The sequence below is a fragment of the Streptomyces sp. SX-6 genome (genome assembly GCF_059089585.1).
The window spans coordinates 1-57,671 of sequence record NZ_JBTHHU010000043.1; the positions used below are offsets into that span (position 1 = coordinate 1).

The 57,671-nt window shown below is 71.8% G+C and carries 43 protein-coding genes and 1 other RNA gene; 32 read left to right on the top strand and 12 right to left on the bottom strand.

The window, feature by feature from the left end; genetic code table 11:
- Positions 1 to 175 precede the first annotated feature (175 nt).
- The gene (locus ACV530_RS32790; protein ID WP_494336334.1) at positions 176 to 1,099 is read right to left on the bottom strand and encodes a DUF7847 domain-containing protein; all 924 of its coding nucleotides are present in this window, start codon (positions 1,097 to 1,099) and stop codon (positions 176 to 178) included.
- Between the two features lie 381 nt (positions 1,100 to 1,480).
- Here ACV530_RS32790 and mtnA point away from each other — a divergent pair, with 381 nt between their 5' ends.
- From mtnA to ACV530_RS32825, 7 genes are all read left to right on the top strand, one after another.
- Positions 1,481 to 2,623 carry an S-methyl-5-thioribose-1-phosphate isomerase gene (gene mtnA / locus ACV530_RS32795; protein ID WP_494336335.1) on the top strand — a complete coding sequence of 381 codons (1,143 nt, stop codon included), beginning with the start codon at positions 1,481 to 1,483 and terminating at the stop codon, positions 2,621 to 2,623.
- On the top strand, positions 2,620 to 3,297 hold the full coding sequence (mtrA, locus tag ACV530_RS32800) for a two-component system response regulator MtrA (RefSeq protein WP_010356958.1): 678 nt from the start codon (positions 2,620 to 2,622) through the stop codon (positions 3,295 to 3,297). The genes mtnA and mtrA overlap by 4 nt, the downstream gene beginning before the upstream one ends.
- A gap of 1 nt (position 3,298) precedes the next feature.
- Positions 3,299 to 5,287, top strand: coding sequence for an MtrAB system histidine kinase MtrB (gene mtrB, locus ACV530_RS32805; protein WP_494336336.1), 1,989 nt, complete (start codon positions 3,299 to 3,301; stop codon positions 5,285 to 5,287).
- Positions 5,287 to 7,092, top strand: a complete 1,806-nt coding sequence (locus ACV530_RS32810; RefSeq protein WP_494336337.1) for an LpqB family beta-propeller domain-containing protein — start codon at positions 5,287 to 5,289, stop codon at positions 7,090 to 7,092. The genes mtrB and ACV530_RS32810 overlap by 1 nt, the downstream gene beginning before the upstream one ends.
- A gap of 76 nt (positions 7,093 to 7,168) precedes the next feature.
- The gene (locus tag ACV530_RS32815) at positions 7,169 to 7,933 is read left to right on the top strand and encodes a ComF family protein (protein WP_494336338.1); all 765 of its coding nucleotides are present in this window, start codon (positions 7,169 to 7,171) and stop codon (positions 7,931 to 7,933) included.
- A 291-nt stretch (positions 7,934 to 8,224) separates the two neighbouring features.
- Positions 8,225 to 8,911, top strand: coding sequence for a ribosome hibernation-promoting factor, HPF/YfiA family (hpf, locus tag ACV530_RS32820; protein WP_494336339.1), 687 nt, complete (start codon positions 8,225 to 8,227; stop codon positions 8,909 to 8,911).
- Between the two features lie 215 nt (positions 8,912 to 9,126).
- The gene (locus tag ACV530_RS32825; RefSeq protein ID WP_494336340.1) at positions 9,127 to 9,870 is read left to right on the top strand and encodes a response regulator; all 744 of its coding nucleotides are present in this window, start codon (positions 9,127 to 9,129) and stop codon (positions 9,868 to 9,870) included.
- Between the two features lie 32 nt (positions 9,871 to 9,902).
- On the opposite strand, the gene ACV530_RS32830 is transcribed toward ACV530_RS32825, so the two are convergent.
- Positions 9,903 to 11,096, bottom strand: coding sequence for a winged helix-turn-helix domain-containing protein (locus tag ACV530_RS32830; protein WP_494336341.1), 1,194 nt, complete (start codon positions 11,094 to 11,096; stop codon positions 9,903 to 9,905).
- 61 nt (positions 11,097 to 11,157) lie between these two features.
- Positions 11,158 to 11,748, bottom strand: a complete 591-nt coding sequence (locus ACV530_RS32835) for a GNAT family N-acetyltransferase (RefSeq protein WP_494336342.1) — start codon at positions 11,746 to 11,748, stop codon at positions 11,158 to 11,160.
- Positions 11,749 to 12,044: 296 nt separating this feature from the next.
- Here ACV530_RS32835 and secA point away from each other — a divergent pair, with 296 nt between their 5' ends.
- Entirely contained in the window at positions 12,045 to 14,855 is a 2,811-nt protein-coding gene (secA, locus tag ACV530_RS32840) for a preprotein translocase subunit SecA (RefSeq protein WP_494336343.1), read from the top strand.
- Between the two features lie 52 nt (positions 14,856 to 14,907).
- On the opposite strand, the gene ACV530_RS32845 is transcribed toward secA, so the two are convergent.
- Entirely contained in the window at positions 14,908 to 15,396 is a 489-nt protein-coding gene (locus ACV530_RS32845) for an Rv3235 family protein (RefSeq protein ID WP_494336344.1), read from the bottom strand.
- A gap of 248 nt (positions 15,397 to 15,644) precedes the next feature.
- Here ACV530_RS32845 and ACV530_RS32850 point away from each other — a divergent pair, with 248 nt between their 5' ends.
- From ACV530_RS32850 to ACV530_RS32860, 3 genes are all read left to right on the top strand, one after another.
- Positions 15,645 to 16,148, top strand: coding sequence for a DUF6912 family protein (locus ACV530_RS32850; RefSeq protein ID WP_494336345.1), 504 nt, complete (start codon positions 15,645 to 15,647; stop codon positions 16,146 to 16,148).
- Positions 16,149 to 16,186: 38 nt separating this feature from the next.
- A complete protein-coding gene (locus ACV530_RS32855) occupies positions 16,187 to 16,876 on the top strand; it encodes an HAD family hydrolase (protein ID WP_494336346.1) in 690 nt (229 codons plus the stop codon).
- A gap of 405 nt (positions 16,877 to 17,281) precedes the next feature.
- On the top strand, positions 17,282 to 22,273 hold the full coding sequence (locus ACV530_RS32860) for an NAD-glutamate dehydrogenase (protein WP_494336347.1): 4,992 nt from the start codon (positions 17,282 to 17,284) through the stop codon (positions 22,271 to 22,273).
- 184 nt (positions 22,274 to 22,457) lie between these two features.
- Here the strand turns inward: ACV530_RS32860 and ACV530_RS32865 are convergent, their stop codons facing one another.
- Positions 22,458 to 23,024, bottom strand: coding sequence for a GtrA family protein (locus tag ACV530_RS32865; RefSeq protein WP_494336348.1), 567 nt, complete (start codon positions 23,022 to 23,024; stop codon positions 22,458 to 22,460).
- 118 nt (positions 23,025 to 23,142) lie between these two features.
- Here ACV530_RS32865 and manB point away from each other — a divergent pair, with 118 nt between their 5' ends.
- From manB to ACV530_RS32895, 6 genes are all read left to right on the top strand, one after another.
- Positions 23,143 to 24,222 (top strand): mannose-1-phosphate guanylyltransferase, encoded by a 1,080-nt coding sequence (gene manB, locus ACV530_RS32870; protein WP_494336349.1) that lies wholly within the window; start codon positions 23,143 to 23,145, stop codon positions 24,220 to 24,222.
- Between the two features lie 45 nt (positions 24,223 to 24,267).
- On the top strand, positions 24,268 to 25,077 hold the full coding sequence (locus tag ACV530_RS32875) for a polyprenol monophosphomannose synthase (protein ID WP_494336350.1): 810 nt from the start codon (positions 24,268 to 24,270) through the stop codon (positions 25,075 to 25,077).
- A gap of 92 nt (positions 25,078 to 25,169) precedes the next feature.
- Positions 25,170 to 26,573, top strand: coding sequence for a hypothetical protein (locus ACV530_RS32880; protein ID WP_494336376.1), 1,404 nt, complete (start codon positions 25,170 to 25,172; stop codon positions 26,571 to 26,573).
- Positions 26,570 to 27,784: a glycosyltransferase family 87 protein gene (locus tag ACV530_RS32885; RefSeq protein WP_494336351.1), complete on the top strand. Its 1,215-nt coding sequence runs from the start codon at positions 26,570 to 26,572 to the stop codon at positions 27,782 to 27,784. The genes ACV530_RS32880 and ACV530_RS32885 overlap by 4 nt, the downstream gene beginning before the upstream one ends.
- A 99-nt stretch (positions 27,785 to 27,883) precedes the next feature.
- Positions 27,884 to 30,658 carry a bifunctional glycosyltransferase/CDP-glycerol:glycerophosphate glycerophosphotransferase gene (locus ACV530_RS32890; protein WP_494336352.1) on the top strand — a complete coding sequence of 925 codons (2,775 nt, stop codon included), beginning with the start codon at positions 27,884 to 27,886 and terminating at the stop codon, positions 30,656 to 30,658.
- Positions 30,655 to 31,824, top strand: coding sequence for a glycosyltransferase (locus ACV530_RS32895; protein WP_494336353.1), 1,170 nt, complete (start codon positions 30,655 to 30,657; stop codon positions 31,822 to 31,824). Before ACV530_RS32890 ends, ACV530_RS32895 begins: the two co-directional genes overlap by 4 nt.
- An 8-nt stretch (positions 31,825 to 31,832) precedes the next feature.
- Here ACV530_RS32895 and ACV530_RS32900 read toward each other — a convergent pair whose 3' ends face one another.
- Positions 31,833 to 33,464, bottom strand: coding sequence for a glycosyltransferase family 2 protein (locus ACV530_RS32900; RefSeq protein ID WP_494336377.1), 1,632 nt, complete (start codon positions 33,462 to 33,464; stop codon positions 31,833 to 31,835).
- A gap of 98 nt (positions 33,465 to 33,562) precedes the next feature.
- On the opposite strand from ACV530_RS32900, the gene ACV530_RS32905 reads away from it, so the two are divergent.
- Positions 33,563 to 35,113 carry a glycosyltransferase family 39 protein gene (locus tag ACV530_RS32905; protein ID WP_494336354.1) on the top strand — a complete coding sequence of 517 codons (1,551 nt, stop codon included), beginning with the start codon at positions 33,563 to 33,565 and terminating at the stop codon, positions 35,111 to 35,113.
- Between the two features lie 206 nt (positions 35,114 to 35,319).
- Here ACV530_RS32905 and ACV530_RS32910 read toward each other — a convergent pair whose 3' ends face one another.
- The 4 genes from ACV530_RS32910 to ACV530_RS32925 all read right to left on the bottom strand — a co-directional run bounded on the left by ACV530_RS32910 (position 35,320) and on the right by ACV530_RS32925 (position 42,346).
- Positions 35,320 to 36,201: a carbohydrate ABC transporter permease gene (locus tag ACV530_RS32910; protein ID WP_494336355.1), complete on the bottom strand. Its 882-nt coding sequence runs from the start codon at positions 36,199 to 36,201 to the stop codon at positions 35,320 to 35,322.
- Positions 36,198 to 37,556 (bottom strand): carbohydrate ABC transporter permease, encoded by a 1,359-nt coding sequence (locus tag ACV530_RS32915; protein WP_494336356.1) that lies wholly within the window; start codon positions 37,554 to 37,556, stop codon positions 36,198 to 36,200. The genes ACV530_RS32910 and ACV530_RS32915 overlap by 4 nt, the downstream gene beginning before the upstream one ends.
- A gap of 13 nt (positions 37,557 to 37,569) precedes the next feature.
- Positions 37,570 to 38,973 (bottom strand): ABC transporter substrate-binding protein, encoded by a 1,404-nt coding sequence (locus ACV530_RS32920; RefSeq protein WP_494336357.1) that lies wholly within the window; start codon positions 38,971 to 38,973, stop codon positions 37,570 to 37,572.
- Positions 38,974 to 39,178: 205 nt separating this feature from the next.
- The gene (locus ACV530_RS32925) at positions 39,179 to 42,346 is read right to left on the bottom strand and encodes an FtsK/SpoIIIE domain-containing protein (protein ID WP_494336358.1); all 3,168 of its coding nucleotides are present in this window, start codon (positions 42,344 to 42,346) and stop codon (positions 39,179 to 39,181) included.
- A gap of 506 nt (positions 42,347 to 42,852) precedes the next feature.
- Here ACV530_RS32925 and ACV530_RS32930 point away from each other — a divergent pair.
- The 4 genes from ACV530_RS32930 to ACV530_RS32945 all read left to right on the top strand — a co-directional run bounded on the left by ACV530_RS32930 (position 42,853) and on the right by ACV530_RS32945 (position 48,301).
- Positions 42,853 to 44,610 (top strand): serine/threonine-protein kinase, encoded by a 1,758-nt coding sequence (locus ACV530_RS32930; RefSeq protein ID WP_494336359.1) that lies wholly within the window; start codon positions 42,853 to 42,855, stop codon positions 44,608 to 44,610.
- Between the two features lie 218 nt (positions 44,611 to 44,828).
- Entirely contained in the window at positions 44,829 to 46,145 is a 1,317-nt protein-coding gene (locus ACV530_RS32935) for a serine/threonine-protein kinase (protein ID WP_494336360.1), read from the top strand.
- A gap of 74 nt (positions 46,146 to 46,219) precedes the next feature.
- Positions 46,220 to 47,326, top strand: coding sequence for a peptide chain release factor 2 (gene prfB / locus ACV530_RS32940; RefSeq protein WP_494336361.1), 1,107 nt, complete (start codon positions 46,220 to 46,222; stop codon positions 47,324 to 47,326).
- A gap of 219 nt (positions 47,327 to 47,545) precedes the next feature.
- The gene (locus ACV530_RS32945; protein WP_494336362.1) at positions 47,546 to 48,301 is read left to right on the top strand and encodes a hypothetical protein; all 756 of its coding nucleotides are present in this window, start codon (positions 47,546 to 47,548) and stop codon (positions 48,299 to 48,301) included.
- Positions 48,302 to 48,422: 121 nt separating this feature from the next.
- On the opposite strand, the gene ACV530_RS32950 is transcribed toward ACV530_RS32945, so the two are convergent.
- The gene (locus ACV530_RS32950; RefSeq protein ID WP_494336363.1) at positions 48,423 to 48,617 is read right to left on the bottom strand and encodes a hypothetical protein; all 195 of its coding nucleotides are present in this window, start codon (positions 48,615 to 48,617) and stop codon (positions 48,423 to 48,425) included.
- Positions 48,618 to 48,912: 295 nt separating this feature from the next.
- On the opposite strand from ACV530_RS32950, the gene ftsE reads away from it, so the two are divergent.
- The 8 genes from ftsE (at position 48,913) to ACV530_RS32990 (ending at position 55,227) form a co-directional block, all read left to right on the top strand.
- Positions 48,913 to 49,602 (top strand): cell division ATP-binding protein FtsE, encoded by a 690-nt coding sequence (gene ftsE / locus ACV530_RS32955; RefSeq protein ID WP_494336364.1) that lies wholly within the window; start codon positions 48,913 to 48,915, stop codon positions 49,600 to 49,602.
- A gap of 19 nt (positions 49,603 to 49,621) precedes the next feature.
- Positions 49,622 to 50,533: a permease-like cell division protein FtsX gene (gene ftsX / locus ACV530_RS32960; protein WP_494336365.1), complete on the top strand. Its 912-nt coding sequence runs from the start codon at positions 49,622 to 49,624 to the stop codon at positions 50,531 to 50,533.
- A gap of 94 nt (positions 50,534 to 50,627) precedes the next feature.
- Positions 50,628 to 51,809, top strand: coding sequence for a S41 family peptidase (locus ACV530_RS32965; RefSeq protein WP_494336366.1), 1,182 nt, complete (start codon positions 50,628 to 50,630; stop codon positions 51,807 to 51,809).
- An 18-nt stretch (positions 51,810 to 51,827) separates the two neighbouring features.
- A complete protein-coding gene (gene smpB, locus ACV530_RS32970) occupies positions 51,828 to 52,328 on the top strand; it encodes an SsrA-binding protein SmpB (protein WP_494336367.1) in 501 nt (166 codons plus the stop codon).
- Positions 52,329 to 52,423: 95 nt separating this feature from the next.
- Positions 52,424 to 52,793: a transfer-messenger RNA gene (gene ssrA / locus ACV530_RS32975) on the top strand.
- Positions 52,794 to 52,919: 126 nt separating this feature from the next.
- Positions 52,920 to 54,170 (top strand): hypothetical protein, encoded by a 1,251-nt coding sequence (locus ACV530_RS32980; RefSeq protein ID WP_494336368.1) that lies wholly within the window; start codon positions 52,920 to 52,922, stop codon positions 54,168 to 54,170.
- 104 nt (positions 54,171 to 54,274) lie between these two features.
- Positions 54,275 to 54,517: a hypothetical protein gene (locus ACV530_RS32985; RefSeq protein WP_494336369.1), complete on the top strand. Its 243-nt coding sequence runs from the start codon at positions 54,275 to 54,277 to the stop codon at positions 54,515 to 54,517.
- A gap of 110 nt (positions 54,518 to 54,627) precedes the next feature.
- The gene (locus tag ACV530_RS32990; RefSeq protein WP_494336370.1) at positions 54,628 to 55,227 is read left to right on the top strand and encodes a CGNR zinc finger domain-containing protein; all 600 of its coding nucleotides are present in this window, start codon (positions 54,628 to 54,630) and stop codon (positions 55,225 to 55,227) included.
- 4 nt (positions 55,228 to 55,231) lie between these two features.
- On the opposite strand, the gene ACV530_RS32995 is transcribed toward ACV530_RS32990, so the two are convergent.
- Positions 55,232 to 56,131 carry a DUF3455 domain-containing protein gene (locus ACV530_RS32995; protein WP_494336371.1) on the bottom strand — a complete coding sequence of 300 codons (900 nt, stop codon included), beginning with the start codon at positions 56,129 to 56,131 and terminating at the stop codon, positions 55,232 to 55,234.
- Positions 56,132 to 56,375: 244 nt separating this feature from the next.
- Here ACV530_RS32995 and ACV530_RS33000 point away from each other — a divergent pair, with 244 nt between their 5' ends.
- Both ACV530_RS33000 and ACV530_RS33005 read left to right on the top strand, forming a co-directional pair.
- On the top strand, positions 56,376 to 56,915 hold the full coding sequence (locus tag ACV530_RS33000; protein WP_494336372.1) for a sigma-70 family RNA polymerase sigma factor: 540 nt from the start codon (positions 56,376 to 56,378) through the stop codon (positions 56,913 to 56,915).
- Positions 56,912 to 57,616: an anti-sigma factor family protein gene (locus tag ACV530_RS33005; protein ID WP_494336373.1), complete on the top strand. Its 705-nt coding sequence runs from the start codon at positions 56,912 to 56,914 to the stop codon at positions 57,614 to 57,616. Before ACV530_RS33000 ends, ACV530_RS33005 begins: the two co-directional genes overlap by 4 nt.
- Positions 57,617 to 57,671 lie beyond the last annotated feature (55 nt).

The window sequence follows — 57,671 nt, forward strand, 5'->3', positions numbered from 1 at the left end:
TGGTACTGCATGGGGGACCGTGTGGGAGAGTAGGACGCCGCCGAACAAATTTTATAGCCGTGGGCTTGAGTTGGAGTGATCCAACTCAAGCCCACGGCTTTTTTGTTTTACAACCGGACCCCCGCCCCCGCCTCCGTCCCTCCCCGAGGAAATGACGGAGGCGAGACGGAGCCGGTCAAACGGTCTGCTCGTCACCGGCACGGACGAGCTCGAGGTCGAGGGATTCCTGACGAATGCGCTGATCGACATAAAGCAGAGCGGTGACACTCGCCGTAACAGGAAGAGCGAGGGTGGTGCTGATGGCCGCACCAATTCCCGCGATGATCAATGAAGTCCAGCTGAGGTTCTGAGTGGAGTCCAGATCCCCGGTGAAGATCAATTCAACAACGCTCGTGGGTATCTCAATGATCATGGCGGCTGCAAAGACCACCAGAACGGCGAGGAGCTGGACGCCGAAGATACGCCACCACGAACCCCGGACCAGCTTCGCCGACCGGCGCAGGGCATTGACGACACTCTGCTTCTCCAGCATCAGTGCCGGCGCGGCCAGACAATAGCGAATCCAGATCCATGCCATGCCCGCGCATCCGGCCAGTCCGCCGAGACCGACGAAGGCGAAGCCGATCGTCCTGGCTCCGGCGAGATACATCAGCAGCCCGGGAGCCATCCCCAGCGCGAAGAAGCCGAGCATGACCACCGGGATGAGGCAGAGCAGTCCTCCCATGCGCAGCAGCTGAGGCCGGGCGCTCTCCCACGCCTCGCCGATCGACGCCCTACGGCCCAGAACGGCACGGCTGACGACAACGGTCAGCATCGACGCGGCCATGATCGAACCGATGAGTCCGATGACCATGGTCACGGCCGAGGTGCCCAGGCTGCCGGTCATGGCATCGAGGACTTCCCGGGGGCTCGCGGAGTTCTTGAGGGCTTCGACGTTCGTACTGTCCTCGAGCCACAAGCCGCTGGCTATGGTCGACAGGGCCTGAGTGAGCACGGCCACGACAGCGGAGATGCCGAGCGCCGGCCGCCAGTACTTGATGGTCGTATTGACCGCGCCCTGAAGGATTTCCCCGGCCCGGAGCGGGCGCAGCGGGATCACGCCGGGCTGCGGCGCCGGCGGCGGAGGGCCCCACTGGTGCTGCCCCCAGCCGCCCGGTCCGCCGCCCGTCTGCCAGCCGTTGTGCCAGCCCTGCCGGGGAGGCTGCTGCGGAGCGCCGAGGGGCGGCGTCCACTGCTGAGGTGGCGGCTGACGGTCGGACCACTGGGAGGACTGCTGCTCGTCCGAAGGGGAGGGTCCGGGCGAGTTCCGGCCCGGAGAGTCGTTCATGTTCTGTCGCTCCTTCTGGGCCCGCTTGCCGTTGCGGCGGCCGAGCCGTTCCGCCCATCGTGTCACGGTGCCCATGGGGCTCCTGGGGGCTCGTACAGGGGAGCGGCCGGAGGCCGCCTTCAATAGTCGGTGCGCAGGGGGCAGACTGGACCAATGGCTGATCGTCATGTGCTGCCCGGGGGGCCCACTGGTGATGTTGTCGCTTCGTTGCGCTGGGAGGAGCTCCCAGAAGGACCTGTGATCGTGCTCCTGGACCAGAGGCGGCTTCCGGCCGAGGAAGTCGAGCTGGTGTGCACGGACGTCCCTGCGCTGGTCGATGCGATTCGTACGCTCGCGGTCCGGGGCGCGCCGCTGCTGGGGATAGCGGGTGCGTACGGCGTGGCGCTCGCCGCGGCGCGGGGCTTCGACGTGGAAGAAGCCGCCGGGATGCTCGCGCACGCCCGTCCCACGGCGGTGAATCTCGGCTATGGGGTACGGCGGATCGTGGCCGCCTACCGCGAGGCCGTCAGCGCCGGAGCGGCCCCTGAGCGGGCCGCGGCGACCGCTCTCGCCGCGGCGCGGGCGCTGCACCGCGAGGATGCGGAGGCCAGTGCGCGGATGGCGGCTCATGGCCTCGAGCTGCTGAAGGAGCTGGTGCCGGGCGGTGGGTTCCGGGTCCTCACGCACTGCAACACGGGCGCGCTGGTGTCCGGCGGCGAGGGCACGGCGCTCGCGGTGGCGCTGGCCGCGCACCGGGCCGGGGAGCTCAGGCGGCTGTGGGTGGACGAGACCCGTCCGCTGCTGCAGGGTGCGCGGCTGACGGCGTACGAAGCGGCGCGGGCCGGTATCGCGTACACATTGCTCACCGACAATGCGGCGGGTTCGCTGTTCGCGGCGGGCGAGGTGGATGCCGTGCTGATCGGCGCGGACCGGATAGCCGCGGACGGTTCGGTGGCGAACAAGGTGGGCAGCTATCCGCTGGCCGTGCTGGCCCGCTATCACCATGTGCCGTTCGTCGTGGTGGCGCCGAGCACGACCGTGGACTTCGACACCGCGGAGGGTGCGGCCATCGAGGTGGAGCAGCGTGCCGGGCACGAGGTGACGGAATTCGCCTCGTCGCCGCAGGTCGGTGCGGGTGCCGGAACAGCGGTGGCGCCGGTGGGGACTCAGGCCTACAACCCTGCGTTCGATGTCACACCGGCCGAGCTGGTGACCGCGATTGTCACGGAAAACGGGGTTGTTTCCCCCGTGACGAAGAGGGGCCTTGCGGAGCTGTGTGCCAGGTCACGATCGGGTAATGGGATGATGTCGATATGAAGGGACGCGTCCTTGTCGTCGATGACGACACCGCACTGGCCGAGATGCTCGGAATTGTGCTGCGTGGTGAGGGTTTCGAGCCGTCGTTTGTAGCCGACGGTGACAAGGCACTCGCCGCATTCCGTGAGGCCAAACCGGATCTTGTATTGCTCGATCTGATGTTGCCCGGCCGGGACGGTATCGAAGTGTGCCGTCTGATCCGGGCCGAGTCCGGCGTGCCGATCGTGATGCTGACCGCCAAGAGCGACACGGTCGACGTGGTCGTCGGTCTGGAGTCCGGCGCGGACGACTACATCGTCAAGCCGTTCAAGCCGAAGGAGCTGGTGGCCCGGATCAGGGCCCGGCTGCGGAGGTCGGAGGAGCCCGCGCCCGAGCAGCTGACGATCGGGGACCTCGTCATCGACGTGGCCGGCCACTCGGTCAAGCGCGACGGACAGTCGATCGCGCTGACGCCGCTGGAGTTCGATCTGCTGGTGGCGCTGGCCCGCAAGCCCTGGCAGGTGTTCACCCGTGAGGTGCTGCTGGAGCAGGTGTGGGGCTACCGGCATGCGGCCGACACCCGGCTCGTGAACGTGCACGTGCAGCGACTGCGCTCGAAGGTCGAGAAGGACCCGGAGCGTCCGGAGATCGTCGTGACCGTGCGGGGTGTGGGTTACAAGGCTGGGCCCAGCTGACATGACGGGCGGCGGCGCCGCTCCGGAGCCGGGTGCGGGGCGGCCCGTCGGCAGGTCGGACGGCATACCTCTCCTCCGGCGGCTGTGGCGGGCCGGGCGGCTGCTGCCCGATGGCGCCGCTGCGGCTCCGGTGCATCCGGTGCTGCGGCTCTACGTGCGGTGGGTGCGCAGGCCGCTGCTGCCCGCGATGCGGCTGTGGGTGCGCAACATCCAGCTGCGGGTGGTCGCCACCACGCTGCTGATGTCGCTCGCCGTGGTGCTGCTGCTCGGCGTGGTGGTCATCGGGCAGGTGCGCAACGGCCTGCTGGAGGCCAAGCGGAACGCGGCGCAGAGCCAGGCCGAGGGCGGTTTCCAGGCCGCGCGGGCCGCTGCCGATCCCGGTGCCACGGGGATCGACGGACGCAGCCAGGACAGTGCGCAGGGTGCGGGCCGGGGGACTCCGGATCCGGGTGCCTGGCTGACCGCCACGGTGCAGCAGCTGTCCAGCGGCGGGCAGGGCGTCTATTACGTGGTGGCGCTCAGTGCGACCGCGGGTGATCCGGTGCATACGGGCATGCACGGCCCGCGTGCGTCGGGCGACATCGATCCCGAGCACAGCGTGCCCGGCGGTCTGCGGCGGAAGCTGGACAACGCTGCCACGGGGGCCTTCGAGGAGCCCACGCTGATCAAGCGCAGTGCCTCCGACGAGGGGGAGCCCGGGCTGGTGATCGGCAAGCGGCTCTACGACATCGACAGCAAGCCGTATCAGCTCTACTACCTCTTCCCGTTCACGCAGGAGGAGAAGTCGCTGAGCCTGGTCAAGGGCACGCTGGCGACGGCCGGGGTGTTCCTGGTGGTGCTGCTCGGGGCCATTGCCTGGCTGGTGGTGCGGCAGATCGTCACGCCGGTGCGGATGGCCGCGGGGATCGCGGAGCGGCTCGCGGCGGGCGTCCTCCAAGAGCGTATGAAGGTCACGGGCGAGGACGACATCGCACGCCTGGGCGAGTCCTTCAACAAGATGGCACAGAACCTCCAGGTCAAGATCCAGCAGTTGGAAGAGCTGTCGCGCATGCAGCGGCGGTTCGTGTCCGACGTGTCGCACGAGCTGCGGACGCCGCTGACGACCGTACGGATGGCGGCCGAGGTGATCCACGAGGCCCGGGACGGCTTCGACCCGGTCACCGCGCGCTCCGCCGAGCTCCTCTTCGAGCAGCTGGACCGCTTCGAGTCGCTGCTGGCCGACCTGCTGGAGATCAGCCGGTTCGACGCCGGGGCGGCGGCCCTGGAGGCCGAGCCGGTGGACCTGCGCGACGTGGTCAAGCGCGTCGTCGACGGCGCGCTGCCGCTGGCGGAGCGCAAGGGCAGCAAGCTGCTGGTGCGCGGCGCCGGCGCGCCCGTGGTGGCGGAGGCGGACTCGCGGCGCGTGGAACGCGTGCTGCGGAACCTGGTGGTCAACGCGGTGGAGCACGGGGAGGGACGGGACGTGGTCGTGCGGCTGGCGGTCGCCGGAGGCGCGGTCGCGGTCGCGGTGCGCGACTACGGCGTGGGGCTCAAGCCCGGAGAGGCGACCCGGGTGTTCAACCGCTTCTGGCGTGCCGACCCCGCCCGGGCCCGGACGACCGGGGGCACGGGCCTGGGCCTGTCGATCGCCGTGGAGGACGCGCGGCTGCACGGAGGCTGGCTGCAGGCGTGGGGCGAGCCCGGCGGGGGGTCGCAGTTCCGGCTGACGCTGCCCGCCACCGCGGGCGACACGCTGCGCGGTTCGCCGATACCGCTGGAGCCGGACGACTCGCGGCGCAATCGCGGGCTGAACGACGCGGGAGTGCCGCTGGCCGTGCCGGGCCGCAGTACGCCCGTACCGCCGCAGTCGAGGACCCAGGCGAAGCAGGTACGGTCCGCCGTGGACCCGGCGGCGCTGCCGGGCAGCGGGGCGCGCGTGGTGTCGCGTCCGGGCCCGGCCCGGGGCGGGCAGCCGGCGGATGGCGGCGACCGGGACGGAGGCCTGCAGTGATGTCCGGTACGGGACGGCGCCGGGTGCTCGGCCTCGTCGCGCTGGCGGCCGGCGGTGTGCTGCTGGCCGGGTGCGCGTCGATGCCGGAGGGCGGGGATGTCACCGCGGTGGATTCCTCGCAGCGTGCCGACGCGGATTCGCAGGTGCGTGTCTACGGTGTGCCGCCGCGCAAGAAGGAGCAGCCGCAGGAGCTCGTGAAGGGCTTCCTGGAGGCGACGACGAGCGATGACCCGGACTACGACACGGCCCGGATGTATCTGACGAAGGCCGTCAAGCACCGGTGGAATCCGGGGGCCGCCACCACGATCCTCTCGGAGATACCGCGTGTGCACGTGGAGCGGAACAACGACGACCGGGACACGGGCCGCACGATCTCGCTGACCGGCAAGCAGGTCGCGAAGGTGGACGACAACCACGCGTACAAGCCGGACGCGCGCGACTTCCGGATGCAGATCCACATGTCGCTCGAGGACGGCGAGTGGCGCGTCGACGACATCCCGAACGGGCTGGTGCTCGGCGTGGCCGACTTCCAGCGCATCTACCGCTCGGTCAACAAGTACTACTTCGCGGAGCTGGGGCAGGGTGCCAGGGACGGGGAGGGCAGGAACGCGCTCGTCGCGGACCCCGTCTACCTGCGCAAGCGCATAGATCCCGTGACCTCGACCGTGAAGGCGCTGCTGGACGGGCCGACGACCTGGCTCGACCCGGTCGTCGCGACGGCCTTTCCGGCTCATACCGGCCTCAAGGACAGCAGGCTGTCGCTCGACGACTCCAACGCCCTCAAGGTGCGCCTGGACGGGCGGGCAGGGAGTGCGGGCCCGGAGCAGTGCCGGCGGATGGCGGCGCAGATGCTCTTCACCGTCCAGGAGTCGGCCCGGGTCACCAGCGTGACGCTCATGGACAAGGACGGCTCCGACCTGTGCACGCTGTCCCGGGACAAGGCCAAGATGTACGCCCCGGACCAGAAGGCGCCCCGTAGCGACCGGCAGTACTTCATCGACGAGCAGCACCGGCTGGTGAGCGTGGCCGGCGGTGACGAGGAGCCGCGCCGGGTGCAGGGGCCGTTCGGAGCGGAGAACGGGGCCCAGCTGCGGTCGGTGGCCGTGGACCGCGACGAGTTCAAGGCGGCCGGCGTGTCCGCCAACGGGCTGACGCTCCACGTCGCGGAGCTGAGGGCCGGGGCGGCGCCCGGTGAGGCGAAGCTGACCGTCCGCGGCGGGCCGAAGGGCGGGCTGACGGCACCCAGCTGGGACGGCATGGGCGACCTGTGGGTGGCCGACCAGGATCCGGACCATCCGCGGCTGCTGCACCTGCCGGGCGGAACGGGCGCACCGGAGGAGGTCGCGGTCCCCGGTCTCGACGGCCGGATCACCGGACTGCGGGTCGCGGCGGACGGGGTGCGGATCGCCCTGCTGGTGACGAAGGACGACCGGACGGTCCTGAAGCTCGGCAGGGTCGAACGGCGGGGCAGCGCGGAGCACCCGAGTCTGTCGGTGCAGGAGCTGCGTCCCGTGGCTCCGCAGCTGGTGGACGTGAACGCCGTGTCCTGGGCGGGCGGCAGCCGGCTGCTGGTGGCAGGGAGCGAGCAGGGCGGTCTGCAGCAGCTCGAGTACATCGAGACGGACGGATCGCTGTCGAACGCCTCGACGCTGCCCGGCATCACGGGCGTGCGGGGAGTGGCGGCGCCGGAGAGCAGCCAGGGCAAGGCCCTGCTCGCCGAGCGGGACGGCGAAATCGTACGGCTGCTGCCGGACGCCGGCTGGAAGCCGGTGGAGAAGGGATGGGCGCCCGTCTACCCGGGCTGATGGCAGCGGCGCACGTGGTCACCGAGAGTTATCCACAGGGGTGGCAGGGTCGGCCGCGAGGCGGAACACTGGATCCATGCACGGGTGGTGGCGGGAGATCACCGGGCTGGTGCTGCCGGCCGACTGCGCGGGCTGCGGATCGCCGCGTACCGCGTTGTGCGACGGCTGCCGGGCTGAGCTGTACGGCAGGACGGTGTGGCGCGCCTGGCCGGATCCGGTGCCGGACGGCCTGCCTCCCGTCCACACGGCCGCGTGGTACGCGGGTGCGGTGCGGGATGTGCTGCTCGCTCACAAGGAGCGGGGCGCGCTGGGGCTCGCGAAGCCGCTGGGCGGCGCTCTGGCGGGCGCGGTCCGGGTGGCCGGTGGTACCGGAGCACCAGAGGGCGTACGCGCCGGGAGCGCGCCCCTGGTGCTGGTTCCGGTGCCTTCCGCGCGGCGGGCGGTGGCGCGGCGCGGGCACGACCCCTGCCGTCGTCTGGCGCTGGCGGCCGCGGGAGCCCTGCGTGCTGCGGGTGCGCGGGTGCGGGTGGCGTCGGTGCTCCGGCAGCGGAGGGCCGTGGCCGACCAGGCCGGGCTGGACGCCCGGCAGCGGTGGCTGAACGTCGCGGGGGCGATGACCGTCCCGGCGGGCGCCGGGCGCCTGTGGGAGGACGGCCGGCCCGTGGTGCTGGTGGACGATCTGATGACGACCGGCTCCTCGCTGGTGGAGGCGGCCCGTGCGGTCTCGGGGGCGGGCGGCCGCGTCGTGGGAGCCGCGGTGGTGGCGGTGACGCCGAGGGAGAGCGAAATGGTCCGCATTACCGCGGCGAGAACGGAGGCCGGTAACTCCCGTCGTTCCTGATGGAAACGGCGGAAGAACACCTGAATGGAGGTACGTCCCGGCAAGGGGTACCAACAGACTTCCGAGCGAGATATGTTCGGTTGTGAGGAATGGCAGAGACTATGCCTCATATCTCCGGATGGCGCGTTTTGCGCGCCGTCGAAGATCCTGGGAACGGTGGGATGTAGATCTTGCCGTTGGGGGAGGAGGAGGTGAAACCGCCGTGTCGGTGGCCTCGGGTATCCCCGGGGTCTGATGCAAGAGGGATGCGCTCCGCACCTTCGGCGGGGGCATCCGGGAACGGAGTTCTGCGTGGACATCGTCGTCAAGGGCCGCAAGACTGAAGTGCCCGAGCGCTTTCGCAAGCACGTGGCCGAGAAGCTGAAGCTGGACAAGATCCAGAAGCTCGACGGCAAGGTGATCAGCCTCGACGTGGAGGTGTCCAAGGAGCCCAACCCCAGGCAGTCCGACCGTTCGGACCGAGTGGAGATCACCCTGCGGTCCCGTGGACCGGTGGTCCGGGCGGAAGCCGCTGCGGCAGACCCCTACGCCGCGCTCGACCTGGCCACCGCCAAGCTCGAGGCGCGGTTGCGCAAGCAGAACGACAAGCGCCACACGAGGCGCGGCAACGGACGCCTTTCGGCGAGCGAGGTGGCGGTCACCGTACCGGAATCCGCCGTGCTGAACGAGAGCGGCCGGCTGGCCTCGGAGGAGCCGGGGGAGGTTCCGGTGACCCACATGGGTGCGCTGGAGATCCAGGGCGAAGGGCCCCTCGTGGTCCGCGAGAAGACCCACACCGCCGCCCCGATGGCGCTCGGCCAGGCACTCTACGAAATGGAGTTGGTCGGCCATGACTTCTACCTGTTCGTCGACTCCGACACGAAGATGCCGAGTGTCGTCTACCGGCGGCACGCGTACGACTACGGCGTCATCCGCCTCAACTCGGACCCCTTCGCAGAAGAGGTGCCCGGCGGTGCGGGCGGCGCGCTCGGCGGCTGACCGGGCCCGTATCGCCTGAACCGCAGCCGTCCGTGAAAAGTGCCCCGGAGCTTCGAGGGGCTTCCGGGGCACCGGCGTGCGGCGACGCGAGCACCACCCCGCCGTCCGGCATGAAATCATGGCCGGGCTGCCAACGACCGGTTCACCGGGTCCGGTTGGGGCGGCGCAGCGCTGTTCAACCGCGAGGGGCCATGGCCTTCACAGGGGGAGGAACAATGGCGGACAGGTTCGGGCCCATGAGCGTGCCCGGTGAGGACGACGCCGAGGACGTCTGCGCGGACCACGGTGCGATGGCAGGGGAGCCGATCAGGGTCCTGGTCGTGGACGACCACGCGCTCTTCCGGCGCGGGCTGGAGATCGTGCTGGCCCAGGAGGAGGACATCCTGGTCGTGGGCGAGGCGGGGGACGGGGCGGAGGCCGTGGACAAGGCCGCCGACCTGCTGCCCGACATCGTGCTGATGGATGTGCGGATGCCCAGGCGCGGTGGCATCGAGGCCTGCACCTCCATCAAGGAGGTGGCCCCCAGCGCCAAGATCATCATGCTGACGATCAGCGACGAGGAGGCCGACCTCTACGACGCGATCAAGGCCGGCGCCACGGGATACCTGCTCAAGGAGATCTCCACCGACGAGGTGGCGACCGCGATCCGGGCGGTCGCCGACGGGCAGTCGCAGATCAGCCCGTCGATGGCCTCCAAGCTGCTGACCGAGTTCAAGTCGATGATCCAGCGCACGGACGAGCGCAGGCTGGTGCCCGCACCCCGGCTCACCGACCGCGAGCTCGAGGTGCTGAAGCTCGTCGCGACGGGCATGAACAACCGTGATATCGCCAAGGAGTTGTTCATCAGCGAGAACACGGTCAAGAACCATGTCCGCAACATCCTGGAGAAGCTGCAGCTGCACTCCAGGATGGAAGCGGTGGTCTATGCGATGCGGGAGAAGATCCTGGAAATCCGGTGAGCCTGTAGGCCTGTGAGCTGGTGACCCGGTGATCAGTCGAGCGCCGTGACCAGGGCCGCCGCCAGGGCGGCGCCGTCGCAGCGTTCGATCCGCACCGTGTCACAGCCCACCCACTCCGCCGCCTCCCGCAGCGCACGCGCCATGGGGGCCACGGCCGGGGCGCCGTCGAGCGAGACCTGCCGGGCGACCAGCGTCCTGCCCTCCCGCGCCGGGTCCACCCGGCCGGCCAGCCGCCCGCCGGACAGCAGCGGCATCGCGAAATACCCGTGCACCCGCTTGGCCTTGGGCACATAGGCCTCCAGGCGGTGGGTGAAGCCGAACATCCGCTCCGTTCGCGGTCGGTCCCAGATCAGCGAGTCGAAGGGCGACAGCAGCGTCGTGCGGTGGCGCTGTCCCTTCGCCGAGGACTCGGCCGCCAGTGCCTCCGGATCGGCCCACGCGGGCTTGGACCAGCCCGCCACCTCGACCGGGACGAGCCCCGTGCCGTCGAGGACCGCGTCCACCTGGTCGCCCTTGAGCCGGTGGTAGTCCGCCAGATCCGCCCGCGTCGCGACCCCCATCGCCGCGCCCGCCTGGGCGACCAGGCGCCGTATGCACTCGGTGTCGCTCAGGCCGTCGTGGAACAGGGCATCCGGCACGGCGCGCTCCGCCAGGTCGTACACCCGCTTCCAGCCGCGGCGTTCGGTGCAGACGACCTCACCCGTGTCGAGGAGCCACTCCACGGCGATCTTCGTCTCGGACCAGTCCCACCACGGGCCGCCGTTCTTGGCGCCGCCCAAATCCGTTGCCGTCAGCGGGCCTTCGGCCTTGAGCCGGTCCAGGACCGCGGCGCACGAGCGTTCGGCGTCCTTCATCACGTGCCAGCGGTGGCCGCGCGCCCGGAAGGCCCGCCGCCGGAACGCGAAGAGCGGCCACTCCTCGATGGGCAGGACGCACGCCGCGTGCGACCAGTACTCGAAGGAGTGCCCGCCGGTCCAGTACGCCGCCTCGACCCCGGCGCGGCCCACCGCACCCAGCCGTGCGTACGGAACCAGCTCGTGCGAGCGGGCCAGCACCGAAATGGTGTCCAGCTGGACGGCCCCGAGCCGGCGCAGCACCCCGCGCACCCCGGCACGCCGGTCGGCGGCGCCGAGCAGCCCCTGGGCGCGCAGCGCCATGCGCCTCGCCTCGTCGGCGGAGAGGCGGACGTCGGCCGTACGGCCCTTTGCGCGGGCGGCAGTTGTCATGCGGACACCCTAGGACCGGCCACTGACAATGCCCCTGACCTGCCGGATCAGTCCTGCCCGATCAGTCCTGCCCGGCGTACGGCGCGTACGGGGTCTTCGACGCCATGCCCAGGTCCGACGGCAGCAGCGAGGCCGTCCAGGCGTCGTACCGCTCCCCGTTCTGGACGATCATCGAGCGCACCAGGCCCTCCATCCGGAAGCCGACCTTGAGGGCGACCCCGCGCGACGGCGCGTTCCCGGCCATCGCGGCCCACACGAGCCGCTCGGCGCCCAGGTCCTCGAAGGCCCACCGGACCACCTCGCGCGCGGCCTCCACGGTGTAGCCCCGGCCGCGCGCCTCGCGGGCCGTCCAGTAGCCGAGCTCGGCCTCCCGCTCGGGGGCCTGCAGCTTGACCCGCACCAGGCCCATGGCGCCCACCAGCAGGCCCTCGTCCCGCGTGAAGAGGCCGAAGGTGTACGCGGAGTCGTCGCGCCAGCCGTCCGGGCAGGTCCCCTCGACGTACTGCCTGGCGTGCTCGGGCGTGTAGGGCGAGGGCACGGGGGTGTAGCGCGGGATCTCGGGGTCCTGGCAGGCCGCGTGCACCGCGGCCGCGTCGGCGGGGGAGAAGGGGCGCAGCACCAGGCGCTCGGTGGCGAGGGTTATCGGTTCCATGGGCGGAGTCTGGACGGTGACACCGGCCCGGCGCGAATTCATTCGTGGATGTGAAAAGAGGGGAAAGGCAACAAAGCGCCGCGCGATTACCTCTGTCGGGCACTTCCGGGAAACGCTGTCCGTTGTTCCGTCGGGTGATACGCGGTCTCGGGGACGACGGACCTCCCGGCGCGGCGGGGTCCTCGCTTACGATGGCCGTTGCGGCGGGGACTGTCCCGTCGTGCCCGCGCACCTTCCTCCCTCCCCGGGGCAGGGGGGCACCAGTGCCAGGCCCGACCGGCAAGGAGTCAGCCTACGTGTCCGTCTTCGGCAAGATCATGCGTGCAGGTGAAGGCAAGATCCTGCGCAAGCTGCACCGCATCGCGGACCAGGTCAATTCCATCGAAGAGGACTTCCTCAACCTCTCCGACGCCGAGCTGCGCGCCCTGACCGACGAGTACAAGCAGCGTTATGCCGACGGCGAGAGCCTGGACGACCTGCTGCCCGAGGCCTTCGCGACCGTCCGCGAGGCCGCCAAGCGCGTGCTCGGTCAGCGTCACTACGACGTCCAGCTGATGGGCGGCGCCGCGCTGCACCTGGGGTACGTCGCGGAGATGAAGACCGGTGAGGGCAAGACCCTGGTCGGCACCCTGCCCACGTATCTGAACGCGCTGTCCGGCAAGGGCGTGCACCTGATCACGGTCAACGACTACCTCGCGGAGCGCGACTCCGAGCTGATGGGCCGGGTGCACCGGTTCCTCGGCCTGTCGGTCGGCTGCATCCTCGCCAACATGACCCCGGCCCAGCGTCGCGAGCAGTACGGCTGCGACATCACCTATGGCACGAACAACGAGTTCGGCTTCGACTACCTGCGCGACAACATGGCGTGGTCGCAGGACGAGCTGGTGCAGCGCGGGCACAACTTCGCCGTGGTCGACGAGGTCGACTCGATCCTCGTCGACGAGGCCCGTACGCCGCTGATCATCTCCGGCCCGGCCGACCAGGCCACCAAGTGGTACGGCGACTTCGCCAAGCTGGTCCAGCGGCTCACCAAGGGCGAGCCGGCCAACCCGCAGCGGGGCATCGAGGAGACCGGCGACTACGAGGTCGACGAGAAGAAGCGCACGGTCGGCATCCACGAGGCGGGCGTCGCCAAGGTCGAGGACTGGCTGGGCATCGACAACCTCTACGAGTCGGTCAACACCCCGCTCGTCGGTTACCTCAACAACGCCATCAAGGCGAAGGAACTCTTCAAGAAGGACAAGGACTACGTCGTCATGGACGGCGAAGTCATGATCGTCGACGAGCACACCGGCCGTATTCTGGCCGGCCGCCGCTACAACGAGGGCATGCACCAGGCGATCGAGGCGAAGGAAGGGGTGGAGATCAAGGACGAGAACCAGACGCTCGCCACGATCACCCTCCAGAACTTCTTCCGTCTCTACTCCAAGCTCTCCGGCATGACCGGTACGGCCATGACCGAGGCCGCCGAGTTCCACCAGATCTACAAGCTCGGCGTGGTGCCGATCCCGACCAACCGGCCGATGGTCCGCAAGGATCAGTCCGACCTCATCTACCGCACCGAGGTCGCCAAGTTCGACGCGGTCGTCGAGGACATCGCGGAGAAGCACGAGAAGGGCCAGCCGATCCTGGTCGGCACCACCTCCGTCGAGAAGTCCGAGTACCTCTCGCAGCAGCTGGCCAAGCGCGGCATCCAGCACGAGGTGCTCAACGCGAAGCACCACGAGCGCGAGGCGACGATCGTCGCCCAAGCCGGCCGCAAGGGCGCCGTCACCGTGGCCACCAACATGGCCGGCCGTGGTACGGACATCAAGCTCGGCGGCAACCCCGACGACCTCGCCGAGGCGGAGCTGCGGCAGCGCGGCCTGGACCCGGTCGAGCACGTCGAGGAGTGGGCCGCCGCGCTGCCGGCCGCCCTCGAGAAGGCGGAGGCCGCGGTCAAGGCCGAGTTCGAGGAGGTCAAGGACCTCGGCGGCCTCTACGTCCTGGGCACCGAGCGGCATGAGTCGCGCCGTATCGACAACCAGCTGCGCGGCCGCAGCGGCCGTCAGGGCGACCCGGGCGAGTCCCGGTTCTACCTGTCGCTCGGCGACGACCTGATGCGGCTGTTCAAGGCGCAGATGGTCGAGCGCGTGATGGCCATGGCCAACGTGCCCGACGACGTGCCGATCGAGAACAAGATGGTCACCCGTGCCATCGCCTCGGCCCAGTCGCAGGTCGAGCAGCAGAACTTCGAGACCCGTAAGAACGTCCTGAAGTACGACGAGGTCCTCAACCGCCAGCGTGAGGTCATCTACGGCGAGCGGCGCCGCGTCCTCGAGGGCGAGGACCTGCACGAGCAGGTCCAGCACTTCATGGACGACACCATCGACGACTACATCCGCCAGGAGACCGTCGAGGGCTTCGCGGAGGAGTGGGACCTCGAGCGGCTGTGGGGCGCGTTCAAGCAGCTCTACCCGGTGCAGGTGACCATCGAGGAGCTGGAGGAGGCCGCGGGCGACCGGGCCGGCATCACGGCCGAGTTCATCGGCGAGTCCGTCAAGGACGACATCCACGAGCAGTACGCGTCCCGCGAGGAGCAGCTGGGCTCCGACATCATGCGCGAGCTGGAGCGCCGTGTCGTGCTGTCGGTGCTGGACCGCAAGTGGCGTGAGCACCTCTACGAGATGGACTACCTCCAGGAGGGCATCGGCCTGCGGGCGATGGCCCAGAAGGACCCGCTGGTCGAGTATCAGCGCGAGGGCTTCGACATGTTCCAGGCCATGATGGAGGGCATCAAGGAGGAGTCCGTCGGCTACCTGTTCAACCTGGAGGTCCAGGTCGACCAGCAGCTTGAGGAGGTGCCCGTGCAGGAGGGCGCCCCGGCCCCCGAGAAGGTCCAGGACACCGTGCCCGCCGCCCGGCCCGAGATCCGCGCCAAGGGCCTCGACGCCCCGCAGCGGCCCGACCGCCTGCACTTCTCCGCCCCCACCGTGGACGGCGAAGGCGGTGTCGTCGAGGGCGACTTCACCAGCGACGAGGCCGGCGTCCCCGCGGGCGACGGCATGACCCGCGCGGAGCGGCGCAAGGCGCAGAAGAGCTCCGGCGGCCGTCGCCGCAAGAAGTAACCGCATCTGTACCGGTGGCGGGATCCGACTCGGGTCCCGCCACCGGTGCGTTTCAGGCACGGACCCCGTCCGGACGGACCCCGCCCGGCTCGACCCCGCCCAGTTCGACCGCGGCGCACCGCCAGCGCCGGTCCGCGCACTGCTCGAGGCGGAAGGCCAGCGCATGGAGCCGGTCGCCGGAGGTGATCCGGGCGTACGCCTCGATCACCCCGGGCCGCGGCTGGAACTCGTCGCAGCGCCGGACGACCGGGACGGTCCGGTGCGGCGGTACGGGACGCAGCGGCGCCCCGGGCGCCAGGGTGGTGAGCCGGTCATAGGCAGGCGGCAGCGTGTGCCCGAGCAGCGTGTGCACCGGGCGCTGCCCGCTGAGGGTGAGCAGCAGCCGGTCGGCGAACCAGTAGCGCGGGATGCGCGCCCGCAGCCGGTGCCCCGCCGCCGGGTCGTCGCCCGGCCGCCGTGAGTCCGTGCGCCGTGAGTCCGTACGCCCTGGCGGTGCCGTCCGGTGGCCGCCTGGCCTGGTCGTTCCTGTGGTCCTGTGCATCGGTGATCGCCCCCTTCGGTGGGGATCTTCTAGCGGTGCGCTTTCCCGTGCGACAAGGGCGCCGGGGCCTTGCGGCCGGGTCCGGCGGAGTTCACCTATCAGGGCGACGAGGAGCCGAACGCCGCTGCTCCGGGCGTCGGGAGCGGGCCGCGGAGGGCGTGCCGCACGGCCGGTCCCCGGCACTTCGAAGGGGGACTCGCCCCGTATGCTGGCAGGACAAGTCGTACGTCCTCAGGAAAGCGGCGGTCATGCGCGTCTACGTCCCCCTGACCCTTCCCGGTCTCGCCGAGGCGCACAAGGCGGGCGAACTGGGCCCGGCCCCGCTGGATGCCTACGCCGTCACCCCCGCGCTGCGCGAGTGGTACGTGTCGGACGACATCGAGGAGCTGGAGTACGCGGCCCTCAGCCGTGCCGCCCAGGGCTCGCTGCGCATGCTCGCGACCGATCCGGCGGCGCCGCGCCGCCGCGTGGTCGTCGCGGTCGACGTGCCCGACGGGGCGGCCTCCGTCGACCCGGACGCGGGTCTCGACCAGTCCGGTCTCGGCGTGGTGCGGCTGGCCCGCCCCGTGCCGCTGGCGAAGGCGGCGGCCGTGCATGTGGACTCCGGCGACGCCGAGTCCGACGTCGCCGCGGCGGCGTCCGCGCTGGGCGCGGCCGACCACGGCGACGACGACGCCCAGTTCACCGTGGACGGCGCCGAGGACCACGATCTGATGTGGTTCGGGGTGCAGGAGATCCCGAACCTGATCTGACCCCGGGCGCTGTCAGTGGCGGCCGGTACGGTCTTCGCATGACGCTGCACGAGACGCACCCGCACGGGACGCACATCGTCTGGGACTGGAACGGCACGCTCCTGCACGACATCGACGCGGTGATGGCCGCGACGAACGCCTCGTTCGCCGAGGTCGGCCTGGAGCCCATCACGCTCGAGCGGTACCGGGAGCTGTACTGCGTGCCCGTCCCGCGGTTCTACGAGCGTCTGATCGGGCGGCTGCCCACCGACGCCGAGTGGGAGGTCATGGACGAGGCGTTCCACCGCCACTACTGGGCCGCGGCCGAGGGCGCCGGGCTGGCAGAGGGCGCCGAGCAGCTGCTCGCGGCCCGGTGTGCCGCCGGCGGCACACAGTCGCTGTGCTCGCTGGCGCCGCACGACCGCCTGATACCGCTCCTGCGCAGATACGGGATCGAGCAGCACTTCGTCCGGGTCGACGGGCGCACCGGCCCGAGCCACACCGGCAAGGCCGAGCAGATGGCCAGGCACCTCGCCGCGCTCGGGGGCGTGACGCCGGAGCGGGTCGTCGTGATCGGGGACGCCGTGGACGACGCGGTCGCCGCGGCACACGTCGGGGCGGGAGCGGTGCTCTACACGGGGGGTTCACACAGCCGGGCGAGTCTCGAGGCCGCGGGGGTACCCGTGGTGGACAGCCTCGTCGAGGCGGTTGCCGAGGCGGACCGGCTCGCGGGCCGGCCGGTGGTGTGACGAGGGGCACGGGGAGAGTGGGCTGAATGCGGTGTGACGGCGGGCGACACGCAGATATCTGTCCGGATCGTCAAAGTACGGGCCCGGGATTTGTGCACAAACGGCTCGTGACGTTCTCCCCGGGAAGAGCGATAGCCTTACGAGGTGATCAGCGCGATACCCAGCAGGGGCGACGACGCTCCTGTCCTGTACCCGCGGCGCCACAGCGCCCGGGAAGCCGCTGGTCCCCGGAACCGGGCGTGGCCCACTCCTCCGGCGCAATCGGCGCGTTCGGCGGAGAGTGCGGAGAAGAACCCGGTCACCCCTCCCCCCGGCATACCGTCGAGACGACCGGGCAACCCGGGTCGCGGCGTGATGCCTTCACCACCTATGTCTCGCAACGGCGCGTGACAGGAGCCAGAGGACATGCAGACCAAGCTGGACGAAGCCAAGGCCGAGCTGCTCGATCGGGCAGCACGCGTTGCTGAGATCGGATCCGCCGGGGGGCAACCGCCGGCCGGGCCCAAGGGTGAGGGCGGGCTCGACCAGGAGACCCTGGCCGCCTACCTCCAGCGTTACTACCTGCACACCGCCCCCGAGGACCTCACCGGCCGTGACCCGGTCGACGTCTTCGGCGCCGGGCTCTCGCACTACCGGCTCGCCGAGAACCGTCCGCAGGGCACCGCGAACGTGCGCGTGTACACGCCATCCGTCGAGGAGAACGGCTGGACGTGCACCCACACCGTGGTCGAGGTCGTCACCGACGACATGCCGTTCCTGGTCGACTCGGTCACCAACGAGCTCTCCCGCCAGAACCGCGGCATCCACGTCGTCATCCACCCGCAGATGATCGTCCGCCGTGATGTCACCGGCCGGTTGCTCGAGGTCCTCGGCTCCAACTGCGACGCCCACGGCACGGGCAAGGACACCCCCCTGCCGCACGACGCGCTCGTCGAGTCCTGGATCCACGTCGAGATCGACCGCGAGACCGACCGCGAGGACCTCAAGCAGATCACCGCCGACCTGCTGCGCGTCCTGTCCGACGCCCGCGAGGCCGTCGAGGACTGGTCGAAGATGCGCGACTCCGCCCTGCGCATCGCCGACGGGCTCGGTTCCGAGCCGGCCCCCGCCGATCTGCCCGCCACGGAGATCGACGAGGCCCGTGAGCTCCTGCGCTGGCTGGCCGCCGACCACTTCACCTTCCTCGGCTACCGCGAGTACGAGCTGACGAAGGTCGCCGCCGACGGCGACGAGGAGGACGTCCTCACCGCCGTCCCCGGCACCGGCCTCGGCATCCTGCGCTCCGACCCCGCCCACACCCCCGACGGCCACCACGGCGGGCACCACGCCCCGCTGCCCCGGCCCACCTCGCCGTCGTTCAGCAGGCTTCCCGCCGACGCCCGTGCCAAGGCCCGCGAGCACCGGCAGCTCGTCCTCACCAAGGCCAACAGCCGCGCCACCGTGCACCGCCCCTCGTACCTCGACTACATCGGGGTGAAGAAGTTCGACGCCGACGGCAATGTCACGGGCGAGCGCCGCTTCCTGGGCCTGTTCTCCTCGGCCGCGTACACCGAGTCGGTGCGCCGCGTCCCGGTGATCCGCCGCAAGGTCGCCCAGGTCCTGTCCGACGCCGGGTTCACCCCGGACAGCCACGACGGCCGCGACCTGCTCCAGATCCTGGAGACCTACCCGCGCGACGAGCTGTTCCAGATCCCCGCCGACCAGCTGCGGGCCATCACCACCAGCGTCCTGTACCTCCAGGAGCGCCGCCGCCTGCGGCTGTACCTGCGCCGTGACGAGTACGGGCGCTACTTCTCCGCCCTCGTCTACCTGCCGCGCGACCGCTACACGACCGCCGTCCGGCTGCGCCTGATCGACATCCTCAAGGAAGAACTCAACGGCACCAGCGTCGACTTCACGGCCTGGAACACCGAGTCCGTCCTCTCCCGGCTGCACTTCGTCGTCCGCGTCGAGCCCGGCTCCACGCTGCCGGACCTCACCGACGCCGACATGGAGCGCATCGAGACCCGCCTGGTGGAGGCCGCCCGCTCCTGGGCCGACGGCTTCGCCGAGACGCTGACCGCCGAGGTCGGCGAGGAGCGCGCCGCCGAACTGCTGCGCAGCTACGGCCAGGCGTTCCCGGAGGGCTACAAGGCCGACCACAGCCCGCGCAGTGCCGTCTCCGACCTCGGCCACCTCGAGAAGCTCACGACGGCCGGCGGCGACCGCGACTTCGAGCTCAGCCTCTACGAGCCGGTCGGCGCGGGCCCCGGCGAGCGCCGTTTCAAGATCTACCGCACCGGTGAGCCGGTCTCGCTGTCCACCGTGCTGCCCGTCCTCCAGCGCCTCGGCGTCGAGGTCGTCGACGAGCGCCCGTACGAGCTGCGCTGCTCGGACCGGGCGGCCGCGTGGATCTACGACTTCGGCCTGCGCCTGCCCGAGCACGTCGAGGGCGACGACGCCCGCGTCCGTTTCCAGGACACCTTCGCCGCCGTGTGGACCGGTGCCGCGGAGAACGACAACTTCAACAACCTCGTGCTGCGCGCCGGTCTCGACTGGCGGCAGGCGATGGTGCTGCGGGCGTACGCCAAGTACCTGCGCCAGGCCGGTTCGCCGTTCAGCCAGTCGTACATGGAGGACACGCTCAGCAGCAACGTCCACATCACCCGGCTGCTGGTCAGCCTCTTCGAGGCCCGGATGTCCCCGACGCTCCAGCGCGCGGGCACCGAGCTGACCGACGGGCTGCTGGAGGAGCTGGACGGCGCCCTCGACCAGGTCGCGAGCCTGGACGAGGACCGCATCCTGCGGGCGTTCCTGACGGTCATCAAGGCCACGCTGCGTACGAATCACTTCCAGAAGAACGCGGACGGCAAGCCGCACGCGTACCTGTCCATCAAGCTCGACCCGCAGGCGATCCCCGATCTGCCCGCCCCCCGGCCCGCGTTCGAGATCTGGGTCTACTCCCCGCGTGTCGAGGGTGTGCACCTGCGCTTCGGCAAGGTCGCCCGAGGCGGTCTGCGCTGGTCCGACCGCCGCGAGGACTTCCGCACCGAGATCCTGGGCCTCGTCAAGGCGCAGATGGTGAAGAACACCGTCATCGTGCCGGTCGGCGCCAAGGGCGGCTTCGTCGGCAAGCGGCTGCCGGACCCGTCGGTGGACCGTGACGCCTGGCTGGCCGAGGGCATCGCCTCGTACCGGACGTTCATCTCCGGTCTGCTCGACATCACCGACAACATGTCCGGCGGCGAGATCGTGCCGCCGAAGGACGTCGTGCGCCACGACGGGGACGACACCTACCTCGTCGTCGCCGCCGACAAGGGCACCGCGACGTTCTCGGACATCGCCAACGAGGTCGCGGAGTCGTACGGCTTCTGGCTGGGCGACGCCTTCGCCTCCGGCGGTTCGGCCGGTTACGACCACAAGGGCATGGGCATCACCGCCCGCGGCGCCTGGGAGTCGGTCAAGCGCCACTTCCGCGAGCTGGGCCACAACACCCAGACCGAGGACTTCACGGTCGTCGGCGTCGGCGACATGTCCGGTGACGTGTTCGGCAACGGCATGCTGCTCTCCGAGCACATCCGCCTGGTCGCCGCCTTCGACCACCGGCACATCTTCCTCGACCCGAACCCGGACGCCGCCACCTCCTACGCCGAGCGCAGGCGCCTGTTCGAGCTGCCCCGCTCGTCCTGGGCCGACTACGACACCTCCCTGCTCTCCCAGGGCGGCGGCGTCCACCCCCGGACCGCCAAGTCGATCCCGGTCAACGCCCAGGTGCGCACGGCCCTCGGCATCGAGCCGGGCATCACCAAGATGACGCCCGCCGAGCTGATGAAGGCCATCCTCCGGGCCCCGGTCGACCTGCTGTGGAACGGCGGCATCGGCACGTACGTCAAGGCGTCCACCGAGTCGCACGGCGACGTCGGCGACAAGGCCAACGACGCGATCCGCGTCGACGGGCAGGACCTGCGCGTCAAGGTCGTCGGCGAGGGCGGCAACCTGGGCCTGACCCAGCTCGGCCGCATCGAGTTCGCCCGCAGCGGCGGCCGGATCAACACCGACGCCATCGACAACAGCGCCGGCGTGGACACCTCCGACCACGAGGTGAACATCAAGATCCTGCTCAACGGGCTCGTCATGGACGGCGACATGACCGTCAAGCAGCGCAACAAGCTGCTCGCCGAGATGACGGACGAGGTCGGCGAGCTGGTGCTGCGCAACAACTACGCGCAGAACGTCGCCCTGGCCAACGCCGTCGCCCAGGCGCCCAGCCTGCTCCACGCCCACCAGCGGATCATGCGCCGGCTCGGCCGTGAGGGGCACCTGGACCGCGCCCTGGAGTTCCTGCCCACCGACCGGCAGATCCGCGAGCGGCTCTCCGCCGGGCGCGGCCTTTCCCAGCCGGAACTGGCCGTCCTGCTCGCCTACATCAAGATCACCACCTCCGAGGAGCTGCTCGCCACCGGGCTCCCCGACGACCCGTACCTCCAGCGGCTGCTGTACGCCTACTTCCCGCAGGCGCTGCGCCAGTCGTTCGGCGAGCAGATCGACAGCCACGCTCTGCGGCGCGAGATCGTCACGACCGTCCTCGTCAACGACACGGTCAACTCCGGCGGTTCGACCTTCCTGCACCGTCTGCGGGAGGAGACCGGCGCCTCGCTGGAGGAGATCGTCCGGGCGCAGACCGCGGCCCGTGAGATCTTCGGCCTGAACGCGGTGTGGGACGCGGTCGAGGAGCTGGACAACACCGTCGCGGCGGACGTCCAGACGCGCATCCGGCTGCACTCGCGGCGCCTGGTCGAGCGCGGCACGCGCTGGCTGCTCAACAACCGGCCGCAGCCGCTCCAGCTGGCGGAGACCATCGACTTCTTCCGCGAAGGCGTGGCCACGGTCTGGGCCGAGCTGCCCAAGCTGCTGCGTGGCGCGGACATCGAGTGGTGGCAGTCGATCAACGACGAGCTGGTCGAGGCCGGTGTGCCGGGTGAGCTGGCGGTGCGGGTCGCGGGCTTCTCCGCCGTGTTCCCCGCGCTGGACGTCGTCGCCATCGCGGACCGCGCGGGCAAGGAGCCGCTGTTCGTGGCCGAGGTCTACTACGACCTCGGGGACCGGCTGCACATCACCCAGCTGATGGACCGCATCGTCGAGCTGCCGCGCTCCGACCGCTGGCAGTCGATGGCCCGCGCCTCGATCCGCGAGGACCTGTACGCGTGCCACGCGGCCCTCACCGGCGACATCCTGTCGGTGGGCAACGGCTCCTCGACGCCGGAGCAGCGCTTCACGGCCTGGGAGGAGAAGAACGCCGCGATCCTGACCCGTGCGCGCACGACGCTGGACGAGATCCGCGGTTCGGACTCCTTCGACCTGGCCAACCTGTCGGTGGCCATGAGGACGATGCGCACGCTGCTGCGTACGCACACCTGATCCGCACGGCACGGAGCCAGTGACGCGGGGGCGGCCTCGGGAAACGTTTCCCGAGGCCGCCCCCGCGGCGTTTCTCTGACGGCGGCATGACGCCTTTCATGACGCCGTCATGCCGCCGTTCCTGCCGGTTCGGCCGGCGTTCGCGGCCCGGCCGCCCGCGCCTGCTGCGCTGGTGTCCGGGTTTCTACGGTGGAGGTGCGGTGATCTCGGGTCGGGCTGTGCCCTCGGGCTGGATGCTGCTTTCGAGGATGGGCACGCCGTGAGGGGAGCCGCGCCGCGGACCGTGGCCGGGCAGCGCCCTGAACACCCAGGCACGGTAGGACCAGAAGCGGAACAGGGTGGCCGTGCCGATGCCCGCGAACTTGAAGAGGTTGCTCTGGAACGGGGCGTCCCAGCCGAAGCCGTAGGTGGCGGCGTAGAGGATGCCGTTCTCGATGACCAGCCCGATGCAGCTGAACGCCGCGAACAGGGCGAGCTCCCTGCTGCGGTGGCTGCGGTCGCGGTCCGGATAGGTGAAGTAGCGCAGCCCGAGGTAGTTGAAGGCGATCGCGGCTCCGGTCGCGGCCACGCTGCACCGGACCACCGGCAGGCCGGTGATGCCCCGGCACAGGTTGAAGATCCCGAGGTTGACGAAGATGCCCAGGACGCCGACCGTGCCGAACTTCGCGAACTCCTGGCTCAGGGTCAGCAGCCTCGCGGTGCGGGACGGGGACGTCCCTGTCGTCTTCACCGGTCCCGGTCGCAAAGGCATCTCCCGATACGGTCGCCACGCATTGCGGACATTGCACGCAGACAGCCGATTGTAGTGTAATTTGCCTCGAAAACTGACGCAGTGCGACGGTGTGACAACAACGCGCGAGGACAGTGGCATGACAGAGGCGGTACTGCTCGTCGGCGGCAAGGGAACGCGGCTCCAGCCGCTCACCCTCAACACCCCCAAGCCCATGGTCCCGGCCGCCGGAGTGCCGTTCCTCGCCCACCAGCTGGCCCGCGCCGTGGCCGCCGGCGTGGAGCACATCGTGCTGGCCACCTCCTACCTGGCCGAGGTCTTCGAGCCGTACTTCGGCGACGGGTCCGCCCACGGCGTACGGCTGACCTACGTCACCGAGGACGAGCCCCTCGGCACCGGAGGGGCGATCCGGGGGGCGGCCCCGGCGCTGACCTCCCGGCCGGGCGATCCGGTGCTGGTCTTCAACGGCGACATCCTCACCGGCCTCGACATCGGGGCCCTGCTCCGCCGTCACGAGCGGGCGCAGGCCGACGTCACCCTGCACCTGACCCGGGTCGCGGACCCCCGGGCCTTCGGCCTGGTCCCCACCGACCCCGCCGGGCGCGTGCTCGCCTTCACCGAGAAGCCCCGGCACCCGGACCAGATCGTCACCGACCAGATCAACGCCGGCTGCTACGTCTTCCGGCGCGAGGTCATCGACAGCATCCCGGCCGGCCGGCCGGTCTCCGTGGAGCGCGAGACCTTCCCCGGGCTGCTCGCCGCCGACGCGGTGCTGCACGGCGTGGTCGACGCCTCGTACTGGCTGGACCTCGGCCGCCCGGCCTCCTTCGTCCAGGCCTCCGCCGACCTCGTGCGCGGCATCGTGCGCTCCCCGGCCGTCCCCGGCGAGCCGGGCGAGCACCTGGTGCTCCCCGGCGCCCGCGTCGACCCCGGCGCCCGGCTGAGCGGCGGCACGGTCGTCGGCGCCGGAGCGCACATCGCGGCGGGGGCCGAGATCGCGGGGTCCGTCGTGCTGGACGGGGCCTGCGTCGAGGCGGGCGCCCGGGTACGGGCGTCCATGGTCGGCAGCGGTGCCCGAGTGGGGCCCCGCACCGTGCTCGACGGTGCGGTCATCGGTGATCACGCCAGGGTCGGTGCGGACAATGAACTGCGCGAAGGGGCGCGCGTCTGGTGCGGCACCGCCATCCCCGATGCCGCCATCCGCTTCTCCGCCGTCTGACAGCCGTATGAACCCACGCCACCGCCGCCTACGACAGGACAGCCCATGAGCCTTCCGCACACTTCCGCAGCCGTCACCCCGCTGCCCGCCGAGTGGGGCCGTACCGCGCTGACCGTGGTCATGCCCACGTACAACGAGGCGGAGAACCTCCCCATGATGGCGGAGGCGCTCATGGCCCTGCCGCTGGAAGGGCTGCGGCTGCTGGTCGTGGACGACAACAGCCCCGACGGCACCGGCAAGGTCGCCGAGCAACTGGCCGCCAAGTACGAGGAGCCCGGCCGCCCGCGCGTGAGCGTCCTGCACCGCACCGCCAAGGAGGGCCTCGGCCGCGCCTACGCCGCGGGCATGGCCCGGGCCGTCGCCGACGGCGCCGCGTACGTGCTGCAGATGGACGCCGACGGCAGCCACCCGGCCGACAAGATCTCCGAACTGCTCGGCGTCGCCCTGTCCACCGGGGCGGACGTCGTCGTCGGCAGCCGGTACGTGCCGGGCGGCACCCTCTCCGCCGCCTGGCGCGCGCACCGCAGACTGCTGTCCCGCTGGGCCAACACCTACGCCGGCACCATCCTCGGCACCCGGCTGCGCGACATCACCGGCGGCTTCAACCTGTGGAGCGCGCCCGCACTGCGCGCCATCGACCTCGACACCGTCGACAGCGCGGGCTACAGCTTCCAGGTCGAGACGAAGTACCGGGCACTGCGCGCCGGGTTCACGATCGTGGAGGTGCCGATCCACTTCGAGGACCGCACGGTCGGCGAGTCGAAGATGAACCTGGCGGTGCAGCTCGAATCGGTCGCGATGCCGTGGCGGCTGCGCTCCAAGTCCGGCCGTACGAGCGGCAGGCGCGCCCGCTGATCACGCGCGCCGCACTCCGTGCGACCGGTGCGGACGTCCCGTACCGGGCGGTCGCCGGTGCCGCCCTGCTGACGGCGGCGCTGCTGCTGCTCATGGCGGTGCGGCTGCCGTGGGCGGGGGACCTGGGGATGCACGCCGCCGTCCTGGAACGGCTGCGCACGGACCTGTTCCACCCGGGCAACCCCCTCGTGGACGCGGACACGCCCAGTCCGTACTACTCGCCGTGGACGGTCCTGCTGGCGCTGCTGTCCTCGGCGACCGGCTGGAGCACCTTCTCCGTGCTCCGGCTGGCCGCGCTCGTCGATCTGGTCCTGCTGCTCACCGGGGTGCGTGCCTTCGTCCGCACCCTGACCACCCGGCGCGCGGCGGTGCCGCTCGCGCTGCTGTGCCTGCTGTTCCTGTACGGGGTGCGGCTGTTCGCCTGGAGCGGGGTGCCGGGGCTCACCTCGCTCGCCCTCACGCTGGCCTACCCGAGCGCGTTCGCCTTTGGGCTGAGCTTTCATCTGTGGGCCCTGCTGCGCCGTGCGCTGTGCGGCAGTTGGGGCCGGCCGGCCTTCCTCGGGCTGGGGCTGCTGCTCGCCGCGGTGCTGCTGTGCCACCAATTCACGGGTGCTGTGGCCGTGTTGGGCTCGGCGGCTCTGCTGCTGGGGGCGCGGCCTTGGCCTTCGCGCGCGGTCTGGGTGCGGGCGGGCGCCGCGGGCGCGCTGGCCGTCGCGGTGCTGCTGTGCTGGCCGTACTACCCGTACTTCTCCCTGCTGGGCGTGGACGGGCTGGAGGCGATCCACCGGCCGCTCTACGGGCATCTCGCGGCCAAGTTCTGCCTCGTGGCCCTGGGCGTCGTGGCCCTGGGGGCACGCTGGCGGCGCGACCGCCGCGATCCGCTGGCGCTCTTCTTCGCCCTGGGCCTGGTGGTCTTCGCCGCGGGAGGGTGGAGCGGGCACTGGTCCTGGGGGCGGATCCTGCCCGCGGTGCTCGTCCCCGCCCAACTGGCGCTCGCCGTCGAGACGGCGGCCGCCGGCCGCCGTGCGCTGTGCGCCGTGACAGCGGTGGCACTGCTGGCGGGCGCCTGGACGCAGGCGGGCGTGCTGGCGTACGCGCTGCCGGCGCGCGCCGCGCGCGCCGTGCGGCGGCACGTCCCGACGGTCGCCCTGTGGCCGCCGTTCGACTGGGCTGCCGGGCGGGTGCCGGCCGGTGCGACGGTCCTGACGGACGACTACCACGCGCTGCGGATGCTGCCCGCCTACGGCGCGTACACCGTCGCCCCCGCCTACCCCGATGTGTTCCTGCGCGACGAGCGGCGGCGCCGGGAGGCGACCCGCCGCTACTACGCGCCGGCCGCCACCCGGGCCGAACGGCTCGGCATTCTCAGGGAGTACGGCGTGCGCTGGGTGCTGCAGAGAGACGGCGGGCCGGGTCTTCCGCAGGGCGACCCCGCCGTGCGGTACGCAGCTTGCGGCCCCGGGGGGCTCGCGCTGCTGGAGGTGACCGCCCGATGACGGAACCGGACGGCTTCGCGCGCTGGCTGCGCGGACGGACCTCGCGGCCGGTGTCCGCCGCCGCGCTCCTGCTGTTCCTGCTGAGCGCGGGACGGGTGCTGGGGGACGACCGTACGGGCATCGACAACGCGGTCGTCGTACGCGCCGCCCGCACCCTGCTCGACGACGGCTCGCCGTACGCGGACAAGCGATTCCTCTATCCGCCGGGCGCGGTGTTCGCGGCCCTGCCCCAGGCGCCGCTCGGCGAGCGGGTGTTGTTCTACGCGGTGCCCGCGGTCACCGCCCTGTTCGTGCTCGCGGGCGTGCTGACCGCCCTGCGTATCTTCCGGGTACGGGCCGACAGCCGTCTCGCCGCGGCCATGACCGCCGGGGCCGGGCTCTCGCTGCCGTTCCACAGCATCATGCATCTCGGCAACTGGACGGTGGCCTCCTTGGTCGCCTTCCCCGCCGCCCTGCTGCTGGCGCGGCGCGGGCGCTGGGACGCGGCGGGGATGGTCGTGGGTGCTGCGCTGGCGCTGAAGCCCATGCTCGTGCCGGTGCTGCTGCTGTTCGTCCTCGCCCGGCGGTGGCGGGCGCTGGCCCACGCCGTGGCCGTTCCCGTCGTGGTGTCCGCGCTGTCCGCGCTGGCCCTGCCCCGGCCGGGGCTGTTCCTCACCAAGACGCTGCCCTTCCTGCTGCACGGGCAGGACGCGTACGCGCAGCCGTACGACGCCTCGTGGCCCGCCGTCCTGCTCAGGCTGGGCGCGCCGAAGGCGGTGGCCTTCGGGGCCGCGGGGGTCCTGGTGCTGGCGGGGCTCGGCTTCGCGTGGCTGCGCTGGCGGTGCGGGGGCGAGGAGGGGCTGCGGCTCGTGGAGTGCGCGTCCCTGCTGATGCTCACGGCGTTCATGACGTCCCGCCCGTCGTTCCTGCACTACACGCTGGTGGTGCTGCCCTCGCTCGTGGCGTCGGTCGTGGTGCGCGGGGCGGCCGTGCGCTCGGTGTGGTTCTGGATGCCTCTGGTGCCGCAGTTGGCGGGAGTGCCGTGGCCGGGGCTGGGAAGCGCGCGGCGGCACGCCTTCAAGGACATCGTCATGTACGCCGGGCTGGCGGCGGTCCTGGCCCTGGCCGCCTGGCGGACCCGGCCACGCGCCGCCCGGACGGTCACTGTCAGTGGTGGCATCTACTCTCTGAGTAGTGATTCCGACTCCCGGAATCCTTCTGGAGCGAGGTGACTTGTGACCGCCGACCAGCCCTGCCCGGCTTCCGCCACTCCTTCCGCCGCTACTTCTGCCACCTCTTCTGCCGCCCCTTCCGCCATTCCCGATGTCAGCGTGGTCGTGATCGTCTACAACGACGCGGTGCGCCTGCCGCGCGCCGTGCGGTCCGTCCTCGCGCAGTCGCTGCGCCGCCTCGAGGTCGTCATCGTCGACGACTGCTCGACCGACGAGACCTTCGCCATCGCCCGCGCCCTGGCCGAGTCCGACCCCCGGGTGCGCTGCCTGAGACTTCCGGCCAACAGCGGCGGCTGCGGCGCTCCGCGCAACGCCGGGATCGCCGCGGCCCGGGCCGGCCATGTCATGTTCCTCGACAGCGACGACGAACTGCCGTACCACGCCTGCAAGTCACTGCTGCTCACCGCCGAGCGGACGGGAGCCGATGTCGTCGCGGGCGCGGTCACGCGCCTCTTCGAGCGGACCGGAAGCACGGGCCTCTGGTATCCGGAGTTGTTCGCGGACACCCGTGTCCTGGACGGCATCCGCGGCGCACCCGAGTACTTCCTCGACCACCTCTCCACCAACAAGCTCTACAGCGCCGAGTTCCTCTCCCGGCACGACCTGCGCTTCGCCGAGGGCGTGCACTACGAGGACCAGCTCTTCAGCGCTCAGGCCTACACCCTGGCCCGGCGGTTCGCGATCGTCCCCTGGCCCGTCTACACCTGGCGGCTGGCCGCCGGCCCGAAGGCCCCGTCCATCACCTCGAGCAGACACCTCATCCGCAACGTGACCGACCGCGTCGCCGTGGCCCGGCTGACCGACGCCTTCCTGGAGGAGAGCGGCAACGGCGATCTCAGACCCGCCAAGGACAAGGCATTCCTGGGCCACGACCTCCGCCTCCACCTCGGCGACCTGCCCTTCCGCGACCGGGAGTGGGCCGAGCGGTTCGCCGCCGTCGTCACGCCCTACCTCGACACCCTCACCCCCGAGGCCTTCGGTGCCGTCCCGCGCGAACAGCGGATCTGCCAGTACCTGCTGCGTACGGGCAGACTCGCCGAGGCCGCCGAGTGCGCCCGTACGCTGGACCGGCCCCTGCTCGCACCGCGCCACGTCGTGCGCGACGCCGGCCGCACCTACTGGGGGGCGACCCGGCCCGCCGGCGACCGGGAGGCAGCCGAACTCGACATCACCGACTGGCAGTTGGACGCACAGCCCTTCGCGACCTGCCCGCTGCGCCACGAGGCGGCAGGGATCACCACGCACGGATCGCTCCTGCGGATCACCCTGCACACCCACGACCCGGGACGCCTGATGGGCGGGCCCGCGGCCGTCACGGCCGAGCTGCGCCTGACCCTCGCGGGGACCCCGCTCACCGTGCCCTTCCGCTACCTCCCGGCGGCCCGGGAGGCGGAGGTGCGGACCGCCGAGTTCACGCTCGACCTGGGCCGCGCCCCGCTCGGCCTCAAGGGCTTCCGGGGCCGCCGGCACCCCGTCGTCGTCCTCCGGCGGCAGGGCCTCACCCGCAGCGACCCCGTCCTGGCCCCCGCCGGCCGGCCGGCGCTGCAGGCGCGGTTCAACGGGCATGTGGTGAGCGTCGGTTGCGAGGGGCAGGGCGCCGGGCGGCTCGAGTTCGGCTGGGAGCGCGCCGGTGTCCTCGGCCGTGCCGAGACCGTGGCACCGTATCTGAGGCCTGTGCGCCATCGCGTCCAGCGGCTGACCCGGCGCGTCACCGGCCTGCGCGCCAAGGCCATGCTCTGCCACGAGCTGCAGAGACTCCCGATCGACGACGACCTCGTCGTCTTCGAGGCGCTCGAGGGCCGCGGATACGCCGACAGCCCGCGCTACATCCACGAGGAACTCCTGCGGCGCGGACTGCCGTTGCGCGCCGTGTGGTCCTATACCGGCAGCCGCGCCGGCTATCCCGCGGGCGTTCCGCTCGTCCGGCGCGGCAGCTGGGAGTACGCGCTGACGGTGGCCCGCGCGCGCTACTGGGTGGACTCGCACGGCTTCCCGATGCCCTTCACCAAACGCCCGGGCACCCGCTACCTCCAGACCTGGCACGGCCAGGCCTTCAAGCACATGGGCTTCGACGTGCCCGAGCTGAGACTGGCCGGCCCCGGTCGGCGCCGCAGACACCGGGCCATGGTCGCCCGCTGGGACGCCCTCATCGCCCCCAGCCCGGAGTTCGAGCACACCTTCGTGCGGGCCAACGAGTACACCGGCGAGCTGCTGCGCACCGGGCTGCCCCGCAACGACGTGCTCGTCCGCTGGAACGAGCCCGAGCAGCGCGAGCGCGCGGCCGCCACCCGCGAGCGGCTGCAGATCCCGGACGGGCGCAAGGTCCTGCTCTACGCGCCGACCTTCCGGGACGGGGCGCGCGGCAGCGGCGAGTCGATCCGGGTCGACCTGGCGGAGCTCGTGCGCCGCACGGGCGGGGAATGGGCCGTCGTGGTCCGCCCGCACCCCTACGAGCACTTCACCGTGGAGCGCGAACTGGGCCACGCGGTGCGCGACGGACGGGAGTTCGCCGACCCCAACGACCTGCTGCTCGCCTCCGACGCACTGCTCACCGACTACTCGTCCGTGATGTTCGACTACGCCAACCTGGGCCGGCCCATCCTGCTCTACGCCGACGACTACGAGCACTACCGCACCGCGGTGCGCGGCACGTACTACGACCTGGCCGACATCGCCCCGGGCCCGGTGCTGTCCGGCACGGCCGAACTGGCCGCCGTGCTGCGGGACCTGGACGCGGTGCGCGAGCGCTGGGCCGGGGAGTACGAGCGGTTCCAGGCGCGCTTCAACCCGCTGGAGACCGGGCGGGCGAGCAAGGCCGTGGTCGACCTGTTCTTCGAAGGACGGACCGCCGGCGGCGCGGGAGGTGCCCGGTGAACCGCCCGAGCCGTCCGGACCGTTCGAACCGGCGTCATCTGTTCCTCGTCGGCGTCGACGTCGACTCGATGGGCGGATCCCAGCGCGTGCTGCACACCCTCGCCCAGGGGTTCGCGGAGCGCGGCCACCGCGTCGAGCTGATCGGCATCCGGCCCAGCCCCGAACCGCACACCTACCTGGCCCGCCCGGCCTACCGGCACACCACGCTCCACCGCTCGTTCGCGCCGCCCGGCCGGGACGCCTGCACCCTGCGCGAGCGGCTGAGCCCGGCACACCTGTACGCCGTACGGGCCGAGCGGCGGGAGCGGGACAGGGCCCGGGCGGGGCTCGCCCGGCGGTTCGCGGCGGTGCCGCACGGCTACGTCATCGCCGGTTCGCCGTGGGCGGTCGACTGGCTGGCACCGGTGCACCGGCCGCACCTCAAGGCGATCGGGCAGTACCACGAGTCCTACCTCCAGGCCTGCGACACCGACAACCTCCGGCTGATCCTGCGGCATTACCCCGAGCTGGAGAAGGCCGTCTTCCTCAGCGAGGCGGACGCCGCGGAGTTCCGCCGCAGACGGCTGCCCAACGCGACGGTGCTGCCCAACCCGCTGCCCTTCGCCCCGGGCGCACCGGCCCCGCTGGACAGCCGGCGCCTGGGAGCCGTCGGGCGGCTGGACCCGGTCAAGCGCCTCGACCTGCTGGTCGACGCCTTCGCCGAGGTGTGCGCGGAGCGCCCCGAGTGGGAGCTGCACTTCTTCGGCGACGGTCCGCTGGAGTCGGAGCTGCGCGAGCGCGCCGTGCGGCTCGGCGTGGGCGGGCGGGTCCGTTTCCGGGGCAGCGTGCGCGACATGGCCGCCGCCTACCGGGAGTTGTCCGTCCTCGCCCTGACCAGCGAGCGCGAGGGGCGCCCCATGGCCCTCGCCGAGGCATCGGCCGCCGGGGTGCCGTGCGTGGGCTTCGACCTGTCGGGCGGGGTGCGCGAGCTGGTCGACCACGGCCGTACGGGCACGCTGGTGCCACCCGGGGACAGGGCGGCCTTCGCGGCGGCGCTGCGCGAGCTGGTGGAGGACGAGGGCCTGCGCGAGCGCTACGGGCGCGCCGCCCGCGACCACGTCGCCCCCCTGGCGCTGCCCGCCGTGCTGGACCGCTGGGAGGCCCTGTTCGAGGAGATCGACCGATGAGCCGTGCATCAGCCGGCGGCACGCGCCTCCAGGCGGCGCCGCACCCGGCGGAGCGCCACACCCACCGCGCACCGCACCCCCGGCGCCACCCGCAGCGCGAGCGAGCCGCCCGCCACGGCTCGGGTCTGCACCAGCACCACGCCGTGCCGCAGGCTCGGCACGGCCGAGCGCCGCACCCCGCCGAGGCCCCGCGCGGCGGTCCGCAGGCAGCCGCCCCGCCGGCACCGCAGCCGCACCCGCACGTCCCACACCTGCGGCACACCGTCCCGCCGCCCCCGCGCGGCGAGCGCGCCGAGCCGAAGCGGCAGCCGCGCCGTCCAGCCGGACCCTTCGCCGACCAGCGGGGCGCTGAGCTCCACCACGGGGTCCCCGCCGCGCAGCCGCAGCTCGACGTCGATGCCGTCCGGCCCGGCAGCGGCGAGACGGCCGTACAACTCGTGGACGCGCAGGTGGAGTTCGGCGCTGCGGGCCACCGGGCGCATGCGCACCGACGCGTCCACCGTCACCGGCAGCCGCCGCACCGGCTTGGCACCGGGCCCGACGAGGCCGTCGAGCGCGACGGCCGGCAGGCCGTCCGCCCAGACCGGCCGGTCGCCGTGCCGTGCGTAGGGCGGCAGCAGCCGCGCGGGGCGGGCGGCGAGCTGGGCGAGCCGGTCCAGGTCGCGCGGTGCCCCGGAGGCCAGCACGACCCGGGCGATCCAGCGGGCCGGGGCGCGGGCCGCGGCCAGCTCGGCCTCGCCGTAGGCCGACAGGCAGTTGCGGGTGGCCTGCCACCACGTGTACCGGTAGGCGGCGCTGCGCACCGGCAGCTCCCGTACGTACATCCGCAGGTCGTGGTCGAGGAACTTGACCCGTGCGGCGTGGGCCAGCGACTCGTTGCCCGCGTCGCGATAGATCTCCACGCCGTGTTCGTGGGCGCGCACCCGCGCCTGCCAGTTGGCGATCGTGCCGCGGTCGAGCGAGATGGAGGGCCTGGCCGTGGCGCGGCGGACGTGCCAGATGTAGACGGTGTCGGGGATGGTCGCGACGCGCGGCGCCGCCGCGAGGAGCCGTGCTCCGAAGACGAAGTCCTCGTAGGCGAACGGGCCTTCGGGGAAGGTGACGCCGTGCTCCACGAGAAAACCGCGCGCATAGAGCTTGTTGACGCAGAGCGTGTCGTGCAGCAGGGCCGGGTGGGCGGCGGGGGAGTGGTGCAGCGCGGGCGCGCGATAAAGACCGGGCTGCCAGTGCGTGTCGCGCCGCCCCGGGAGTTCGCGGCGTACGCACAGGCCCGCTGTGACGGGAGTGCCGTGCCGCAGGGCGGCGTCCAGGAGCGCGGTCACGGCGCCGGCAGGGAGCACGTCGTCGCTGTCGAGGAACATCACATAGGGTGCCGTGGCCGCCCGTACCCCGTCGTTGCGCGGGGTGCCGCACCCTCCGCTGTTGACGGTCCGGTGGATCACGCGCAAGCGGGCGTGGTGGGCGGCCAGTTGGTCGAGGACCGCGCCCGTGGCGTCGGTGGAGGCATCGTTCACGGCGATGACCTCGGCGACCGCGGGGCCCTGGGCCAGGGCCGAGTGCACCGCGTCGCCGATGTGCGCGGCGTCGTCGAAACCGATGACGATCACGCTGACCAGACCGGGGGTTCCGCTCACGTTCACTGTCACGAAATACATTTTTATCCGCTAAGTATGGCTAATCGGTGCATTCTCGGGCTGGTTGCACGAAGTGCGGCCGAACGGCATGGGAGGGGACGGACATGGGGGCGACTCGTCTGCGGGCCGCGTTGACGGATCGCGCTCGCGGCGCTCCTGCTGCCGCGGTGGAGCCGTCGCGCCCCAGGGCTCCCATGGCCGCCGCGGTGCTGGTGCCCGCGGCCGTCATGCTCGCGCTCGGCCTGTGGGGCCTGGACCGGGGCACGATGTGGCGCGACGAGGGGGCCACGTTCCAGGTGGCCCGCCGTTCCCTCACCGGGATCGGACGGCTGCTCGAGCATGTCGACGCCGTGCACGGCCTGTACTACGTGCTGATGCACGCCGTCCTGGCCGTGCGGGCCGACGAGGTCGTGCTGCGCCTGCCGTCCGTCCTGGCCGCCGCGGCCACCGCCGGACTGGTCGGCGCCATCGGCTGCCGCCTGGCACGCCCCCGGGTGGGTCTGTGGGCCGGGCTGCTCTACGCCGTCACGCCGTTCGTCGGCCACTACGCCCAGGAGGGCCGGTCCTATGCGCTGGTCGCGGCAGGGGCGGCACTGGCGACGTGGCTGCTGCCGGCGGCAGTCGAGCGGGGTTCGGTGGCGCGGTGGGCCGGGTACGGCGCGGTTGTCGCGGTCACCGCGCTGCTGCACGAGTTCGCTGTGCTGCTGCTTGCGACGCATGCGGTGACGCTGCTGGTGTCGCGGGTGCGGTGGCGGGTCTGGCGCGGGTGGGGGTGCGCGGCCGTCGCGGCCTGCGTGGTGCTGGCCCCGCTGGCCGTTCTGTCGCAGCGGCAGAGCGAGCAGGTGTCCTGGATCAGGAAGCCGGGGTATGCGGAGGCGAAGGGGCTCGTCCTTGCGTTTGCGGGTCCTCGTGAACTGGTGTTGTTCGCCTGTCTGTTGCTCATAGCAGTGGCTGTGGTGGCGCCGCTGCCCCGTACCGGGCCGCTGCGGCTGAGCGCGGTGGCGCTGCCGCTCGCACTCGTGCCGCCTGTGCTGCTGTATGTGGTGTCGCAGCGGCAGCCGCTGTTCCTCGACCGGTATCTGCTGTTCTGCGTTGCGGGGGTGCCGTTGCTGGTCGCGGGCGGGGCGGAGCGGGTGCTCGGGCTTCTGCCGTGGCGGCGGGTGGTGGCGGTGTCTGGTGTGGTGGCCGTCGCCGTGGCGTTTGCCTGGCAGCTCCCCTTGCAGGAGCGCGAGCGCCTGCCGACAAGCCGGGGTGACGAACCGGCCCGTGTCGCGGCGGTGTTCGGGCGGGTGGCCTCGCCCGGTGATGCGGTGCTGTTCCTTCCGCACTACGAGCGGCGGATAGCCCTCTTCTATCCGCGCGCCTTCACGGGCGTGCGGGACCTGACGCTCAAGCGTTCACCGTCCGCCTCCGGCACGCTCTACGGCGAGGACGTCCCGACTGGAGAGCTCCGCGCCAGGCTGGCACGGCTCTCGCCGCGGGAGCGGGTGTGGGTGGTGTGGGACACGAGCTCGGTGATGAGTGGGTGGTTTCGCGCGCAGCGGGCGGAAGTTGCGAAGGTGAGGGTGTTGGGGGAGGCGTGCCGGGAGGTGCGGTCGTCTGTGGTGTTTGTGCGGGGTGGGGCGGTGTCGGAGTATGCGTGTGGGGTGAGGTGAGGGGGAGGCGTGCCCCGGTCCCGCCCTTTCACCGTTTCCCGGGGCTCCGCCCCCGGACCCCGGACCGCGCTGACGCGCGGCATCCGGGGGCTACGCCCCCTGGCCCCCGCAACGCGGCGGAGCCGCGACAAGCGGGGTCTGGGGCGGAGCCCCAGGAGACGGGGAGAGGGCGGGACCGGGGCTCAACTCCCTCCACCCCCGTACCGCTACTTCACCGCCCCCGCCATCACTCCGCTCACGAACTGCCGCTGGAACGCGAAGAAGACCGCCAGCGGAATCACCATCGAGAGGAACGCCCCCGACGACAACACGTCCACGTTGTCACCGAACTGCCGCACCTGCTGCTGCAGTGCCACCGTGATCGGCGGGTTGCCGCTGTCCGCGAAGATCAGGGCGACCAGCATGTCGTTCCACACCCACAGGAACTGGAAGATCCCCAGCGAGGCGATCGCCGGACCGCCCAGCGGCAGCACGACGCGCGTGAACAGCCGCAGTTCACCCGCCCCGTCGAGCCGTGCGGCCTCGAGCAGTTCGCGCGGGATCTCCGCGAAGAAGTTCCGCAGCAGGAAGATGGCGAAGGGCAGCCCGAACGCGGTATGGAAGAGGACGACACCCGCCGTCGTCTCGAAGATGCCGAGCGCGTTGAACAGCTTCGCCACCGGAATCAGCGCAACCTGCACCGGCACCACCAGCAGCCCAACGACCGCCATGAACCACCAGTCCCGGCCCGGGAATTCGAGCCAGGCGAACGCGTACCCGGCGAATGCCCCGACCAGAATGACCAGCACCGTGGCGGGCACGGTGATCAGGGCGGTGGTCAGCAGGGAGTGCATGACTTTGTCGTTGTGGAACAGGGCGTCGTAGCTCGACGTCGTCAGCTGTCCCGGGTGGGTGAAGACCTTCCACCACCCGGAGGCCGCGATGTCGGACCTGTCCCGCAGCGAGGACAGCAGCAGTCCGACCGTCGGCATCAGCCAGAACAGCCCGACCGCGACCAGGAAGAGCCGCATGACGCCCCCGCTGAGGCGGGAGGCTATCCGCGCGGGAACACTCCGCCTCGCCCGAACGACCGTGTCCGCAGACGTCATCGCCGCCGCTCCTTACGCATGCGCCGGATGTTCGCGACCACCACCGGCGTGACCAGCACCAGCAGCAGCACGGCAATGGCGCTGCCGACGCCCTGGTTGACGGCCGTGCCGAAGGAGGACTGATAGAGCTGGAGCGCCAGCACATTCGCGTCCGGGAGGCTCGAGCCGGGCGCGATGATGTAGACCAGGTCGAAGATCTTCAGCACGTTGATCATCAGCGTGATGACGACCACGCCGAGCACCGGCGCCAGCAACGGCACCGTCACCCGGCGGAAGACCTGCCATTCGTTCGCCCCGTCCACCCGGGCCGCTTCCAGGAGTTCGCGCGGCACGCCCGCCAGCCCGGCGGCGATGAGCACCATCGCGAAGCCCGCCCACATCCAGATGTACGCGCCGATGATGGAGGGCGTGACCAGCGACGGGCCGAGCCACTCGACGCCGTTGTAGCGCGAGGCGAAGTTCGAGGAGGGAAGGCGCAGTTGGGCGCCGTCCGCCGACGCGGGCAGCGTGAACGTGCCGTCGGAGGAGGTCGTGGCCGAGGCCACGGAGCGGCCGTCGCGCACCGCCTCGACCCTGACGCCCTCGAGGGCCTTCTTCCCCGGCCCGACCCGCCCCGGCGTACCGCCGCCGCCCCGGACGAAATCGAGCCAGACCGTACCCGTGACCTTCCCCGGCACCGCCCGGGCCTCGGCGGCGTCCTTCGCGCCGCTCACGTCCTGTGGCCGTACGGCCACCAGCGGCAGCGCCGCCGGCGTCCCCGCGCGGGCCGCCGTGCGCGTGGTGAACGCACCGCCGCCGCTCGCCGCCAGGTCCCCGGTCGGCCGCGGATGCGCCCCGGGGTAGGGGGCGGACCCGGCGAAGGTGTCATGGACGCTCACCCACACCGCGTTCGCGACGCCGCGGTCCGGGTTCTGCTCGTACACCAGCCGGAAGATGATCCCGGCCGCGAGCATCGAGATCGCCATCGGCATGAAGACGATCAGCTTGAACGCCGTTCCCCAGCGCACCCGTTCGGTCAGCACCGCGAAGATCAAGCCGAGGGCAGTGGCGATGCTCGGGGCGACGATCACCCAGATCACATTGTTCTTCAGAGCCGTACGGATCCGGTCGTCGGAGAACACCTCGTGGTAGTTGTCGAAACCCGCGAAACCATGGCCGGAAGCGTCGAAGAAGCTGCGGTAGACGGAGTAGCCGATCGGGTAGACGACGAGCGCTCCTAGCAGCACCAGGGTCGGCAGCAGGAAACACGCCGCCACCCACGGCCGGGTGCCGAGCATGCCGCGCTTCCTCGCGGATGCGGGCGCCGATACCGGTGCCGGGGGGCCCGCCGAGGCCCCCACCGTCGCGGTGGTCATCGGTCCGGGCCCGTCAGTTCTTGAACGCCTTGGCCGCGTCGGTCTCCAGCTTCTGCTGGGTGCCCGTCACGTCCGCCGGGTTCCGCAGGAAGTCCTGGAGGTCCTTCCACTCGCCCTGGCCCGGCTTGCCGCCGAAGGCGGCGGGTGCCTGGTCGGACATGTCGAAGCGGAAGTCGTCGCCCGCCGCCACCAGGGCCTTGGCGATGGACCGCTGCACGTCGTCCGGGTACAGGGCCGTGTCCAGGTTCTTGTTGGCCGAGATGAAACCGCCCTGCCGGGCCCAGATCGCCGCGGCGTCCGGCGAGGCCAGGAAGGTCAGCAGGGCCTGCGCCGCCCGCCCGTCCTTGAGGGCCACGCCCGTGTCGCCGGCCGTGACGACCGGTGCCGTGCTGCCGACCTTGGGGAAGGGGAACACCTTCGCGTCCGTACCGATCTTCGCGTTCGCGGCGGTGATGTTGGGGGCCGCGATGTCGCCCGCGTAGACCATGGCGGCCTTCGCCTTGTCCCCGCCGGTGAAGGTCTGGGTGACGGAGTTGGGGAACTGGGTCTGCAGCGCTCCGTCGTTGCCGCCCGCGAGCAGTTCCTTCTTGCCGAAGAGCTGGCCGAGCGTGGTCAGCGCGTCCTTGACCGAGGGGTCCGTCCACTTGATCTTGTGGACGGTGAGCTGGTCGTACTTCTCCTGCCCGGCCTGGGAGAGGTAGATGTTCTCGAACCAGTCCGTGAGCGTCCAGCCGTCGGCGCCGCCGACCGACACCGGCGAGACGCCGTAATCGGCGATCGTCTGCGCGGTCTTGAGGAACTCCGGCCAGGTCGTGGGCACTTTCGCGCCCGCCGCCTCGAAAATCCTGGTGTTGTACCAGACCAGGGACTTGTTGCTGGTCTTGAAGTAGACGCCGTACTGCTTGCCCTGGTACGAGCCGAGGTTCTGCCAGCCCTTCGCGAAGTTCTTGTTCAGCTCGGCGGTGGTATCGGCGCCCAGCGGCTTGAGCCAGCCCTTCTGCGCGAACTCGTGCAGTACGCCGGGCTGTTGGAGCATGGCGACGTCCGGCGGGTCGCCGCCCGCGACCTTCGAGCCGATGAAGGCGGACATGTCGTCCCCACTGGGCACGAAGGACACCTCGGCGCCGGTGCGCTTGTGGAACTCGTCGAGGACCTTCGTGAAGTTCTTCTGCTCCGCACCCGTCCAGACGGCGGTGACCTTGAGCTTCTGCCCGTCCAGCCTGGGGAGTCCGACGGTGTTGGGTATCGCGTCCGAGGCGCCCTGCCCGGCGGAACTCGTGCTGCTGCCGCCGCCCTTGCCGTCGTCGTCCTTCTTGTCGTCGCTGCCGCAGCCCGCCGCGGTCAGCGCCAGGGCGCCCGCCGCGAGCAACGCTGCTGTGCTGCGTGCCGCGTGCCTCGTCCACAGAGCTGTACGCATTGCCGTCCCTCCCCGTGTGCGGAGGTGATGCCACCACATGTGCACCCGTCAGGCCGTTCGGTTGCACCTCCGTGCGACAGTCCTACGCCCGGGCCGGGGTGCCCGCAAGGGCGCTGTCCCTGTCAAGACGGTGATCGTGACAGGGATGTGATGTTGGATCAGGCAGGGGATCGGACGGGCTCGTGCGCCCTCCTTCACCGTCCTTTCACAGCAGCGGCGGGGCCGCCTGCGCACCCGCCGACTGGGCCGCGCGCTGGAGGGCGCTGGCGAGCAGCGCCAGGTCGGTCGGGCCGTTGCCGAGCTCGCGCAGCGGGCGGCGGGTGGGAGGGTCGCCCATGCGCTGCCAGTCGAGCGGCACCACGGTCGGGCGCAGGGTCGCCGTGCGCGGGATGCGGCCGGTGACCCGGCCCGACTGGAAGGGCACCGGCGCGCTGTCGTCCGGCCGCCGCAGCATGCCGCGGCCCGGGGCGGGCCGGCCGGACGCGTCGTCCGTGCCCCCGTCCGACGGCGGCGCGATCTCGAGCGTCGCCCGCAGGGCCGCCCGCTCGACGGCCGCCGTGTCGGCCGTACGGTCCGGGCGGCCGGAGGCGGCCACCAGGTGCACGCCGAGCCGCGCACCGTCGCGCGCGACGGTCTCCAGTGCCCGGACGACCGAACCGGCCGCGGGGCGGCCCGTGCTGCCCAGGGCCGGGGCGACCAGGGCGTCGAAGTCGTCGACGAGGACGACGAGCCTGGGCAGGGCGTTCTCCGCCGTCCGCGTGGGGCCGTCGTCCCGCGCCGTGCGCAGCTGGAGGGTGCCGGTCGGGGCGGGCTCCAGATCGCCCGTCGCGGGCTCCGGCGGGCGCCGGGGAGCCACCACCTTCGGCGCGGAGGAGGTCTGCCGGGCGTGCCACGCGGAGAAGTCGAGGAGCCCCAACAGCTCGGCGCGGCGCTTGAGTTCGAAGCTGAGCGCCTGCGCGAACTCCCGCATGCGCAGGGGGTCGGCGGCGGCGAGGTACGTCGACACATGCGGCAGGTCCGTGCAGGCGCGCAGGCCCTCGCCGCGCTCGGCCGCCGCCCCGTCGACCAGGACGAGGGAGAGCCGGTCGGGCCGGTCGGCCGCCGCGAGCGACGCGGCGAGCGACCGCAGCAGCTCGGTCTTCCCGCTGCCGGCCCCGCCCTCCACCAGCAGGTGCGGGCCGTCCGCCGCGAGGTCCACGGCGAGCGGGCCGTGCGGCCCGGCACCCAGCACGGCGACGGCCCGCCCGCCGGGTCTCGTGCCCTGGTCCTGGGCGGCCGCCCAGCGTGCGGTCAGCGATGCGGGGGTGGCCCGGGCGAGCCCGAGTTCGTCCAGCAGCCGTGCGGTGCGGGGGAGCGCGGCGACGCGCCCGCCCTGGCCGTGCTCGTCCGCGGTGTCCGCCTGCCGCAGCGGTGCCAGGGCGCGCGCGAACCGCTCGGCCCAGGCCTCGGACACCGCGTCGACGGCCGCGATCACCGTGCCCCCGCCGCCCGGCTGCGCCATGGCGGCCGGGGTGCGGTGGATGACCTGGACCACCGTGGCCACGTCCCCGCTGAGCAGGCCCACGGTGCCGCAGTGCGGGAACCCCGGGGAGGCGGCCTCCGCGGTGGCGAGCGTGGCGGCGACCGGCGAGGCGGGGGTGGTCGCCGGGGCGTCCGCGAGGCAGACGAGATGGATGCCCGCCGCCGCACCGGCGACGGCCAGCCGCGCGACGGTCTCGCGCAGCGGGGGCGACCCGGGGTCCCCGTCCACGATCAACACCGTGTACGGGCCGCGGTGTTGCGCGGCGGCCGCCGCCACCGCGTCGGCCGGCGCGGTGGCCCAGCCGGGGCCCAGCGGCCCGTCGTCCAGCCGGCGCACGAGCTCGGCCGTGCGGGAGACCGCCTGCTCGCGGTCGTACGCGACCAGCAGCCGGCAGTCCTGGCCGTGCGCCGGGCGCAGCTGCGGCAGCCAGCCGAGCCAGGCCCACTCCGCCTGCCGCTCCTCCGCGCTGCGCGTGCGGTCCGCGCTGATCAGGACGTACTCCAGCAGGCCGGGGGAGTGCAGCGCGGCCAGCTGGGCGAGGACGGACCGGGCCAGCCCGGACAGCCGGGCGCGGGGCCCGGCCAGGCCGAGCGAACCCGCCTGCCGCAGCCCGGCCGTCACCGGCACCGACTGCATCGGCCCGCTGCGGCTGGGCAGATCGGGGGCGTAACGGTCGGCGGTGCCCAGCCGGACCGTCAGCAGGTCGCGGTGGTCCGGCCCGCGCTCCCACAGCCGCGGGCCCGGTCCGAGCGCCGTCAGCAGCACGGCCGCCGGGTCCGGCCAGCGCTCGCGCAGGGCCGCCGCGGTGGCGAGGACGCGCTGCGTGCCGGTGGTCTCGGAGCCGGGCTCGCTCACCGGCGGGGCCTCGGCGCTCTCCGCTTCCTCCGCCCGCCGGTCGCCGCCGCGCGCGCCGGTGAGGCGGCGCGCCCAGGCCGCTATGCCGCGGCCGCGCTTGCCGCCGTGGCCCGGTTCCTCGCCGGTCAGCGGGATGCCGCGCCCGCCGTGCGTGCCGGTCGCCGCGGCGGCCTGCGCCGGTGCGATGCCGTGGAGGGACGTGGCCGGAGGGGTGTTGAAGACCGCTGTGCCGGTGGTCGTCGTCGTGACGTCCACGACAGTCGGCGTCGCCTGCCCGGCAACTCCCGCGGCCCCGGCGCCGCTTGACCCGCCCGGCTCCGCGCCCGCGGGCGGGACGCGCAGGTGGCCCTCGCCGTCCGGCGTGGTGGGCAAGGCGTACGGAGCGCTCTCGTCCGCACCGTGCAGGGTGAGCGCGGACTCGCCGGCCCGGAGCAGGGGGCCCGGGCGGAACGGGACCGGCCGGTCGTCGACCGGGGTGCCGCCCAGCGTGGTGCCGTTGGTCGAGCCGAGGTCCTGCAGGGTCACCCGGCCGTCGTCGGAGAGGGTCACCGCACAGTGCAGGCGGGAGACATCGGGGTCGTCGAGCGGGATGTCCGCCGACGCGGACCGGCCGATACGGACCTCGCCGCCGTGCAGCAGGTGCACCCCGCCCGCATCCGGACCGGAGACCACGTGCAGCCGGGCGGTCGCCTCCGGCACACCCGACAGCGGCACGCCCGCGTGCCGCTCCGGATCGACGGGGGCGCCCAGCGAGAGCACGGCGCCGTCGATCAGCGGCGGCTCGCCCAGCGCGCAGCGCTGTGCGTCCAGCCGCTCCGCCCCGGCGTAGAGCACGACGGGACCGCTGCCGAGGTCGGAGCCCGCCGCCGCGAGGGCGGCGGCGAGACCGCTCGCCACCCCGGCGAGAGCGGTCCCCGCCGGGGCGGTCACCAGCACGTCGCAGGAGTGCGCGACATGGCCGCCGAGCGGCCCGAGGACGGTCAGCCGGATCTGCATCGGCGTCCACAGTCCCTTCCTGCCCCGGTGCGTGACAGGGAGATCCCCTCCCCCACCTCGCACGAGCGCATCGGCACGTACAGGTCACCACGGAGCACGGGGCCCCCGTCCTCCCCGCCGCGCCGTGTCAGCGAGCATCCTCGCACCTGCCACCGACAATGCGCCCGGCGACGGCCAATTCGTGATCTTGACCGACGATCCGAGGATGCGAAAGCGGCAGTTCGCGGGCGGCGGTGGGACGGCAGTGGCCGGGTGATGGCTGATTTGTTCCAGGGGTTGACCTGCGGCAGCCCATTTCTGCCGGTGTCCCGCAGGTATCCGCGGCAACCAAGTGTCCGGAAGTCGCGTCTTCCTCCAGAGCCCCGCCGCATTGCCCGAATGTGTCAATCCGGTGGGCCGGGGGACGGCACTACAGTGGGCGGAAGGCCAGGCAACGCAAGGGGCCTGCATCGGCTTGGTTCACAAGATGACGACCTTCACAGGATGACGACCAGGGAGCGCATGACGTGCGGCCGGTAGGCAGTAAATACCTGCTCGAGGAGCCGCTCGGGCGCGGAGCCACGGGCACCGTCTGGCGAGCCCGCCAGAGAGAGGCGGCCGGAGCGGAAGCCGCCGTGACCGGGCAGCCGGGCGAGACCGTCGCGATCAAGGTCCTCAAGGAGGAGCTCGCGAACGACGCGGACGTCGTCATGCGCTTCCTGCGCGAGCGCTCCGTGCTCCTGCGGCTCACCCACCCCAACATCGTCCGCACCCGCGACCTCGTCGTCGAGGGCGACCTGCTCGCGCTCGTCATGGACCTGGTCGACGGCCCGGACCTGCACCGCTACCTGCGCGAGAACGGCCCGTTCACCCCCGTGGCTGCGGCCCTGCTCACCGCGCAGATCGCCGACGCCCTGGCCGCGAGCCACGCCGACGGCGTCGTGCACCGCGACCTCAAGCCCGCGAACGTGCTCCTGCGGGACGCCGGCGGGCAGATGCACCCGATGCTCACCGACTTCGGCATCGCCCGCCTCGCGGACTCGCCCGGTCTCACCCGCACCCACGAGTTCGTCGGCACCCCCGCCTACGTCGCGCCCGAGTCCGCCGAGGGCCGTCCGCAGACCTCGGCCGTCGACATCTACGGCGCCGGCATCCTGCTGTACGAGCTGGTCACCGGACGTCCGCCGTTCGCCGGCGCGACCGCCCTCGAGGTGCTCCACCAGCACCTCAGCGCCGAGCCGAGGCGCCCCACCACCATCCCCGAGCCGCTGTGGACGGTCATAGAGCGCTGCCTGCGCAAGCGGCCCGAGGAGCGGCCGAGCGCCGAGAACCTCGCCCGAGCCCTGCGCGTCGTCGCCGCGGGCGTCGGCGTGCACGCGAGCCCCGAGCAGGCCGAGGCCGCCCTCGGTGTCGGCGCCCTGCTCGCCCCCGACCCGCAGCCGGCCACGGTGCCCGGCACCGGCCAGGCGGGCGGCACCGGCGACGCCGACCCCACCCAGGTGCTGCCGTCGACGGGCGGCGGGGCCCTCGGATACGACCCGAACGCCGCGACCAGCGTGCTGCCCAACACCCCCGCGGGCCCCGGCGCGGGCCCGACCCAGGTCATGCCCGCGGGCTCCGGCCCGTACGGCGGCGCGGACCCCACCCGGGCCATGCCGCCCGTCCCGCCGGAGCAGCAGCAGGCCGACGGCCCGCACCCGTGGCAGACCCAGCTGCGCGCCGCCCGCGACCGCAACGACCAGACGCAGGTCCAGCATCTCGACCCGAGCGAGGACCCGCTGCGCCGCCGCCCCACGCGGCGCCCCGGGCCCGCCCAGCCGCCGCCGGGGTACCAGCAGCAGTACCAGCAGCCTCAGCAGCAGTACGCGCCGCAGCCCCAGCAGCAGCCCTATGGGCAGCAGCAGTACCAGCAGCCTCAGCAGTTGCCGTACGCACCGCAGCGCGCCCGCCAGGCGCAGCCGCCGCGCTACCAGCAGCCGCCCCAGCCCCAGCCGCAACCCCAGCACTACGCGCCCGAGCCGGAGCCCGCTCCGCGCCGGGAGTCGCGCCGGGAACCACGGCAGCGGCAGCGCAGCGCGAACCCCATGCGCATCCCGGGGCTCGGCTGCCTCAAGGGCTGTCTGTTCATGATCGTCATCCTGGTCATCGCGGGCTGGGCGGTCTGGCAGTTCACCCCGCTCAAGGAGTGGATCGCCGACGGCAGGAACTTCTGGGACGCGACCAAGCACTGGTACTCGAGCATCAAGGACTGGGCCTCCAGCCTGGGCTCCGGATCCGGGAAGTGACCGGGAACACCGGGAGCACCGGAAGCAATCGGTGAGGGACCGGTAGGGATCGAGCACAACTCGGTTGCCTTCGCGCATCCGGGGGGTGTTTTCTGCCGGAGAAGTGAAGATTGGCACTGGTCAGTCCACCTGACATCCCCCCGGCCGCGTAGTTTGGTCGCCGGTGCGGCCGAGGGGATGGCCGCGCCGTCGGATGTCGGAGGAGTCGGGGAAGAGTCTTGGCACGGAAGATCGGCAGCCGGTACACCGCCCACCAGGTCCTCGGCCGCGGCAGCGCCGGCACCGTGTGGCTCGGCGAGGGGCCCGAGGGCCCGGTCGCCATCAAGCTCCTGCGCGAGGACCTCGCCTCCGACCAGGAGCTCGTCGGCCGGTTCGTCCAGGAACGCGCCGCCCTGCTCGGCCTGGACCACCCGCACGTGGTGGGCGTCCGCGACCTGGTCGTGGACGGCGCGGACCTCGCCCTGGTCATGGATCTCATCCGCGGCACGGACCTGCGCACCCGGCTCGACCGCGAGCGCCGCCTGGCGCCGGAGGCCGCCGTCGCCATCGTCGCGGACGTCGCCGACGGCCTGGCCGCCGCGCACGCGGCCGGGATCGTGCACCGCGACGTCAAGCCGGAGAACGTCCTCCTCGACATGCAGGGCCCGCTCGGCCCGGGCGGCGCCCACCCCGCGCTGCTCACCGACTTCGGCATCGCCCGGCTCGTCGACTCCCCGCGCCCCGGCCGCGAGCGCCCGTCCACCACGCCCGGCGCCCCGGCCGGCCGCACGCCGGGCCCGCGCAGCGTCATCGGCACGCCCGACTACCTCGCCCCCGAGATCATCGAGGGCCTGCCACCGCGTGCCTCCGTCGACGTCTACGCCCTGGCGACCGTGCTCTACGAGCTGCTCGCCGGCTTCACGCCGTTCGGCGGCGGCCACCCCGGCGCGGTCCTGCGGCGGCACGTCACCGAGACCGTGGCACCGCTGCCGGGCATCCCCGACGAGCTGTGGCAGCTCGTCGTCCAGTGCCTCGCCAAGGCGCCCGCGTCGCGGCTGCGCGCGTCCGAGGTGGGGGCCCGGCTGCGCGAGCTGCTGCCGGGACTGGCCGGGATCCCGCCGCTCGACATCGACGAGCCGGGCGCGTACGCCGAGCCGGGCGGGGACGGGCGCGAGGGCGCGTACGACCCCGCGGCCACGGCCGCGGCGGCACCCGAGCCGCGCCGGTGGGGCGCGGTGCCGCTCGTCCCCACCCCGGCCTTCGACTCCAGCCGCGACACCCACACGAGCATGCGCGTGCCCGGCCCGGAGGAGCTCGCCGGCGGTGCGCACGGCACCGCGCGGGCGCCCCGCACCCCGGGCGAGCGCCGGGCGGGCTCCGCCCGCCACCGCCTGTCCGCGGAGGCCACCCGGAGCCGCCGCATCAAGCTGGGCGCGGCGGCGGTGGCCCTGGTCGCGGCCGCCGGGGTGGGCGGCTGGTTCGCCACGGGCCACGGCTCGGACGACGCCAAGCCGGGCGTCCACCGCACCGAACCCGAGCCGGGCAACGGCCCCTAGGGTGCGGCCGGTGGGTGCGCCGGGGCGCACATAGGAGGTATCTGGGCGCCCCGTGCAGCGGTTACGCTGGTTGCGTGGCAGTCGTTGATGTATCCGAAGAGCTGAAGTCCCTCTCCTCGACCATGGGGTCGATCGAGGCCGTTCTGGACCTCGAGAAGATGAGGGCCGACATCGCCGTGCTCGAGGAGCAGGCGGCCGCCCCCTCCCTCTGGGACGACCCGGAGGCGGCACAGAAGATCACGAGTCAGCTGTCCCACCTCCAGGCCGAGCTGCGCAAGACCGAGTCGCTGCGCGGCCGCATCGACGACCTCGCGGTGCTCTTCGAGCTCGCCGAGGAGATGGGCGACGCCGACACCCTCGCCGAGGCCGAGACCGAGCTGGGCGCGGTCCGCAAGGCGCTCGACGAGATGGAGGTCCGTACCCTCCTCTCCGGCGAGTACGACGCGCGCGAGGCGGTCGTCAACATCCGTGCCGAGGCCGGCGGCGTCGACGCCTCCGACTTCGCCGAGCGGCTGCAGCGCATGTACCTGCGCTGGGCCGAGCGCCACGGCTACAAGACCGAGATCTACGAGACGTCGTACGCCGAAGAGGCCGGCATCAAGTCGACCACCTTCGCCGTGCAGGTGCCGTACGCCTACGGCACCCTCTCCGTCGAGCAGGGCACGCACCGCCTGGTGCGCATCTCGCCGTTCGACAACCAGGGCCGCCGCCAGACCTCCTTCGCGGGCGTCGAGGTGCTGCCGGTCGTCGAGCAGACCGACCACGTCGAGATCGACGAGTCCGACCTGCGCGTGGACGTCTACCGCTCCTCCGGCCCCGGCGGCCAGGGCGTCAACACCACCGACTCGGCGGTGCGCCTGACGCACATCCCGACCGGCATCGTCGTCTCCTGCCAGAACGAGCGCTCGCAGATCCAGAACAAGGCGACCGCGATGAACGTCCTCCAGGCCAAGCTGCTCGAGCGGCGCCGCCAGGAGGACCAGGCGAAGATGGACGCGCTCAAGGGCGACGGCGGCAACTCCTGGGGCAACCAGATGCGTTCGTACGTCCTGCACCCCTACCAGATGGTCAAGGACCTGCGTACCGAGTTCGAGGTCGGCAACCCGCAGTCGGTCCTCGACGGTGACATCGACGGCTTCCTGGAAGCCGGAATCCGCTGGCGCAAGCAGCAGGAAAAGTAGATCATTTCTCGGCAGATCCGGACATAGGGCCCGGATCTGCCTTGACGCGTCCCTGAAAACTCGTAAGGCTGGCGGGCGGCATGCGCATCATTGGGGTGCGTGTGGCGGGGGGAGCGGCCCGGCTGTGAGCCGGAGTTGAGGTGAACGCGGCCCCCTGAAGCGCCACGACCCTGTGCATGGCTGTTCCATTGACGACCAGCTACTGGGGGTAGCAGGCAGATGACGAAGAAGACGAGGCTGCGTGCGGCCCGGATCGCCGCGGGCGCGGTGATAGTCGCGGGCGCTTCGCTGACGGCCGCGGGTGCGGCCGCGGCCGCCGGTGTGGACGTTCCGCTGGACGGCCTGTCGAAGACCCAGGTCAACGGCGAGCACGTCGTGACCGATTCGGCCGACGACCCGACGGCTCCTCCGACGCACGAGCCGACCTCGATCCCGCAGCCGACGAACGAGCCGACGCAGGGGCCGGAGCCGACGTCCGACCCGACGAAGGCGCCGACGGACGAGCCGACGATCCCGCAGCCCACGCAGGATCCCACCCACGAGCCGACTCACGAGCCGACTCAGGACCCCACTCACGAGCCGACCCACGAGCCGACTCACGAGCCCACGCAGGTCCCGACGCACGAGCCCACCCACGAGCCCACGCAGGGCCCGACGGGCGAGCCGACGTCGAACCCGACCTCGAACCCGACGGACAACCCCTCGCCCCAGCCGAGCACGTCCCCCTCGGACAGCACCGGCAACACCGGTGACAACGGCAAGGCCTGCCCGGTGGACACCAACAGTGGCAACTGCAACACCGGCACCGACAATGCCGGCGCCAAGCCGGTGCAGCAGGCCAAGCCGAAGGAGGAGCTGGCCCAGACCGGTGCCGGCCAGACCACGTTCCTCGTGACCGGCGCCGCGACGATGATCGCGGGCGGCATCGGCTTCCGGCTGCTGCCCCGCCTGATGAACCGCAACACCGCAGCCTGAGAAACACCGCGGCCTGAGAAAAGCCGCCCCGAGAAAAACCGCAAGGCCCGGAGCGCACGGCTCCGGGCCTTGAACGTTTTCGTCAGTGGCTCTCTGTCAGTGGCTCTCTGTCAGCGGCTCTCTACGCGGCGAAGCTGCGGGCGAGCACGGCCACCGTGAGCAGCGCCACGAGCAGCGCCACCAGTGCGGCCGGGGTCAGCCCGGCGAAGATGCCTTCCTGGTGCTGCAGCCGCTCACGGCTCGCCCGGCAGACGGGGCACCTGCCCTCGCTGACCGGGGCCGCGCAGTTGGCGCACACCAGTCGGTCGCATGTCATGCGATTTCCTCCTCCGGTACGTCCAACGCGTAGGAGAGCCGTGCGGTTCCTTCTGCCCGTGCGGTTCCCCCTACCACTGTGCCAGCTTTCCCGCCGTTCGGCGCGGCCGGTCCCCGGTTCCCGGGGCAGCGCCCCGATTGTGCTCGGTTTGTCCCCGATGATGGCGGTAATAAACGCGCCAACACAGGATGCCGACTGCGCGTGCACGCGTCGTTCGCGTATGGTCACGCACACCGACGGACGCCGCGAATCGCGGCGTTCCGTGCCGCTCTCCAGGTCGACGCGTGGTGCACTCGTGATCCGATTCGACAACGTCTCCAAGTCCTACCCGAAGCAGAACCGTCCGGCGCTCCGAGACGTCTCGCTCGAGATCGGGAAGGGCGAGTTCGTCTTCCTCGTCGGCTCCTCGGGATCCGGCAAATCCACCTTCCTGCGGCTCATGCTGCGCGAGGAGCGGGCCACCCACGGCCAGGTGCACGTGCTCGGCAAGGACCTGGCCAGGCTGTCCAACTGGAAAGTGCCGCAGATGCGACGCCAGTTGGGCACGGTGTTCCAGGACTTCCGGCTGCTGCCCACCAAGACGGTCGCCGAGAACGTCGCCTTCGCCCTCGAGGTCATCGGCAAGCCGCGCGGCGAGATCCGCAAGGCGGTGCCGCAGGTGCTCGACCTGGTGGGGCTGGGCGGCAAGGAGGGCCGGATGCCCGGCGAGCTCTCCGGCGGTGAGCAGCAGCGCGTGGCCATCGCCCGCGCGTTCGTCAACAGGCCGCTGCTGCTGATCGCCGACGAGCCGACCGGCAACCTCGACCCGCAGACCTCCGTCGGCATCATGAAACTGCTCGACCGGATCAACCGCACCGGGACCACGGTCATCATGGCCACCCACGACCAGCAGATCGTGGACCAGATGCGCAAGCGCGTCATCGAGCTCGAACAGGGCCGTCTCGTGCGCGACCAGTCGCGCGGCGTCTACGGCTACCAGCACTGAAAGGCACTGAGAGAACGCCATGCGCGCCCAGTTCGTTCTGTCGGAGATCGGCGTCGGTCTCCGCCGCAATCTCACGATGACCTTCGCGGTGATCGTCTCCGTCGCCCTGTCGCTGGCCCTCTTCGGCGGCTCGCTGCTCATGCGCGAGCAGGTCAGCTCGATGAAGAGCTACTGGTACGACAAGGCCGACGTCTCGGTCTTCCTCTGCAACAAGTCCGACGCCCAGACCACGCCCAGCTGTGCCAAGGGCGCGGTCACCGAGGACCAGAAGAAGCAGGTCAAGGCCGACCTGGACAAGATGCAGATCGTCAAGAACGTCCAGTTCGAGTCGGTCGACGAGGCGCTCAAGCACTACAAGGAGCAGTTCGGCAGGAGTCCCCTCGCCGGCTATCTGACGCCCGACCAGATGCAGGAGTCCTACCGCGTCAAGCTCAAGGACCCCACCCAGTACAAGGTCATCACGAGCGCCTTCGCCCAACGGCCCGGCGTGGCCGAGGTGCAGGACCAGAAGGACACCCTCGAACCCCTCTTCAACCTGCTCAACGGCATGAACATCGCGGCACTCGGCGTGATGGCGCTGATGCTCGTCGTCGCGCTCATGCTGATCGTCAACACGGTCCGCGTCTCCGCGTTCAGCCGCCGCCGCGAGACGGGGATCATGCGGCTGGTCGGCGCCTCCAGCTTCTACATCCAGATCCCGTTCATCATGGAGGCCGCCGTCGCCGGCCTGCTCGGCGCGACCCTCGCCTGCGTGATGCTGGTCTGCGGCCAGCGCTTCCTCGTCGAGGACTGGCTCGCCCACCACATCGAGGTGGTCAAGTTCATCGGCTGGGGCTCGGTCCTGTCCAAGCTGCCGCTGGTGCTGGCCGTCGGCCTGCTGATGCCCGCGCTGGCCGCCTTCGCCGCCCTCCGGAAGTACCTCAAGGTCTGAAACACCGGAAATAGTCCGACAGTGCGGTCGGCCCGGAGGCCGCCGCACCGTCAACTCCCCCTGTATGGCGCGTCGGTGGCCTACACTCTCGCGCATGCCCGGCCCGAGACTGTTCGTCCCGCAGCGCCGTGTCCGCCACGGCGCGGCGCTGACGCTGGTGTTCGCCAGTGTGCTGGCGACGGGAGCCGCCGCCGGCTCCTGGGGTACGGACGGCACCGCCCGCCGTCCGTTCGCCGCCCCCGCGGCGCGTGCAGAGGACGCCCCGCGCGCCGTGGACGCCGCGGAGCCGGGCGCGCGGGACGGCAAGAACGGCGCGCAGCCCGGGGCCGACCCGGCCAGCCGCAGCGGCGACCGGTGGAGCGCGGTCTACAGCGCCCGCGAGTACGAGGGCTTCGAGCGCGCCCTCGACGGCGCGTACATCGGCGTCGGCCTCTCCGTGCGCCGCACCTCCGACGGCCGCATCGAGATCGACGGCGTCCAGCCCGACGGCCCCGCCGACCGCGCCGGGATCGAGGCGGGCGACCGGCTGACGGCCGTCGACGACGTACCGATGACCGGCCGCCCCGTGACCGAGGTCGTCTCCCGGCTGCGCGGCGACTTCGGGGGCGAGGAGGCCGCGCCCGGCACGCCCGTACGGCTCCGGCTCTTCCGCGGCGGCCGGGGGGTGCTGCGGACGCTGCGCCGCGAACGGCTGACCGCCGAGAACGTCGTCGCGGACCGGTACCGCGAGGGCGGGGCGGCCGCCACGCGGATCAAGGTGGGCTCCTTCACCCGGGGCACCGGTTCGCGGGTGGAGGAGACGGTACGGGGGGCGGCGCCCGGCGAGGGCGTCCTGCTCGACCTGCGCGGCAACTCCGGCGGCCTGGTCACCGAGGCCGCCACGACCGCCTCGGCCTTCCTCGACGGCGGCCTCGTCGCCACGTACGACGTGGACGGCGCCCGGAAAACGCTGGAGGCGGAGCCGGGCGGGGACACGAGGCGTCCGCTCGTCGTCCTCGTCGACGGCGGCACCATGAGCGCCGGCGAGCTGCTCGCCGGTGCTCTCCAGGACCGCGGCCGTGCCGTCCTTGTGGGCTCGCGGACCTTCGGCAAGGGCTCCGTGCAGATGCCCAGCAGGCTCGCCGGGGGCTCGGTCGCCGAGCGGACCGTGGGCCACTACCGCACCCCCGGCGGGCGTGCCGTCGACGGCCGCGGCATCACTCCCGACGTGGTCGTCGAGGGCGATGCGGAGCCCCGGGCCCGCGCAGTATTGAGTGGCCTCGGAGCGGGGTCGTAGTGCGAGAATGGCCGCATCATGGGAAAGCAACAGAAAGAGCCGGGTCGCAAGCTCGTCGCGCAGAACAAGAAGGCACGGCACGACTACCACATCCTCACCACCTATGAGTGCGGGATGGTGCTGACCGGCACCGAGGTCAAGTCCCTGCGCCAGGGCCGTTCCTCGCTGGTGGACGGTTTCGTGCAGATAGACGGCGGCGAGGCGTGGCTGCACAACGTCCACATCCCCGAGTACAGCCAGGGCACGTGGACCAACCACACCGCGCGCCGCAGGCGCAAGCTGCTGATGCACCGCGAGGAGATCGACAAGCTGGCGTCCAAGGCGGACGAGACGGGCCACACCATCGTGCCGCTCTCGCTCTACTTCAAGGACGGCCGGGCGAAGGTCGAGATCGCCCTCGCCAAGGGCAAGAAGGAGTACGACAAGCGGCAGACCCTGCGCGAGAAGCAGGACCGCCGTGAGTCGGACCGCGCCATCGCGTCGGCCCGCAGGCGTCAGCGGGAGAAGGCCGTCCGGTAGCCCCCGGGAGGGAATTCGCTGGCACGCGGCGTCGTCGGTCACGTACGATGGCCACTGCACACCCCCGGTGGGTGCGCACCTTGAAAAAACAACATGGGGATGATCGGTTTCGACAGCGGATGTCGAAGCAGGGGAAGCGAGCCGAGGAAGCGGCAATGATCTCGTAAACCATATGTCGCAACCAATAATCGCCAACACCAAGCGCGATTCCTTCGCCCTCGCTGCCTAAGTAGCGACTTGCGAAGTGTCAGCCCGGGGCTGTTCCCGACCCGGATCCTGGCATCAGCTAGGGAACTAAACCTCTAGACCCGGTCACGGGGTCCGGAGGGAAATCAAACAGTGACTGAGCCCGTCGGAGACTTGTCCGTGTGATCTCCGGGGCTGAGAAAATCGCAGCGGACTGCGCTCGGAGAAGCCCTGATTCTGCACCGTTGGACGCGGGTTCGATTCCCGCCATCTCCACTCATATCCCATGTGAGACAGAGGCCCTACCGCTCTCGGCGGTGGGGCCTTTGCCGTACGCGCGACCGAAGGCGCGCAACCGACGGGCCGGACCGGCCCTCTTACCCGGTGACTGAAGGGGGTGGCGCCATGAACTGGACACGGACGGCCGCGGTCGCGGCGGGTGCGGGTGCACTGCTGCTGACGGGCGGTGCCACCGCGTCCGCCGACGACAGCAGCGGCGGCGGCGACGGTGTGCACGTGCTGCTCAACGGCGCCTACGACAACCGGCCCGGCGAGCTGATCGACATCGATGTGCAGGGTGCCAAGGGCGAGGTGACCGTGTCCTCGCCGGTCTTCCCCCGCCCGGTGCGGCTCACCCCCTATGCCGGGCAGAGCCCGTCCGAGGGCCGGGGGCACCATGGCCGCCCGGCGGTCGGCATGCAGGTCAGGCCCGGGTCGTACCCGCTGACCGTCCGCGCCGGCGGGCGGGTCGTGGGCGAGGACCGGGTGGAGGTCAAGGCCTCGCAGCGGCCGACGTTCCAGGTGACCACGCCCGGTGACGTGGTGCGGCCGGGCGAGGAGTTCGGGGTCTGGTTCGACGATCTGTACCCCGGCGAGAAGGGCGAGTCCTTCACCGCCGAGTCGCCCGTCTTCTCCGCCCCGGTGCGGCTGGCCCACGACCCGAAGGGCAGCCACTGGAACAACCCCCGCATGTTCTCCGGGCTCGTGACCCTGCCCCGTGACGCCAAGGACGGCACGTACAAGGTCAGGCTCACCGACGGGCACGGCCGGACGCTCAAGGAGAAGGCGCTGGCGGTCGGGGCCGCCGAGCCGGGGGACAGCGACTACGTGGGACGGGCGCGCGGCCCGGCCTTCTACACCTCCTCGGGCCGCCCCGACTCGGCCCGTACCCGGGGGCACCGGGTGGACGCGGGCGGGACCGTCAACGTCCTGTGGCGCGATGCCTCACCCGATCCGGGGGAGGAGGAGCACCTGACGGCCACCTCTCCGGCCTTCGAGCACCCGGTGCGGCTCAAGCGCGACGACAGCAAGGCCGGTGACGGCGACGACCCGCGCTTCTACGGTCCCGCGCGCATCCGCAAGGGCCTGGGGCCCGGGGAGTACCCGGTCACCGTGGTCAGCCACCACGGCCGGGTGAGGAAGACCGAGCAGCTCCTCGTCATGAACGCGGGCGATCGCATGGCCCCGGCGGCGGAGAAGGCCGCGGAGCAAGCGGCGCAGAAGGCTGCGGAGAAGGCTGCGGACAAGAAGGACTCCGGGGGCGGTGACGCCGGCACCATCGCGGCGCTCGCGGGTGCGGGCGCGCTGGCCGTGGCGGCTGTGGGCGGCGTGCTGGTCCTCCGCCGGGTGCGCAGGCCGCGTACGCCTGCCGAGTAGTACGCCTGCTGAGTAGGGAGTGGCGGATGCCGCTTGCCGGGGCGCCGCGTACGGGCCGACAATGCGGAGGAGCCGAACTATTCGGACGACCGCGGGAGGTGGCCATGGCCGGATTCCTGGACCGGGCCAAGGAGCAGGCGCAGCAGGCACTGGCGCAGGGCAAGGAAAAGGTCGAGGAAGTGCAGGCCCAGCGGGCCGGCAACGACCTTCTGAGGAAGCTCGGCGCCGCCTACTACGCGGAAAAGCGCGGCAGTGGCGGCGAGCAGGCCACGCAGGACGCGCTGAATGCCCTGGAGGCTCACATCAGTGCGCACGGTGACGGGTTCCTGAGGAGCACGGGTTCCTGAGGAGCTGGGCACAGCCGCCCCAGGGGTTCCGGGCGGCCGTCCCACGGGGCACTCTGGAGGACGGCGTACCTCGATCCCGGCGGGAAAGCCCAGAAAAAGGTGACACGGGCATGGCGGCGGCCTCCTACGACCTGCGGTTCGACTCCGGGCGGCTGTGCCTGGATCTGATGGCCACGGCGGCCGGACGGCTCGGCGAGGAGCGGGTCGAGCGGCTGGGCACCCCGGAGCGGCTGTGCGCCTGGCTCGTCGGCTCCGGCGCCGTGCCCGCCGGCACCCCGCTGGATGCCGTGGACGCGGACTGGCTCGGGCGGTTCCACGCGGCCCGCGAGCTCCTGCACCGCGTCGTGCGCGCCGAGGCCGCGGGCAGTGGCCGGGCCGCCGACGCCGATCTCGCGGGGGTCAACGCCATCGCCTCCGCCGCGCCGCCCGCGCTGTACGCGGTCAGGGGCGCCGACGGCAGTCTCGTACGGGCCGTGTCCGGCGGCCCCGACTGCGGTGCCCTGCTGGGCGTGGTCGCCCGGGACGCGGTGGAGCTGCTGACCGATCCGGCCGTGCGCGGCCTGTTGCGCCAGTGCGAGGGCGAGGCGTGCACGCTGCTCTACCTCGACACCTCGCGGGGCCGCCGTCGTCGCTGGTGCTCCAGCGAGGTGTGCGGCAACCGCGAGCGCGTGGCCCGGCACCGGCGCCGGGTGGTCAACAGCCGCCAATAGGGCTTCATTTGGCGACGAACACATAGTCGGCCTCGTACGGCACCTCCACCCGCAGCTGACGGCGCGGATCGCACACGCCCGCAGGAGCCGTGCCGCCATGGGTGTTGACGCGCAGTACCTCGCCCGTCGAGGCGAGCAGGCCGCGCCGGACGCCCAACGGCACGGCGGCGACGTCCAGTTCGGGGATGTTCGCGGTGTCGTTGGGCAGCTGGGCGAGGAGCTTGCCGGTGACCGCGGAGCCGTCGGGCGCCACCCACTGCGGGGCGCCGCCGGGGCGGACGAAGGAGTGGGCGATGCCGCGGTCGAGGGTGGCGCGGACGTCGTCCTGGACGAACGCGAAGCTGCCGTTGCCCCGCCGGGCGCAGGCGTAGACCTGGCTGCCCCGGACGACGGGGGCCTCGAAGCTGTTCAGCGCCTTGTCCATGTCGAGAGGGACGCCGAGCGCGTGGAGTCGGCCGCGGACCGCGCCGCCGGGAGATTTCTCCGTGTGGAGGTTGACGGAGAAACCGCCCGGGTCGGACTTCAGGCAGTCGAGCAGCTTCCGGTCCACGGCGGTGACGGTGCCGGTCACGGAGGTGCGCCCGTCCGGCAGTTTCCTGGTGAAGAAGGCGACCTTCCTCGCGCGTGCCCCCTGCTGGAGATAGCCCAGGGTGGGTATGCCGATGCCGCGGAAGGAGAAGGCGAAGGACACCTCGTCGCCCTGGACGCGCAGGAACGCGAGGGCCCGTCCGTCCCGGTCGTCCGTGGCCCGGTCGCCGGTGAGGCTCGCGGCGAAGAAGACCGTGTCGGAGCCGCCGGCGTCGCCGTCCGTACTGCCGTCCGGGAGGGTCATGCCGAAGGCCGTGCCCGCCGCGACGGAGGCCACGGCGGTCGTGATGGCGAACATGACGCTGTGGCGTTGCATGATGTTCCCCCTGTCGTGACCGGTGCCCCCTGCACCGGCCTTTCCCGGGTAGTCGTACGGCCGCGGCGGCGCGCACGCTCAGCGGTTGCCCGAGAATTCCGTCACAGCGGATTCTCCCGCTCGGAAAGCAGCCGGAATGCCGGAATGAACGCGTCGGCGCATCCGTCCGTATTGACCAATGAGGAACCCGTACGGAGGACGGGGGTGCGACCACCGAATCGCCCTGTCGACCCGGGGAAACGTTGTGCGCAAGGATGCCCGCGTGGCAGACAGGACGCGCACTGATGACGAGCTGATGCGCGCGCTCTACGACGAGCACGCCGCGGCCCTGCTCGCCTTCGTCTCCCGCCTCGTGGCGGGCGACCGCCAGCGGGCGGAGGACATCGTCCAGGAGACCCTGTTGCGGGCATGGCGCAACGCCGACCGGCTGCGCGGAGCCACCGGTTCCGTACGGCCCTGGCTGGTGACCGTCGCCCGGCACATCGTCATCGACAACCACCGCAGCCGGCAGGCACGGCCCCCGGAGGTCGACCCCGGGCCGCTCGAACAGCTCCCGGCGGCCGACGAGATCGACCGGGCCCTGCGCCTGATGACGATCTCCGAGGCGCTGGGCGATCTTTCCCCGGCCCATCGGGAGGCACTGATCGAGACCTACTTCAGAGGACGTACGGTGAGCGAGGCCGCTACGGCGCTGGGCGTACCGGCCGGAACGGTCAGGTCCCGGGTGTTCTACGCACTGCGCTCCATGAAGCTCTCGCTCGAGGAACGGGGAGTGACGGCATGACCGAGCCGGCACGGCACACCGACGTCGGAGCCTACGCGCTCGGAGTCCTCGACCCGCGTGATGCCGAGCGCTTCGAGGAACACCTCGCCGAGTGCGCGCGGTGCGCCGCGGAACTCGAGGGCCTGCTGGGCATGGCCCCGCTGCTCGCCGACGCCAGGGAGTCGGGCGCCGATCTTCCGCGGCCCCGGCCGGAGCTGCTCGACCGGCTGCTCGTGGACGTCTGCGGCATCCGCCGCAAGCAGCGCACCCGCAGATACGTGCTCGCGGCGGCCGCCGCCGTGCTGGTGGCCGCCGGGCCGCCGGTCACCGCCGTCCTCACCGCCGAGGACCACCCCAGCGCGGCACAGCAGATGTACGAGCACGGCGACAAGTACAGCGCGGTCGACCCGGCGACGAAGGCCGCCGCGACCGTGTCGCTGCAGGACAAGCCGTGGGGCACCCGCGTCGCCCTCAAGCTCGACAACGTCGGGGGCCCGGAGACCTGCCGCCTCGTGGCCGTCGGCAGGAACGGCCAGGAACAGACCGTCACGACGTGGGCCGTCCCCGCGTCCGGCTACGGCACGGACAAGGGCCTCGACACCTACAAGGAGGGCAGGGAGTCGCTGTACACCCACGGCGGCACCGCCTTCAACCGCAAGGACATCGTCCGCTTCGAGGTCCGTACGCTCGCCGGCAGACACATCGCGACCGTCAACGTGTGATCTGTGATCTCACCGTATGACCTCTTCGCACGACCCTTCGTGCCAAACCTCTCAT

Bases quoted from the DNA above. Each gene is read 5' to 3' on its own strand.
- mtnA (WP_494336335.1), top strand. From the start codon at position 1,481: ATGGCTGATCGTCATGTGCTGCCCGGGGGGCCCACTGGTGATGTTGTC.
- mtrA (WP_010356958.1), top strand. From the start codon at position 2,620: ATGAAGGGACGCGTCCTTGTCGTCGATGACGACACCGCACTGGCCGAG.
- mtrB (WP_494336336.1), top strand. From the start codon at position 3,299: ATGACGGGCGGCGGCGCCGCTCCGGAGCCGGGTGCGGGGCGGCCCGTC.
- ACV530_RS32810 (WP_494336337.1), top strand. From the start codon at position 5,287: ATGTCCGGTACGGGACGGCGCCGGGTGCTCGGCCTCGTCGCGCTGGCG.
- ACV530_RS32815 (WP_494336338.1), top strand. From the start codon at position 7,169: ATGCACGGGTGGTGGCGGGAGATCACCGGGCTGGTGCTGCCGGCCGAC.
- ACV530_RS32825 (WP_494336340.1), top strand. From the start codon at position 9,127: ATGGCGGACAGGTTCGGGCCCATGAGCGTGCCCGGTGAGGACGACGCC.
- ACV530_RS32830 (WP_494336341.1), bottom strand. From the start codon at position 11,096: ATGACAACTGCCGCCCGCGCAAAGGGCCGTACGGCCGACGTCCGCCTC.
- ACV530_RS32835 (WP_494336342.1), bottom strand. From the start codon at position 11,748: ATGGAACCGATAACCCTCGCCACCGAGCGCCTGGTGCTGCGCCCCTTC.
- ACV530_RS32845 (WP_494336344.1), bottom strand. From the start codon at position 15,396: ATGCACAGGACCACAGGAACGACCAGGCCAGGCGGCCACCGGACGGCA.
- ACV530_RS32850 (WP_494336345.1), top strand. From the start codon at position 15,645: ATGCGCGTCTACGTCCCCCTGACCCTTCCCGGTCTCGCCGAGGCGCAC.
- ACV530_RS32855 (WP_494336346.1), top strand. From the start codon at position 16,187: ATGACGCTGCACGAGACGCACCCGCACGGGACGCACATCGTCTGGGAC.
- ACV530_RS32860 (WP_494336347.1), top strand. From the start codon at position 17,282: ATGCAGACCAAGCTGGACGAAGCCAAGGCCGAGCTGCTCGATCGGGCA.
- ACV530_RS32865 (WP_494336348.1), bottom strand. From the start codon at position 23,024: ATGCCTTTGCGACCGGGACCGGTGAAGACGACAGGGACGTCCCCGTCC.
- manB (WP_494336349.1), top strand. From the start codon at position 23,143: ATGACAGAGGCGGTACTGCTCGTCGGCGGCAAGGGAACGCGGCTCCAG.
- ACV530_RS32875 (WP_494336350.1), top strand. From the start codon at position 24,268: ATGAGCCTTCCGCACACTTCCGCAGCCGTCACCCCGCTGCCCGCCGAG.
- ACV530_RS32880 (WP_494336376.1), top strand. From the start codon at position 25,170: ATGGCGGTGCGGCTGCCGTGGGCGGGGGACCTGGGGATGCACGCCGCC.
- ACV530_RS32885 (WP_494336351.1), top strand. From the start codon at position 26,570: ATGACGGAACCGGACGGCTTCGCGCGCTGGCTGCGCGGACGGACCTCG.
- ACV530_RS32905 (WP_494336354.1), top strand. From the start codon at position 33,563: ATGGGGGCGACTCGTCTGCGGGCCGCGTTGACGGATCGCGCTCGCGGC.
- ACV530_RS32910 (WP_494336355.1), bottom strand. From the start codon at position 36,201: ATGACGTCTGCGGACACGGTCGTTCGGGCGAGGCGGAGTGTTCCCGCG.
- ACV530_RS32915 (WP_494336356.1), bottom strand. From the start codon at position 37,556: ATGACCACCGCGACGGTGGGGGCCTCGGCGGGCCCCCCGGCACCGGTA.
- ACV530_RS32920 (WP_494336357.1), bottom strand. From the start codon at position 38,973: ATGCGTACAGCTCTGTGGACGAGGCACGCGGCACGCAGCACAGCAGCG.
- ACV530_RS32925 (WP_494336358.1), bottom strand. From the start codon at position 42,346: ATGCAGATCCGGCTGACCGTCCTCGGGCCGCTCGGCGGCCATGTCGCG.
- ACV530_RS32945 (WP_494336362.1), top strand. From the start codon at position 47,546: ATGACGAAGAAGACGAGGCTGCGTGCGGCCCGGATCGCCGCGGGCGCG.
- ACV530_RS32950 (WP_494336363.1), bottom strand. From the start codon at position 48,617: ATGACATGCGACCGACTGGTGTGCGCCAACTGCGCGGCCCCGGTCAGC.
- ftsX (WP_494336365.1), top strand. From the start codon at position 49,622: ATGCGCGCCCAGTTCGTTCTGTCGGAGATCGGCGTCGGTCTCCGCCGC.
- ACV530_RS32965 (WP_494336366.1), top strand. From the start codon at position 50,628: ATGCCCGGCCCGAGACTGTTCGTCCCGCAGCGCCGTGTCCGCCACGGC.
- smpB (WP_494336367.1), top strand. From the start codon at position 51,828: ATGGGAAAGCAACAGAAAGAGCCGGGTCGCAAGCTCGTCGCGCAGAAC.
- ACV530_RS32980 (WP_494336368.1), top strand. From the start codon at position 52,920: ATGAACTGGACACGGACGGCCGCGGTCGCGGCGGGTGCGGGTGCACTG.
- ACV530_RS32985 (WP_494336369.1), top strand. From the start codon at position 54,275: ATGGCCGGATTCCTGGACCGGGCCAAGGAGCAGGCGCAGCAGGCACTG.
- ACV530_RS32990 (WP_494336370.1), top strand. From the start codon at position 54,628: ATGGCGGCGGCCTCCTACGACCTGCGGTTCGACTCCGGGCGGCTGTGC.
- ACV530_RS32995 (WP_494336371.1), bottom strand. From the start codon at position 56,131: ATGCAACGCCACAGCGTCATGTTCGCCATCACGACCGCCGTGGCCTCC.
- ACV530_RS33005 (WP_494336373.1), top strand. From the start codon at position 56,912: ATGACCGAGCCGGCACGGCACACCGACGTCGGAGCCTACGCGCTCGGA.